This is a genomic window from Lachnospira multipara LB2003, assembly GCF_000702205.1.
Classification (GTDB): Bacteria; Bacillota; Clostridia; order Lachnospirales; family Lachnospiraceae; genus Lachnospira; species Lachnospira multipara_A.
This window is the reverse complement of the sequence record NZ_JNKW01000015.1, coordinates 1-46,238: the sequence shown is the minus strand read 5'-3', so window position 1 is coordinate 46,238 and position 46,238 is coordinate 1. Positions and strand designations below refer to the sequence as shown.

The window sequence follows — 46,238 nt, the reverse complement described above, 5'->3', positions numbered from 1 at the left end:
GACACCCTTGGTCTTGGCTGTATCCTTCCCACTACTAGGGCGGATTAGGGACTTTCACCCATTAGAAACGTGCGCCGCAAGGCGCACATTAAAAATGGCACTCACATAATATGTGAGAGCCATTTATTATTTATTATTAATTATTAATTACAATGAAATTCTATCAATCCATAGAAGACCCATAAGGTTCTCCTTAGTAAAAATCTCATCAAAAATATATGCATCATATAATATTTCCATATTATCTTCTGAATATTCAACCTGTCTTGAGAAGACATGAATTACATCTAATTGATCCTGGAATGTGAAATTTCTTCCCTTATCAATCCATTTAGCCATGTCCATTTCCTTGATAATAAAGAAATGAGTAACAAGCATCTTAGCCTTACTTAATACATCGTGATCATAAATTGCCTTAGCAAAATATCTAAAGACAAAATATTCCAAAAGATTTTTATATTCATCCATTCTTCCCTTTAAATGTGAGAAGAAACTTGTATCATATATAAAGTATTCATCTTCTGAAAGACTTTCATGGAATTTAAAGACAACATCCTGAATGTCTTTCTCCCATTCATCATTTAACACTTCCATATCTTCATAGGCATAAATAATATTTCTAATGCCCTCTGTCTGTGTTAATGAATCATATCCACCATCTTCATAAATTGTATTAATTGATAATAATAAGCTCTCAATATCGCCCTTATCAAAACATTTAATTGACTCTTCTAAACCTTCGTAGTCATCGTCATTAATAAACTGCTGCATTCTATCTGATAATTCTAGAATAATTGCAAGCCTTTCATGAATAGATAGCTCCTTCATATCAAGAATATGCATTATCTTATCTCTAGCATTAAAAATTGCATTAGCATAAGTCTCATCATATTCACTATCTTCCACAGGCTCTTCCTCAATTTCACTAGTAACTAAAGAAAAATCATCAGTTGCAGAAAGAATAATTCTTGCAGCTTCTTCACAAGCAAGACCAATACCTGTCTCTTTAATATTTCCAAAATATTCTGTATATCTTGGGAACTGTGAGCAAACCACACCTAAATGATCTTCTCCTAGTTCACTATGAACTCTACATAATCCAGAATCAAGCAAATGTGGACATTGTCCGTTGTTTAATTTAAAACAATAATCTCCATCTTCATTCTTAGTAATGCTATTTCTTATAGCCTCTCCTAATTCTCCTTCAAGATTCATATATTTATCATATGTCTCTTTATCAATACCTATCTCCCATCCACCTACGCAACAATTATCATTACATTTATCTGTTATGCAATGAAAATCATTATAATAAAATGGAACCCTAAATCTCATATTAAATATCCTTTTCTTATAACTTTAGCATTAATTCTAATCTTTGGTGAAGTGCTTTAATGTACTCTAATTCATCTTTATCTTCGATCTTACGATCTGAATAATAATACGTAACGCTGCCTCTTCCTTTAAGTTCCTCTTCAGTTATAAGACCTGTATTAATAATTGTATTCCTTAGATTCTTAGCAACCCCTAAGTTACCATCTATAATTTCCACATCATCAGGAAAAATCTTAGCAAATGTATCTTTAAAATAATTAAAATGTGTGCAACCTAGCACCAATTCTGAATAATCAGATAAATTTAAATCTGCAAATGCTTTGTGTATATAATTTAAAACCTTATCTCCTGTAAAAATACCATCTTGGGCAAGTCTAACTAAACCAGGCATTGGAACAATGTCTACTTTATGATCATAATCATATTTCATAACAAGATTATGTAATTTAGGCTCTTTAGCTGTAACAGGAGTTGCAATTACAAGTACTCTCTTGTCCTTACAATGGGCAATAGCGGGCTTAACTGCAGGTTCAATTCCAATTACTGGAATGCCATATTTTTGTCTAACCATAGTAATTGCTGCTGAAGTAGCTGTATTACATGCTAAACAAATTGCTTCACATCCCTTATCCACTAAAAATCCTACTGCATGATCTACAAATCCTCTTATTTCCTCTACAGTTCTTTCACCATAAGGAACATGATCTGTATCTGCATAAAAACAATAATCTACCTCTGGTAATGTTATCATAGCTTGATGGAGGGTAGATAAACCGCCAATTCCTGAATCAAAGATACCAATCTTCATATTACAAATGCCTCTTTTTATTTCACGCAAAAAGTGCGGACAGAAAATGTCACGCACTTTTTGGTTTAATCTAATTTAATCTAAATTATCTTTTCTATAGTAAACTAATATTTTATCCTTAACAACCTTAACTTTCTTAAGCTGAATCTTTCCAGTAATTAATTCTTCCTTAAGGTCATTAATAAAATATTTGTTAAGTAACTGCGCTATCTGCTTATTGCCTGAACGCTGAATAGCTGCAATTAATAAAAGAACCAAAAACATCACTATCTTACACCAAACTGGTACAAAAAGCCACATATATATAGCACTTTCTTTCACAAGGAAATAAAAAGCTGCGCATATAACTACTGTGTATAAAACAGAAACTATATAAGCCTTTATCCAGTCAACTAAATTTAATGCTTTAAATCTGCCAATAATATTGTGATAGCTTTTAGATTCTTCTGATGTTATAGATATTTTTTTAATTTCCATAAATACCTCACTTTTATATAAATGCCTACTATATCATGAAGTCAAAGATATTAACCATCGCTTAATACTTCTTCAACATATCTTATTGATAGGTCTAAAAAGTTCGATATTTCATAATCTGGGACTCCATTGTCATGAAGAATAAATACTAATTCTTCAATGGTTGTACCCCTTCTTCTTTCGGTAATTATAAAATGTTTAACCTGGGTCTCATCCATCTTCATAAAAACTTTAACCTCCGACACGCAAAAAAGCGCAATTTTTATAAGAGCAGATAAAGACTGCCCTCTAAAAATGTATATATAATTGGGTATTATATATACTATGTTCTTTTTGGGAGAAAGAATTAAACTCACTCATAAACGTTTACACATTATATCATAACTAATTGTATTAGTCAATTTATAGGCTGTCTCAAACCCACACTATTACTGCGTTTTTGTACATTTTATTTTAGAATTTCGTCAAGCAAATATACCCTGTTAAATGGGAAGCTAAAATAGTAGCCATCAACAAAATTCTTAGTTTTATCAATCATTTCCCTAGCTATTTCTATACCTACTCTTTCCCCTTCTTCTTTAGTCATATCTTCTCTATATCTTTGAAGCACATTATCCCCTACGTTTATTCCTGCCATTTCATTTTTCATAAATGTGGCATTTTTTAAACTTACAAAAGGCATAATTCCAGCTAAAATCTTTACTTCTTTACCCACCTCTTTTTTTATAATTTCTAGTCTATTAACATCTTCATCAGAAAAAATTGGCTGTGTAAAGAAAAATGTTGCTCCTGCCTCAACCTTTTTTATAACTCTTTGTAATTCCACGTTAAAGTTACTTCTTCCCTGATTAATTGCACCACCGTAAACCATAGCACTATCTTTAAATTGATTCTCATTCATATCCTTTATAATATTCATAAAGCCAACGGAATCAAAGTTAAACACGGATTTTACGCTTGATCTTACAACTGATGGAATTGGATCTCCTGTAATAACAAGAAAATTCTTAATATCATTAATATAGCTTCCAAGTAGCTGAGAACGAATTGCAATTGCATTCTTATCTCTGCAGCACACATGGGGCATTACACACATTCCTGTCTCTCTATTTATCTTACTTGCCATAAGAATAGAATCAGTTCTTGTTCTTCCTGATGGTGAATCTGGAAAGGTAAGAACATCAACGCATTTTTCCTTAAGGGCGAAAGCTGAAGCTAGTATTTTCTCATCATCCCCATCAAATGGAGGCGCTAACTCAACAGCAATTAATTTTCTTGTCTTATTATAATAAAAGGCTGACTTATTAGATACAGTAGCTGTATTATCATCTATATCAGTTTTATTTATTTTTCTTGGTTTAAAAAATTCTAATTTTGTTAGAGCCTCAATATGTTTAGGGGAAGTACCACAACAACCACCTATAATGCTAGCACCCTCTTTTAGAATTTCCTGCATCTTATCAGCATAATATGACACATTTTTATTAGCAAAAACCATTCTTCCACTTACATTAGAAGGGTAACCAACATTTGGCAAAGCCATAATAGGAATAGATACACTTTCAAAAATCTTAGATATAATTGCTGTTAAATGTCCAGGACCCACACCACAATTAAAACCAGTAGCCACAACACCCTCTAACTTTGCTGCATCCATACAAAGCTTTTTAGCTGAAAGTCCGGCATTACTATATCCATATTGATTAACACAAAAAGAAAGCATTATTTCCCCGTAGTCCTTTAAATAATCAATAGTCTCTTTTATATACTCTAGGGTATCAAAAGTCTCAAAATCAAAAATCTTAACACCATTTTCTACAAAGGTCTTAGCAATAAACAAATACTCCTTTTCTATTGCCTCTCTATCAGACAAATCCTCAAAGGGAATTGGACCAATTGATGCTGCAATAAAAGTATCTGCAAATCCTTCTTTTCTTGATTTTTCTACTGCTATTTTAGCTAGATTTATGGCATTTACAATATTAGTCTTAAGCTCATTTAAATCACATTCTAGAGAAACACTATTACTTGCAAATGTATTGGTTCTAATAAGTTTGGCACCTGCCCTAATATACTCCCTATGGATATTTATAACCCTTTCTTTATTATGAATATTGGCAATTTCTGGCAATTCATCATTATCATATAAGCTGTTATAATAAGTGCCAAAAGCCCCATCCATAATAAGGCTATTATCCTTTAAAAATTCCTTTAAATTCATATTTCCTACCTATCTTTTCCCGTTTAAAAAACTTTTTGTTGAGTATATCATACTAGTTTCAAAATTTGTTACTATAGTTTTAATGTATAACAAATAGTACAATTAAAGCGAGAATTTCAAAAAATACCCCCCTAAGTAGTGAGTGATTTTTTAAATCTCTGTGCTATCATGAAGTCGTTGGAAAGATAAATTCCCGTGTATAAATTAAGGTCGTGACACGGTATATATAGTTTACGTTGATGAAAAGTTGGGAGGCCTTTTGTTAACAATATAAAAAAGATAGTTACTTAAGTAAGTAACTATCTTTTTTATTTTTCTCCTTAACTTTACGATGCGTTCATAATCATCATTTGCAATCTATTCTCAATGTTTGCAAAACTTGTATCCGGGTCTAAATCTAGAGGAATCCGTGCATCCTCGCGGAGCGTTTAACTCAGTCGGAGCTTGTACTCCGACTGGGAACCTGCGCGCATTAGAATGCCTTTGGCATCTGCGCGAGGCTACATGGCAATTTCTAGAAGAAATTGCCACTCCGACTGAGTTAAATTACTGTAGCTGTGAAGTACAGTGTGGGCAACGTGTTGCCTTAATTGAAATCTTGCTTTGGCAATATGGACAAGTCTTTTCTGTAGGATCTGAAACTTCTTCCTTCTTACCTATAGACATAAGCTTATTAACTGCCTTAACCATAACAAAAATACAAAATGCCATAATAACAAAGTTAATAACCTGTGTTAAAAAATCACCCCAAAGAAGATACTGTGCATTCTCACCTGTGCCTGTCCATGGAAGATGAATCTTACCACCAAAATTAGCACCACCAATTGAATTAATAAGTGGATTTATAAAATCCTTAGTTAGTGCAGTTACAATGTTACCGAAAGCAGCACCAATAATTACACCCACTGCCATATCCATAACATTTCCTTTAAGAGCGAATTCTTTGAATTCTTTTAGAAATTTCTTCATAAGATACCTCCCTTTTTTCACTACAAATAATTGTAATATAATTTTAAACCATTTACAATGTTTTAATTCAGATAATATTTAATGATAATTTTAAATGTACTCTTCAATATATAAATCACTTATTTCTTTGATTTTATCTATATCATCTAAATTGGCCTTATCATAAACACCAACAGTTGTAAATCCAGCTGTCTTAGCTGCCCTTATGGCCATATAAAGATCTTCAAAAACCAGGCATTTTCTAGGATCTCCACCTATTCTTCTTGCAGCTTCAAGATAAACATCTGGGAATTGTTTTCCCCTTTTAACCTCTTTGGTTTGTACAATGGCATCAAAGAAATCATAAACTCCATTTCTTATTAAACACTCTTTGTATAAAATCTCATCTGAAGATGTGGCAACTGCTAACTTAACATTTTTATTCACTAATTCTTTTATGAATTTATATGCACCAGGCTTTAATATAATATCATCTCTATAAGCCTTATAAGCCTCATCAAACCACTCTTTCTCAATATCCTTTGGATCTTCTTTAAGTCCATATTTTTCAACTGTATAAATGGCACCTGATTCAAAATTATGCTTCTTGATTTCCTCTAAATAATCATTAGTTACAGGAATTCCTCTCTTAGATAAAAACTTTTCATCCACCATACTCCACACATCTGAAGAATCAAGAATAGTACCATCTAGGTCAAAAATTGCATATTCATAATCAAAAATATCACTAACTTTCACAAATACCTCATTCATTAACTAATTCGTAATTTAAACAGAAGGCACCTCACTTGGGGTGCCTTCAAATTAACGATTTCTTTTTAAACTAATACTTATTGTGCATCACTTTCAGTTTCTGCTTCTGTGTACATTACAATTCTATTTTTAATATTATCTACTTTTATAGAATCCATTACTGGATCTACAATTTCGTTATACTTCTGGCTTCTGATTGTAGCAGATACCTGATCTCTATCGACTTCTTCTGTCTGTGCATCTGCGTTTTCAGTGTTCTCATCACCTGTTGCCTTTTGATTTGCAATATATTCATCAATTTCAGCATCAGTAACTTCAATACTATCATTTAATACTTCAAGGTAACTTTGAGCCTTTAATACATCCATTACATAATCCTTAGTATTAGCTAATGTAGCATTATCGCCATAAATATGCTTAACATACTTCTTAACTGACATATCATTAGCCTCTGCTGCACTACGTAATTCGTCTAAAAATGCATTATAATCATCATCTGCAGTAATATATTCATAGTTAGCTTCATCTGCTAACTTAAGAAGAGCTCTATATTCCTTCATTGTAGTTACTGTCTGATTAGCAAAATAATCATACCATGTATTGTCTCCAGAATATGTCTGGCTCTTATCCTTCTTATCAGTATCATATCCCATATAAGATGTGAAATATGAAAGATAATTAACATCACCATAAAGAGTTGTGTTAAATAGTGTAGACTTTGTCATACCATAATAGTAATCAAATTCAATCTCACTTACATTTTCATTATCCACCTTAATAAATAAGTTATGAATACGATAATATCTTAAAGAAAAGGCAATAACGCTACTACAAACTATTGCTACTAAAACAATAATTGTTGCTAATTTAATAATAAAACTAGCTCTCTTTGCTTTTCTTTCTTCTGCTTTTCTTTTTGCTACCTTCTTGTCATACTTAGTAATAACCTTTCCTGTCTTGTCATTACTTTCCTGTTTCTTTCCCATTTTTTGAAACCTCCATAATTATTTTATGCCTAACTCTTCCTTTAATTCGTCAAGCTCTAACATCCAAAGTCTAGAGCTTGCATCACTTGGCATTCTTAAATCTCCCCTTGGTGAAACTGCCACTGAACCAACCTTTGGTCCATCTGGTAAACATGAACGCTTAAACTGCTGAGCAAAAAATCTCCATGTAAAAGTTCTAAGCCACTTATAAATAATAGCATCCGAATAAGTGTTATTGCTTATTTCTTCACTAAAGGCAATTTTAGCGATTCTAAACAGTTTCTTTGGTGTAAAACCAAATCTTAACATATGATATAAAAAGAAATCGTGTAATTCATAAGGTCCAACTAAGTCCTCAGTCTTTTGAGCAATCTCTCCATCCTTAGTAGGTGGTAAAAGTTCTGGAGAAACTGGTGTATCAAGTACATCAAGTAAAACTCTAGATAACTCCTCTTCCTTACATGTATCTGCATAAAATCTAACCAAATGTCTTACTAAAGTCTTAGGTATAGATACATTAACAGCATACATAGACATATGATCGCCATTATAAGTAGCCCAACCAAGAGCTAACTCAGATAAATCTCCTGTACCTATTACTAAACCTGCTGTTTGATTAGCAATATCCATTAAAAGCTGTGTACGTTCTCTAGCCTGACTATTCTCATAAGTCACATCATGCACAGACTCATCATGATTAATATCTTTAAAATGTTGTCTAACTGCATCTACAATACTAATTTCTCTTAAAGAACAACCTAACTTCTTAGTTAGTAAAACTGCATTAGAATAAGTTCTATCCGTTGTACCAAAACCAGGCATTGTTACACATGTAATGCCCTTTCTATCAAGACCTAATAAATCAAAGGCTCTTACAGTAACTAAAAGCGCAAGTGTAGAATCAAGACCTCCAGAAATACCAATAACCGCTGACTTAGAATGAGTATGTTCTAATCTCTTCTTTAAGCCATAAGACTGGATATTTAATATTTCCTCACATCTTGCATCCCTCTCCTCTTTATTAGAAGGTACAAAAGGTGCCTTATCATAATATCTATTAAGTTCTAAATCAAGATCTCTAATCTCATCTAATTCAATAGTAGCTGCAAATTCAGCAGTTCTATCCTCCATTGCCTTATATGTAGACATTCTACGTCTTTCTGCTACAAGCTTCTCAATATCAATATCAGCATAGACACTCTCTCCGCTAAATCTCTTTGATTCTGCTAAGATACTGCCATTTTCTGCAATAATATTATGTCCAGAAAATACAATGTCTTGTGTAGATTCGCCCTCTCCTGCGCTTGTGTAAACATAAGCACAAAGAAGTCTCGCAGAAGTACTAGATACAAGAGTCTTTCTATAGTTAGCCTTACCAATAAGTTCATTACTTGCAGAAGCATTAACAATTAAAGAAGCTCCTTGAACAGTTACCATAGATGTACTTGGTGGATTAACCGTCCATAAATCCTCACAGATTTCAACACCTACAATTAAATCCTCGAAATTCGAAAATTTATAGCACAAAGCATTAGACAAAGGAACAAAATCCTCTCCAAAACTGATAAACTCTCCATTATCAGGACCGGCATTAAACCATCTAGCTTCATAAAACTCTCCATAATTTGGAATATGCTTTTTAGTTGTAAAGCCGTGAACACTTCCATCTTTTACTGCTGCCACTACGTTATAAAGCTTTGACTTTACCTGTAGAGGAAGTCCAATAAAGAAAAGCGTTTTTGGAAAATTATTAGAATATTCTCTTAATTCTAATAAAGCCTTTTTTGCCTCATCTATCAGCTTATTTTGTAAAAATAGGTCATTACAAGTATATCCAGTTAATACTAACTCTGGAAAGGAAACAATAGCTGCACCCCTTTTATAAGCTTCCTTCATTAGGGCCTTAACTTCCTCTAAATTAGCTCTAACGTCTGCTACTGTAACTTTAGGTGTCATGCTTGCAACTCTAATAAATCCGTCTTTCATTAATACTCCTTACTCACTAAGATTTTCAGGCATTGCGCAAGATACTCTTAAAACTCTATGTCCATCAAGGAGTTTGTTCTCTAGTCTATAAAAAGATACTACCTTCTTAACACTATTATCCTTTGCAACTAATTCATGCTGATAACACATATATCTCTTCTCAATAAAGCCTTCTCTAAATTCCTTAATTAGACTTTCATATTCCACGTCTGGCACAAGATTTTTAAAACTAATTGTACCATCCTTAATATCATCTTCTGTGTATCCTAATACATCTGTAAATCTCTCATCAATATCTAATATTCTACCGCTTCTCATAAGAATTGAGAAACAAACATAAGGTACTGCTATCATTGTATCTGCCATAAAAAATCCACCTTTCTACTTTCTAAGAGAATCTAATCTTTCCTTAACCTGCTCAAGCATAGCACTATACTTAGCAAGCTTTTCCTTCTCTTCGTTGATCTTGCTTTCTGGAGCCTTAGATACGAACTTCTCATTATTTAACATACCGTTACAACGAGCGATTTCGCCGTTAAGCTTCTTCTCTTCCTTAGATAATCTCTCGATTTCCTTATCAATATCTACTAATTCAGCAAATGGAATGTAGATTACTGCATCTGGAATAACTGTTGATACTGCATCCTCTGAGATTCCTGTCTTATCTTCCTGAATATGTACTTCTGAAGCGTAAGCAAGAGTTGCAAAGAAAGCGTTAGCATTTGCAAATGTATCTCTAACCCAAGCATCCTCAGATACAACATAAACTGCTGCCTTTCTGCTTGGAGCAACATTCATTTCAGCTCTTAAGTTACGGATATTTCTAACTGCAACCTTAATAGCCTCAATAGCCTTCTCTTCCTCAGCGAAATTAAATTTCTCATCATATACAGGCCAGCTACTAATCATAATAGATTCTTCTTCATCCTGAATATTGCAGAAGATTTCCTCTGTAATAAATGGCATATATGGGTGAAGTAACTTTAAGGCATCAATTAATACCTTCTTTAAAGTCCAGATAGCTGCAACTTTAGTTGTATCTTCATCGTTATAAAGTCTTGGCTTAACCATTTCAATATACCAGTCGCAGAACTCTTCCCATAAGAAATTATTAATCTTATCAACAGCGATACCCATTTCATACTTCTCTAAGTTATCTGTAACTTCTGTAACTAAGTTATTAAGCTTAGATAAAATCCACTTATCAGCTGATGTTAAATTAGCTGGAATTTCATCTCCTGCCTTAACCTTATTATCTGGGTCATTCATCATGATAAATCTTGATGCGTTCCAAACCTTATTAGCAAAGTTTCTAGAAGCTTCAACTCTCTCATCGTAGTAACGCATATCATTACCAGGAGCATTACCTGTAATAAGTGTGTAACGAAGAGCATCAGCACCGTACTTTTCAATAACTTCAAGTGGATCAACACCGTTACCAAGTGACTTACTCATCTTACGACCCTGTGAATCACGAACAAGACCGTGGAATAATACCTTATCAAATGGCTTCTTACCCATCTGCTCATATCCTGAGAAAATCATTCTGATTACCCAGAAGAAGATAATATCGTAACCTGTAACTAATACGTTAGTAGGGTAGAAATAATCAAGCTCTTCTGTCTTTTCTGGCCAACCAAGAGTTGAGAAAGGCCAAAGTGCTGATGAGAACCATGTATCAAGTGTATCAGGATCTTGGGTCATTTTGCCACCACACTTAGGACAAGTGCAAACTTTTTCCTTAGAAACTACCATTTCGCCGCATTCATCACAGTAGTAAGCAGGAATTCTATGACCCCACCATAACTGTCTTGAAATACACCAATCCTTAATATTATCTGTCCAGTTATAGAATGTCTTATCCATTGAAGCTGGAATTAATTCGATGTCCCCTTCCTTAACAGCCTTAACAGCTGGCTTAATAAGGTCATCCATCTTAACGAACCACTGCTGCTTAATCATAGGCTCAACAGTAGTCTTACATCTATCATGAGTACCAACGTTATGTACATGATCTTCAACTCTAACTAAAAGACCCTCTGCCTCTAAATCAGCAACCATAGCCTTTCTAGCTTCGTATCTATCCATACCCTTATATTTGCCTTCAACCTTAATTGTAGCATCATCATTAAGGATATTGATTTCTGGTAAATTGTGTCTTTTACCAACTTCAAAATCGTTAGGGTCATGAGCTGGAGTAATCTTAACAACACCAGTACCAAATTCCATATCAACATATTCATCTGCAATAATAGGAATTGTTCTATCTGTAAGTGGAAGCTTAACTTCCTTACCTACAAGATCTGTATATCTTTCATCCTTAGGATTAACAGCTAATGCGCTATCACCAAGAAGTGTTTCAGGTCTTGTTGTTGCAATTTCAACACATCTATCTTCACCAACTACAGGGTAGTTAATATGCCAGAAATGTCCTGCCTGCTCTTCATGTTCAACTTCAGCATCTGAAATTGATGTATTACATACTGGACACCAGTTAATAATTCTAGAGCCCTTATAAATAAGGCCTTTTTCATATAACTTAATGAATACTTCCTGAACTGCATTAGAGCAACCTTCATCCATTGTGAATCTTTCTCTATCCCAGTCACATGAAGAACCAATTTTCTTTAACTGGCTAGTAATTGTTCCGCCGTATTCTTTCTTCCATTCCCAAGTTCTTTTTAGGAAACCTTCTCTACCAAGTTCGTGCTTATCAATTCCCTCATCCTTTAAAGCATTAGTAACCTTAACTTCTGTTGAAATTGAAGCATGATCAGTACCAGGTACCCATAAAGCTTCATATCCCTGCATTCTCTTAAATCTGATTAAGATATCCTGCATAGTATTATCAAGGGCATGACCCATATGTAACTTACCTGTAATATTTGGAGGTGGCATTACAATTGTAAATGGCTTTTTGCTCCTATCAACTTCTGCATGGAAATACTTCTTATCTAACCACTTCTGATATGTTCTATCTTCGATCTCAGCAGGGTTATATGTCTTTGCTAATTCTTTACTCATATCTTACTCCTTCATAAATTAGTATAGTCTGTAATTTAGATTTATCTAATTACAATAAGAAAACGCCCTCTGCGGGCATTGCTCGCAAAGGGCGTATTAAACGCGGTACCACCTTTGATTATACTCATTTAATTCTATAACGGGAATTCCCGGTAAGACTTAAGTCAATTAGTCTTTAGAAAATATATCTATTCCCTAGACTAAAAGGTTCTCGGTCTTACTGCAAGAAAGCTACCTTCCACTAATCTTTACCAAAAATATCTTCCAGCCAATATGGATATTTCTCTCTGCTGGCTACTAGTTAGCTTACTCCTCTTTCTTATAGCATATATATTAAATTGATACATACAAGAAACTTGTTCTAAAATATGTACTTTTTAATAATAATATGCCATAAGTAAAAAATCAAGTTTATTTTTCCTATGCTATTGCCAATAACCAAGGCTAACGCCCTTTTTATAAATAGCAATGGCCTTACTATAATAACCAAATGCATTAAAATGAGTCCAATCATATCTTAAGCTATCAGAAATTTTTCCATACTTATAGCCTTCCTTATCAACTGCTGTTTCTTCAATGCCACAATCCTTTAGGCCATGCAAAATCATATATAATCTTGTATTTAAAAAATGGTCTCCATAGGCTTCCTCTAATGCATTCTCCCATTCTGTATTAGTAAGACCTCTAGGTCTTCCAAGTTCATCCACACTAGATTCCCACCATTCTGCAATACTTTCTCCTGGATTGTCTGTATCTCCAACAATTATATAATACTGAGTGTCATTAACTAAAAGCATGGCATCAATTTGGGCAATTAAATCATCATAATCATCCCAGCCACCATTACTACCTACTTCAATAACAAGAATATCATCCTTGTGTTCATAGGCTGCGGCTGTCTTTACAATACTACCTTTTTTTAGATAAATAGAACTTTTATACATATTCATCTGTTCGCCAAGGGAAAGTCCCTTATATAGATAAGAATAATTATCATCTAAGCCATAAAAACGAGTAATATATGTCTGTCCAGTTTCATCATAAATAATTTTAAACCTATTGCCATCAATGTATACAATGTCTGATTCATACATATAACTTGAACCACCATATCCATTAAAATCATCCATCATAACATAATTCTCATCTTCTGTAATAAAGTCCACCTTTACTGGCTTATCTAGAATTACCACATCATTTTTAAGATACATAGGAATTCCACCTTCTCTTGTGGCAATCTCTAAGGAGTTTTCTCCTGAACAACCCATATTATATACATTTATTCCAGTTAAAAATCCGACTACATCTGGGCTTGAAAGGTCTGTAATATTAATATAGGAATCTTCAAATGGCACATATCCTCCGATTTCTCTACCTACACCTTCTGTCATAGAGTCACCCCAAAAAGAAATGTTTCTCTTCTCACCATCATAAGTCGTAACATCCCCTGTTATAGCTCTAGTTAAGCCATCATCACATTCTTCATCGGCATTGTAATAATAATTATTATTTCTATATTTAACCTTTGGTATTGAATCTAAATCTCCACCAGAAACCTTATCAGCATTTCTTTGGATTAGAATACATCCCACAAAGGAAACGGTTATTACAATCAACAAAAATATGTTAATCAATACTCTAATTAGTTTATTCATAATATACCTCTCTTTATAGTCTATTATATATAAAAATGTAGTATTTCTGCAAGTTTATTAATGCAATAATAATCATATTATGTTATACTTAAACTAACTTAAATTTACAACTAAATACAATTTATTTTGAGGAGGTTTTTACAAAATGGAAACAAGACCTTATGTTTCTTGGGATCTAATTGAAAACTTTATGGTAGATTCCTTTGTGGCTGTGGGGGTGCCACGTGATGACGCTAAAATCTGCGCTGATGTATTACTTGAAAGCGACAGACGAGGAATTGAAAGTCATGGATGTAACCGTTTTAAACCTATTTATATTGATAGGATTAACGCAGGTATTCAAAAACCTGTAACTGATTATGAAATTCTAAAAGAGACTAAGACTACAATTGTTGCAGATGCCCACGATGGTATGGGAATGGTGGCAAGTCATAAAATGATGACAAGTCTAATTGAAAAAGCTAAAGAATATGGCATGGCCGCAGGTGCAATTAAAAATTCAACACACTACGGAATTGCAGGATATTGGACAATGATGGCATCAAAGGCTGATATGATTGGAATTACAGGAACTAATGCAAGACCATCTATTGCACCAACATTTGGTGTAGAAAATATGCTTGGAACTAATCCACTAACTTTTGCTATGCCAACCAATGAAGAATTCCCATTTGTTCTTGATTGTGCCACATCAATTACACAAAGAGGAAAAATCGAATACTATGCAAGATCAGGAAAAGACACACCAGAAGGTATGGTAATTGGACGAGATGGAAAGCCACAAACTGACAGCAAACAGATTTTAAAGGACTTAACAAGTGGTAATGCAGCCCTTGCCCCACTAGGTGGAATAGGGGATACCCTTGCTGGCTATAAAGGCTATGGCTATGCCACAATAGTTGAAATACTCTCTGCTGCCCTTGCTGGAGGAAGCTTTTTAAAGGCATTATCAGGTCTTGATGAAAATGGCAATAAACAGCCATATCATCTAGGACATTTCTTTATAGTCCTTAATCCTGATTTCTTCTGTGGAGTTGATAAATTTAAGAAGATTACAACTAGTATTTTAAAGGAGTTAAGAGAATCCCAAAAAGCACCAGGACAGGATAGAATCTATACAGCTGGTGAAAAAGAATATCTAACTTGGTTAGAGAGAAAAGATAAGGGCGTACCTGTAGGAGAAGCTGTTCAGAAGGAATTTATAAAAATACGAGATACATATAATCTTCCTTATAAATTCCCATTTGAATAAAAAATAGCAAAGTGTATTTTAATTGTTTGCTTAAAATTTATAAATTTAATCCAAAAAAGAAGTGAAATCTATATCAATTTACAGATTTCACTTCTTTTATTTTAATTAAGCCTCATATAAGTAGACATTAAACAAACTCCACTAGCACCAGCATTTATGCATTCCTTTGCATTATTAAAATCAATTCCTCCAATAGCAAAAACTGCTACAGTAGAATTAGCACATATTTCTTGTAAAAATGAGACACCTCTAGGTTCTAACCCTTTCTTACAATCAGTTGTAAAAATATGACCTGCTATTAAATAATCTACACCAAGTTCTTGCGCTTTCATACAATCATCAAGGCTATGAACACTAGTGCCAACTGCCCTAAAGTCCCTTAAATTTCCCTTCTTACCACCATTTTCTATGAATTTATTAAATGGCAAGTGAATATTATTTATATTAAGATTTCTAGCAACATCAATAAAATTGTGTGCAATAATACAATCTCTATTAATATCAAGGGATATAATTCCCTTTAATATATCTTCATATTCCAATGGTGAAAGATCTTTTTCCCTAACAATTAAATAATCAGCTTTATTATTACAAGTCATTACATGTCTAATTTGTTCAAAGTAATCTCCATTAACTAAATGTCTATTAGTTACACAAATTTTCTTATACATAAACGTAATCATTTAGAACAGGTTGAAGTCCTTCATCAGACATATCCTTATACATCTGATCAAAGCTACGCTTATCAGCTATATCAAACTGCTCATCTCCGCATTCATCATTTTCTAATTCCTTTGTAAGGCTTTCTTTATCCATATTAGAATCATAGGCCTCATATTTTTCCTCATGATCACCAATTCCTGTAGAAACTCCAGCAGAAATCTTAGTTGCACAAATCTTGGCTATTCCATCACGGAAGTGTTTTTCTTCTCTTGAAGACACTGTAATTCCAACGTAAGGAAGAAAAATTCTATATGCGCATAAAATCTGACACAATTCTGTCTCATGTACATCTAGGGGATTAATCTTATCATTATTTACAATAGGACGAAGTCTAGGACATGATAGGGAATATTCCACCTGTGGATACTTTCTTGCAAGGAAATAAAGGTGAAGTGCAGAAGCTAGAGCATCATCTCTAAAATTAGTAAGTCCTAAAAGTGCTGAGAATGCCACGCCTCTCATGCCACCAAGAATTGCTCTTTCTTGAGCCTGAAATCTATAAGGGAATATTCTTTTATTACCAAGTAAATGTAGGGTCTCATATTTATCAGAGTTATAAGTCTCCTGAAAAACAGTAACATAATCAGCACCACATTCATGCAAATACTTATAATCCTTAATATTACATGGATAAATCTCAAGGCCAACATTTTTAAAATATTCCCTAGCCATTTTACAAGCTTCACCAATATATTTAATGTCACTATAAACTGGTGATTCTCCTGTTAAAATAAGAATTTCTTCAATACCTGACTTCGAAATAATTTCCATTTCATGTCTTATTTCTTCAAAATTCATCTTTTTTCTTTTTATATCGTTATAACAGTTAAATCCGCAATAAACGCAGTAATTATCACAATAATTAGCAATATATAAAGGTGTAAAAAGATAAACTGTATTGCCAAAATGCTTACTTGTCTCAATCTTAGCTCTTTTTGCCATTTCCTCAATATATGGCTTTGCAGCAGGAGAAAGTAATGCCTTAAAATCATCAATTGTAAGTGTTTCACTTCTTAGAGCTCTTAGCACATCGTCCTTAGTATATGAGTTCCAATCAACTCCTGTGCTTGCAGCAACTAATTTATCGTAAATATCATTGTCTAATTTATCCATATTAGGCAAAAATTCCATGTGATTAATTCTAACACTTTTATCATTCTCAATTTCATGTTTTCTTTTTAATGCTGCAGCACTTAATTTATCAGAATCTATTAAAAATGAATTTTCCATCTAGTAACACCTCTAATTTCTTAAAAATCCTGTTAAAGGATCCATACTTTCACTACCACGAGCAAGAACTCTTCCTAAACCTGCAAGATAAGCCTTTCTACCAGCTTCAATAGCAAGCTTAAATGCATTAGCCATTACAGGAATATCCTTAGCTGTTGCAATTGCTGTATTACACATAATTGCTGCTGCACCCATTTCCATAGCTGCACAAGCTTCTGATGGCTTACCAATTCCTGCATCCACAATAACTGGTAAATCAACCTCATCAATAATAATCTGAATAAAATCCTTTGTTGTTAAACCTTTATTAGAGCCAATTGGTGCTGCAAGAGGCATAATAGCTGCAGCTCCAGCATTAGCCAAATCTCTAGCACTATATAAATCAGGATACATATATGGAAGTACAACAAAGCCTTCCTTTGCTAGAATTTCTGTGGCCTTAATTGTTTCCACATTATCTGGAAGAAGGTATTTTGAATCCTTCATAATTTCAACCTTTACAAAATCTCCTCCACCAAGTTCTCTAGATAGATGAGCAATTCTTACAGCTTCCTTAGCATCTCTAGCCCCTGAAGTATTAGGTAAGAGAGTAACGTTTTTTGGAATAAAATCCATAATATTTTCTGAGTCCTTAGTATTAGCTCTTCTTACAGCAAGTGTTATAATTTCTGCTCCTGCATTCTCAACTGCTGCCTTAATTAAATCTAAGTTATATTTACCTGAACCAAGAATAAATCTAGAATTAAATTCTCGTCCACCAAGTATTAATTTATCTTCCACTTTTGTTTTCCTCCCAAATTTCTTACATTTAGTTATTTCTTATATTTAGTTTTCAAAAAATACATTCACATCTAAACAAATAAAAATCAGCCCCCACCCATAAATGACACAACTTCTAATACATCGCCACTATGTAGTATTGTTGATTTATAAGAGTCTTTTTTTAGAATTTCCTCATTAAGTTCTAAAACATATGTATTTTCCTTGAAACCTAATGAACTAACCACATCAAATGCAATCTGTTCATCTACATCCATATTAACTCCATTAACCTTAACCATATATCCTCCTTATTTTTTATAAAAAGAAAAAGCAATAAAAAAAGACGTCATAAAGAAAAGTAAAGAATAAACTTTACTAAAGTCTTTATGACGCCTTACATTAACTAATCAAGGTGGTGTCCCCAATGATTAGATATTTCCTTTTAGCCATTTAAGATTAACACCATTAAAAGTCGAAGTCAATTAATTCAGAAAATTTCTTAACTTTTTGTGGATTTTTTTCATGGTCTCCTATAATTTTTACCATCCAAATCATATCAAACCACTGGCCAAATTTATAACCACAGGAGTCAAATTGTGCACATTTCTTAAAGCCTAAAGCCTTATGAAAATAAACAGATGCATTTGTTAAAAATGGACATTCTCTATTAACTGTTGCTATACAAGAATACAAATTCTTAATATTCATCATTTTTAAAGCTTGCTCCATCTTAGTATAAAGAAGCTTTCCAAGTCCCCTGCCCTTAGCATCCTTACGTAAATAAATGGTCATTTCAACACACCAATCATAGGCAGCCCTGCCATAGTATTCATGGGCATAAGAATATCCTAGTATTTGTCCATTTTCTTCTATTACAAAATAAGGATACTTTTCCTTTATATGTCTCATTCTTTCACTAAATTCCTCTAAGCTAGGAACTTCATATTCAAAAGTAATAGCTGTATCTTTAACATAATAAGCATAAATATCAACTAAGTCCTTAACATCTTCTAGTTTTGCCTCTCTTATGATAACATCTGACATAATTCAACCTTCTTTTTATTTTATACGGCTTCTATTTCCTTTATCTTAAATTCGCTGCCTTGTAAAAGGAAGGTATCATCACTCTTACAATAAGGACAGGTCTTTCCATACTTCACAGTTTCATATTCACCTTTACAGCTCCTGCAATAAGTTATAGCTGGAATTCTCTCAATTATTAAGGGTGCAGTAGAAAGAATTGTTGTCCTTTTAGTTGCCCATTTCCAACAATCTGTTAAGTAATCAGGAATTACTGTAGAAACCTCTCCTAATTCTATCGTAACTGAGTCAATTATTTCAATATCATTTTCTTTTGCAACTTCCTCTAAATCCTTTATTATCTTAAATACAACCCCAAGTTCATGCATAAGACTATCCCTCCTAGTAAAATTTGGGGCGTTTTTAAACGCCCCATTAATACATATAAGCCTAATTTACTTTTCCTTATTTTTCTTAAACTTAATATGAATTGCCTGTTTTGCTGCATATGGGAGGATTGCCTTTAATTTATCCTCTGATTTAACCATTGTTGAACATTCAGGATTTTCTCTATAGAGCTTAATTGCATCAAATTCGCACTTAGTTGTACATACTCCACATCCAATACACTTATTAGTGTCTACAACAGAAGCTCCACAGCCTAAACATCTTGCAGTTTCAGCCTTAACCTGTTCTTCTGTAAATACTAATTTTGCATCTCTAAAGGATCTTCTATGGTCTATTTTTTCATTAAATCCTGGAATTTGTCTACTACTTGTATCATAATTTTCTACTCTAATATCCTCTTTATTTAGCTCAATGAACTGTTTAAGGTTTCGACCTATTGTCATGCTTGTATGTGGCTGAACAAATCTATGAATTGAAATTGCAGCCTCTTTACCTGCTGCTATTGCATCAATTGCAAACTTAGGTCCTGTATAAACATCACCACCAATAAAAATATCTGGATCAGTTGTCTGATAAGAAATCTTATCTGCCTTAACTCTAACTCCATCAATCTCTACCTTAGTGCCTTTAAGTAAATCGCCCCAAATTGTGCTTTGACCAATACTTAATACAAGATGTTTACAATCCACCTTAATTGTATCATTCTCATCATATTTAGGATTAAATTTGCCATTTTCATCCTTAACTGATACACATTTTTTTAGAATAATTCCGCAGACCTTGCCATTCTCATCCTTTAGAATTTCCTTAGGACCATAACTTGGATTTATCTTAATTCCTTCATCAAGAGCTTCTTCAATCTCCTCATTAGAAGCTGGCATATTGTCTCTATCTTCAAGGCAATACATTGATACATTAACATCTGCACATCTAATGCTTGTTCTAGCAACATCAATGGCAACATTACCACCACCGATTACTACCACATCGCCTTCAATGTCAAAGCTTTCCTTAGCTGCTGCTTCCTTTAAAAAATCAACTGCAGCATATACATTCTTAGCATCTTCCCCTGGGATTCCTAGCTTTCTTGAGCCCTGACATCCAATTGCAATATAGAATGCTTTATAGCCTTCTTCTCTTAATTTAGGAATTGTTATATCCTTACCAACTTCAACACCAGTCTTTATCTCTACTCCCATTTCCTTAATCACTTCAATTTCTGCCTCAACCACATTTTTTTCAAGCTTAAAGGATGGGATTCCATAAACTAACATACCACCAGCACGTTCATTTTTTTCAAAAACTGTTGGTGAATAGCCTTTCTCTGCCAAATAGAATGCACAAGATAAACCTGCAGGGCCAGCACCAATAATTGCAACTTTTTCTGCAAAATAGCCCTTAGTTGCTGGCACTACTTTCTTAGGAATATAACGAGTACTTGCATCTAAATCCTTCATTGCAATAAATTTCTTTACTTCATCTATTGCAATTGCGCTATCAATCGTACCTCTTGTACATGCATCTTCACATCTTCTATTACATACATGACCACATACTGCAGGAAATGGATTTTCCTTCTTAATAAGGGCAAGGGCGTCTGTATATCTTCCCTGTGCTGCCATTTTTAAATAGCCCTGAACAGCAATATGTGCTGGACAAGCTGTCTTACAAGGTGCAGTACCTGTGTCATAACAATTAATTCTATTCTTATCTCTATAATCCTCAGTCCATCTATGTGGGCCCCATTTTGCCTCTGATGGAAGTAATGTCTTAGGATATGTTACTTCACTACCATCTGCCTTGCATAGTTTCTGTCCTAGCTTAACAGCTCCAGCAGGACAGTATTCCACGCATCTGCCACAAGCTACGCAATCCTTAGCACTAACCCTTGCAACATAAGCAGAACGCGACATATTAGGTGTATTAAAAAGCTGAGATGTACGAAGGGCATGACAGACATTAACATTACAATTACATATGGCAAAAATCTTATCTTCACCATCAATATTAGTTATCTGATGAACAAAACCATTATCTTCTGCCTGTTTAAAAATTTCTAATGCCTCTTCCTTCGTAATATATCTTCCGCCCTTATTAGTTTCTACAACATAATCAGCCATATCACCAACTGCTATACACCAGTCAGCTGGATCATCACCGCAACCCTCATCAAAGGTCTTTCTTGATCTACGACATGAACATGGACTTGCTGCATACTTTCCTTCATATTTATCAAGCCAATGAGAAATATGCTCAATAGGAATAGATGTATTATCCATTTCAATAGCCTTCTCCACAGGAATAACGTGCATACCAATACCTGCACCTCCAGGTGGCACCATTGCTGTTACCTTAGTAAGTGGTAGGAATGTCATTCGTTCAAAGAATCGTCCAAGCTCTGGATTTTTCTCTAATAAATCCCCATTCATATTAGAAAATTCACCACTACCTGGCACAAACATAGGTAAGACATATTGTTTTTCATGTCTTTCATTTTCAAAATTGTATTCAATAAGTCCATTAACAGCCATTTGATTTAATAAATCTTCAAGATAAGCCTCTTCAAGACCAGTTCTTTTAACCATCTCTTTAAGAGTTCTTGGCTTTCTAAGCCCCATCTTCATTGCAACTTCAGCCATTTCATCTGTTGGACAAATTGCATTAAGTCCCCAATATTCCGGATCATCCATAGTAAGCTTGTGCATTCCAAGCTTTACAGGAATCCTATCCGTAATATACTTTCCTAGCTTAAGAATTGCCTCCCTTTTTGGCAATTCCGGATGTGGATTTTTAAATTCATCTGTTACGCTAGCCATAAAAACCTCCCATTTTACAATTGTCAAGAAACTACTTATTAATTTATAGTTTCCGTTTACCCCGCAAAAGCGGTCATCTTTCTAATTTATTTCTAATTAGATTCACGACCGCAGTTGTTATCTTATTGATAACTTATTATCAATTAAATCATAACATATAAATTGTACTAAAACAAGAACAATCCACCTAAAAGCTAGTTTTTCTCGCCCATTTTATTATATTTTCTACATAATCTAACCGCCTGTACTATAAGAGGAATAACCATTAAAACCCATACAATAGGCTCTGTTAAAATAACGCCCCAATATCCACAAACTCTAATAAGAGTGAATGTAAGAATAATTTTTCCTATTAATTCAATACTACTTGAAATAATAGGTGTTATCTTATCTCCAAGGCCTTGTAAGGCATTCCTTGTTATAGTAATCATAGCTGTTACAAAATAAAGCAAAGTATCTACTCTTAAATAAAGAGTCGCTGTATCTATTACCTCTTTATTATCCGAACTTATTAAAATCCTAACAAAGATCGGCACACAAGTGTATGTAAGAATAACTATAAATACACACCAAATCCAACCTAGTAAAATTGCAAGTTTTAATCCCTTTACAATTCTTTTATAGCATCCTGCTCCAAGATTTTGTCCGCAAAATGTAGCCATTGTCTGACCAAGAACTGTAAACATCATCATAAATAATTCTGTAAGTCTTCTTGCAGTTGTATGGGCAAGAATGATGTTTTGTCCAAAGGAATTAATTGCGCTTTGCATTGTTACACTACCAATATTAATAAGAGAGTTCATAAAGCCCATTGAAAGGCCTGTTGATAATAATTTTCCATCTAAATCCTTGCTTATCTCAAAGTCTTTTCTACTAACTCTTAAGATATCATATTTCATAAGCATATAAATTCCGCAAAGTACAAATGCAATACCTTGCGAAAGAATAGTGGCAATAGCTGCACCTCTAACGCCAAATTTAACAACCTTCATAAAGAATAGATCTGCAAATATATTAAGGGTTACAGAAAAAATCAAAAATAAAAGTGGTGTTATTGAATCACCGATAGCTCTAAGTAAGGCAGCGCACACGTTATATAGCATAAGTAAAGTCATGCCTAAAAATATAATAAAAATATAATTATAGCTTTCTGTTAATAAATCATCTGGAGTATTTAAAATCTTTAGAAGTGGTCTTAAAAAAATAAGAACAAGAACTGTTAAAATACAAGAAATTATAATTCCTAATCGCAGCGAACTTGCTACTGTTCTCTTTAAATTCTTAATATCCTTTGCTCCAAAATACCATGCTGCAATAACTGCAAAACCATTAGTCAATCCATTAAGAAATCCTACAATCATGGTATTAAGGGAATTAGTTGAACCAACAGCTGCAAGGCTGGATTCTCCAAGTACATATCCTATAATCTTAGTATCAACTAAATTATAAGTCATTTGAAGAAGCATACTAAAAAACACTGGTACTGCAAAGCTAATAATAAGCTTAACTATGCTTCCTTTCGTTAAATCTTTCATAAATAATCCCTAATGTAAATCCTTTCCCTTAAAATGAAATGGATGCAAGAAGTATAAAACTTCCTGCATCATAAATAACAATTATTCAATTGATAGGTAGGCATCTAATATTTCTGATACATCATCAAAATCAGAATCAGTTACTACTGCAATTTCACCATATAGAAGCTTTCTTGCTGCAACTAACATTCTGCTGTCTGCTGACTTCATCTTTCTTAAATCCTTAGCTCTTTCATTCTTAATATTATAAAGAGCTCTTATAAGATGCATTAACTGTAATGTATCTTGAGACTTAACCATCTCATCATATTGCATTGGTGTAACTTTCTCATTAAGAAGTGGGTCCTTCTTGCAATTCTTCGCACGTTCAATTAACTTCTTACATTCAGCCTTAGTAATGATGTTTCTCATTGCCACCTTAGTGTTCTTAACTGGACAATAAATAATACCCTTACTATCATAAACAGGCTGTAGGAAATAATAATCACCTTCGACGCCTTTAATTGGAGGTGTAGCAATTTGCTCAATCTGACAAACTCCTACTACGCCATAACAAACCTTATCTTCAACTTCAAACATATAATTCCTCCAAATCTAGGACCAACAAAATCCATAAGTCAACATTTTAATTATACAACACTTGATAGTTTTTTTCAAAGCAAAAAATAAAAGTGCCTCAATTACTGAGGCACTTGCTTCCGAACAATTTATTTGTATCAATTCTATTCTATTATTATTTAAAAATATTCTAATTAGAATAAATCTACTTTACCAGCTATGTTACCGTTAGCTACATAGTAGCAAGCGTTATCTTCTGGCTTTAAATAGAGCTTAAGATCGTTAGCTGTAATTCCCTGATTCTGAAGGTCTTCTAATACCTTACCTTCTAATGATTCAAGCTCAACCTGCTGATTTAAGTATTGAACAAATAATTCCTTCTTTACAGTCTTTTTTGCGGTTGTTGTTGAAGGCTTAGCTGCTACTGACTTTGTAGTTGTTGTCTTAGTTGTAGCCTTCTTTGTAGCCTTCTTTGCAGCTGTTTCCTTTGTTGTAGCCTTCTTAGCTGTAGTAGCCTTAATCTCCTTAGCTTCAACCTTTACATCTGCTGTCTTAGTACCAAAAACACTGCTTGTTGCTGTTGTTGCCATGTTTTCTACCTCCTCTTTGTCATTAACATGCTAAAAATTTCTTTATTGATTCAACTGCCTGTGATTCATCATCACCTTCAGCCGAAATAACAACTTCAATTCCTGGCTTTAATCCAAAAGCCATAATACCCATAAGACTCTTAGCGTTAATACTCTTGCCCTCAGTAATAATTTCAATGTGACTATTAAATGCACATGCTGCCTGAACTAATTCAGCTATAGGATTCTTGTGCATTTTATCAATGTCGCCGACTAAAACATTTTCTTTCATGTCAAACTCCACCTAACCTTAAAAAATTTAAAAAATCCAAATACGACTATACTCTAAACTACTGATTAAGTCAACTCTAGTTTAGATATTATTTATATTTTTGTGATATCTGTCAATAGCTAGCAAGATTTGCTTTTCTTTATTGGTATTTTTTATTAAGATAATTTATTTTATCAAAATATAAAAATATAATAATACTAATTATTTCATAAATCAAGTATTAACCACAAAATATGTCTCTTTTTTTCATAGTCTTTTTATTTCAATCCTAAATTTATAATTCATTTTTAAACTCTTTAATGTAGTTAGCACATATATTCATATCAAAATTACTGTCTTCCATTAGCCTTATAAAGTGGGAACCAACAATAGCTCCATCAATTTGTGACTTTATAAACTCAACATCCTTGGCACTTCCTATACCAAAACCTAGCATAACTGGAATGTCTGTTTTTTCCTTAACCTCACATAGATAATTTTTAATTTCGTTGTGGAAACTATTCTCATTTCCTGTAACACCCATTTGGGAAACTGCATAAATAAAGCCTCTTGCGTCTTTAACAATTTTTTCAATTCGTGATTTTGATACAGGAGATACAAGCTGAATTAATATAGGTGCGCCCTCATGTCCATTTAGTTCAGTTCTTAATTCGTCCTGTTCCTCAAATGGAAGATCTGGAATTATAAGGCCATCAACACCACATTCAATGCATCTTTTTACAAATTTTTCTATGCCATAATTATAGATTTGATTATAATACATCATAAAAACAATTGGTAATTCTATTGCCTCATCTCTAATTTCTTTCATCATCACAAAGGTTTTTTCTAGAGTTGCTCCATTATTAATTGCTCTAAAGGATGCATCCTGTATAACGTTTCCATCTGCCACAGGATCAGAAAAAGGAATTCCAATTTCCATGCAATCAAGTCCTGCTTCCATACTTGTTCTTATAATATTCTTAGTTGTGTTATAGTCTGGTAGGCCAGCTGTCATGTATGTTATAAAGGCTTTTTTACCTTCTCTTTTTAGCTTGTCTATCTTCTCTTCAATTCTATTTACTAACATTTGCTTCTCTCCTTAATTTACTGTTTTTATTTTTAATGGCACTTTATTACTTATTAGTCTCTTCACCATTAAAATACTTGCTTATAGTGTCTATATCCTTGTCTCCTCTTCCTGATAGGCAAACTATTATAGTCTTACCCTTCATTTCATTCTGGGCGATTTTAAGGGTATGAGCAAGGGCATGAGCACTTTCAATTGCAGGTAATATACCCTCTAATTTATTTAACTCCATTAAGGCATTCATACATTCATCATCTCTAATAGACACATATTCAACCCTTTTAGTATCTCGTAAATATGCATGTTCTGGGCCTACTCCAGGATAGTCAAGTCCTGCAGAAATTGAATGGGCAAGCTTAATATTGCCATCATCATCCTGTAATAAATATGTTCTCATTCCATGTAAGACACCCATTTTTCCTTCTGACATTGCTGATGCATGTTTTCCTGTTTCAATGCCAAGTCCTGCAGCCTCCACACCTATTAATTTCACATTTTTCTCATCTATAAAATCAGCAAACATTCCAATAGAATTTGAACCACCACCAACACAGGCAACTACTGCGTCAGGAAGTGCATGTTCCTGTTCTAAGATTTGTCTTTTAGCTTCTATTGAAATAACTTTTTGAAATTCCTTTACCATTCTTGGATATGGATATGGGCCAACTGCAGAACCAATAATATAAAAAGTATCCTCTGCCCTTTTAGCCCATGTTCTAATAGCCTCATTTGTGGCATCCTTTAAGGTTTTACTTCCTGTCTTTACTGCCTCTACCTTAGCTCCTAAAAGCTTCATTCTAAACACGTTAAGGGCCTGTCTTTTAATATCTTCCTCTCCCATGTAAACAGTACATTCCATTCCAAAAAGTGCAGCGCCTGTGGCTGTTGCTACTCCATGCTGACCAGCACCTGTCTCAGCTATTACCTTTGTCTTGCCCATTCTTTTAGCAAGCAAAATCTGACCAATAACATTATTTATCTTATGAGCTCCAGTGTGATTTAAATCCTCTCTTTTTAAATAAATCTTAGCTCCATACTTATTAGATAAATTCTTAGCCAAATAAAGAGGAGTCTCTCTTCCAACGTATTGTTTAAGATAATATCTATATTCATCCATAAAAGCCTTGTCATTTATAGCCTCTTCAAAAGCTTTTGTTAGCTCATCTAATGTATTCATAAGAGATTCTGATACATACTGTCCGCCAAATTTTCCATAATATTTTTCCATATTCATTCTAGTCACCATTTACCTTTCTTACACATTTACAAAATCTATCTATTTTTTCCTTATCCTTACCTTTTCTTTTGTCTTCATACTCCACTCCAGAGCTTACATCCACCACATCAGGATTAACTTTTCTTATAGCAGATTCTACATTGTCCTCATTTAATCCACCTGATAAGAATAATTTCTTATTCCCTATATCAAAATCATCTATTAAATCCCAGTTAAAGCTTTGTCCGCTTCCTGACTTTACCCCATCAAAAAGATATGCATAAATCTTACTTTGATATTCTTTACTTGCCTTATGTAAATCAGCTACTTCTCCACCTTTAACGTTAACAGCAAGTATTATGGGAATACGAATTTTTTCTATAACTTCTTTAGTTAAACTCCCATGAATTTGAATATAATCAAAACCCGCCCTATTTATTAATTCCACTTGATTAATTGTTGGTGAAACAGTAACAGCCACAGTTTTAATGTGATTTTTCTGTAATTTTTTCATTAAGCTAGTAGCCAAATCTATATCTATATATCTTTTGCTTTCTTTAAAAAAAAGCACAAAACCTGCATAATCAACCTTATTCTCAATTACTGCATCAATATCCGTATCCAGGGTAAGTCCACATATTTTTATCTCTGGTCTATTCACCCCTAAACTCCTCCTTAAAATCAGTTATAAGCCCCTCTGGATTATCTGATTCCATAAGAACCGTTCCCACTAAAAGGGCATTTACCTTTGACTTTCTTAAATGCTTAATATCAGATAACTTTGTAATTCCACTTTCTGTTACAAGAAGAGTATCTTTACTTTTCTTATCTAAAGCATATTCTGATAGTTTAATCGTAGTCTCTAGATCTATAGTAAAATCATATAAGTTACGATTATTTATACCAATTATCTTCACGCCTAAATTAAGCATTCGCTTTAATTCATCTAATGTATGAACCTCGCATAGCACATCTAAATTTAAGCTTACCGCTAAGTCATAAAGCTCCTTAAATTTCCTGTCATCAAGAATTGCCGCTATTAGCAATATAGCATCTGCCCCTATTAGCTTAGCTTCATAAACTTGATATGGATCAATAATAAAATCCTTTCTAAGTATTGGTAAATCTGTGATTTTTCTAATACTCATAAGATATTCCTTGCTACCTTTAAAGTGTTTTTCTTCTGTTAAGCAAGAAATTGCATTGGCACATTTGCTATACTGACTTATTCTTTTATCTAAGTCTAATTTGTTATCCATATTTCCATGACTAGGTGAGGCATTCTTAAATTCTGCAATAACAGACAAATCATTGCCTGATAGGGCCTTGTAAAAATCATGCTTATCTTCCTTTATTTTTTTAACAGCCTCCTTTAAGGATTCAAGAGGAACTGCCCTTTTATCTGCTTCTAATCTTTCTTTTTTATCCTCTACAATTTTATCTAGAATCATATATTTGCCTCCATAAGAAAATTTTCTATAATTTTTTTACCATATTCTGTATAAATGGACTCTGGATGGAACTGAACTCCATACACTCTAGAGTTCTTTAATTTAACAGACATTACCTCGCCATCCTCTGAAAGGGCTGTTACTTCTAAATCCTTTGGCATTGTCTCTTTTTTTATAGCAAGAGAATGATATCTAGCTACCTTAAATTCCTTCTTTAAACCTCTAAATAATCTACTGTCATTTGTAGTTATTGTGGATTGCTTACCATGCATTATAGTTTTAGCTGCAACTATTTCGCCCCCAAAAGCCTCTCCTATGCACTGATGTCCAAGACAAATTCCAAGTATTGGTTTTGTCTTTGCAAAATGTCTAATTACTTCAACACATATTCCAGCTTCCTTTGGTCCCTTAGGTCCTGGGCTAATTACAATAGCATCAGGATTTAATTTTTCTATTTGTTCAATAGTTATCTCGTCATTTCTATACACCTTAATATTACTTTCAAAAATCCCTATAAATTGATATAGGTTATATGTAAAAGAATCATAGTTATCAATTAAAAGAATCATTTTAAATCTTCCTCCTTTACTAATGTCTTAGCCAAAGCCATTACTTTATTCTTACATTCCTTATACTCATTTTCTGGAATTGAATCTGCTACAATTCCTGCGCCTGCCTGTAGAAAAACTAAATTTCCTGTCTTTATCATAGTTCTTATGGTTATACAGAAATTCACATTACCATCAAAACTTATAAAGCCTGTGGCACCGCCATATAGTCCTCTATTTACATCTTCTAGCTCATCTATTATTTCCATGGCACGAATCTTTGGTGCACCTGATAAGGTTCCTGCGGGTAAAAATGTGGCAACTAAATCAATTGGATTTATGTCTTTTTCTTTCCTACCCTCAACTAAAGAAACCAAGTGCATCACCTGGGAATACCTTTGTACCTTCATAAACTGACTTACCCTTACACTGCCTATCTTACTTACTCTTCCCATATCATTTCTTGCTAGGTCCACAAGCATTACATGTTCTGCCCTTTCCTTTTCATCAGACAACAATTCCATTTCCAACTCATGATCTTCTATTTTGGTTTTTCCTCTTTTTCTTGTTCCTGCTATAGGACAGGTTGTAATTGTGTCATCGATTTTTTTAACTAACAATTCAGGTGAACTTCCAATGATTTCAAAATCCCCAAAATTGTAATAATAAAGATATGGTGATGGATTAGTCTGTCTAAGGGACTTATATAGATCAAATCCAGACTTCTTAGTCTCTATAGTCCATTTCTGAGATAAAACTGTTTGGAATATATGTCCTTTTTTTACATAATCCTTAATCTTATTAACTTTTCTTGTATAAGACTCTAGGCTATCTGACTTTTCTACAATCACCCCATCTAGGTCTAATTCACATTCATTCTTATTATCCTCTTCTTTAATAGCCCCAGCTCTTGCTAAGTCTATAAGTTCATTAGCCTCTTTTTTTAGGGCAGCCTCATCTTTATCATCCTCATAAAGAATTACTGCACTTAAGGTTCCTGCTTCATGATCAATTACAATAAACTTTAAAATAAGCATTAACTGAATTGGTGAAATATCAGTATCAGTATTCTTTTTTCTATGAGGTAATTTTTCTACAAAGCCTGCAAAATCATATCCAAAGGAACCTGTAAATCCTCCTAAAAAGCTAAGATTATAGTCTACCTTTTCAATTTCAAATTCTGACATGTAATCCCTTAGGCAATCCTTTGGATTTCCCTTTCTTACTTCACTAGATTCATATTTGCCAGTTTTACCTAGTCTTTTTATTAGAATTCCCTCATCATTAGAGCTAATAAGTTCTACAGGATCAACCCCCATAATGCTAAATTGTCCTTCGTTTCTTTCCTTACTCTCAAGTAAGAAGCCTATTTTATTTTTAAAAATCCCGTTAAATAGGCTAATTGGTGATTCATCAACAACACTTACTGTTTTCTTATAAACCTTATAAATCTTCTTCATTTTCCTTCCTTTCATGAAAAAAGTCCCTGATAGGCTAAAAGCCTACCAGGGACGAATTATCGTGGTGCCACCCTTTTTTTGATTCATTATTAGAATTCTCTAATAAAAAAAGTGACCAATTTATAAAATTAGCCACTTATAAATCACTCTTATCAGATACATATAATATCCTTCCTCTGTAACGTGAGGTCACGTCTTTAGCTACTAAAAATTTCACCAAAGCATCTCCCAGATCCATTCCTTATAGATTTCCATATCAGGATTCCACCGCCCCTGACTCTCTGTGATGTACCTTCCAAATAAGTACTACTTCTGTTCATCGACTTTTTATTTATTAAATTATTGATATACTATCACGCTTTAACGCTTTAGTCAAGCAAAAATTTAAATATATTCTGCTCTTTCTCCACCAATATACTTAGGTCTTGTTCTAGCGCAGACTACGTGGGCATTACCTACTGTGTTAATCTTAGTTCTAACAGGAACAGCTACTGCTCTTAAATGCATACCAATTAAAGTATCGCCAATATCCATTCCAAGTTCAGCCTTTATTGTCTCTACCATAACAGGATTGTCCATATTCTTATATGCTGCAGTTGCAAATGAGCCACCAGCCTTAAGTTTTGGAACTACACTGACAATTTCAAGACCTCTTTTTATAGCTAACTCTCTTTCAACACATAAGCATCTATTTAAGTGTTCACAACACTGGGCTGCCACATAAAGTTTATGTTCACTAGCCACCTTACTTATTTCTTCAAAAAGAGCCTGTCCGATTTCTTCACTAGAAAAAGTACCAAGTTTATGAGCGTTAACCTCACTTGATGAGCATCCAACAACTAATACATCACCTTCCATTGGTTTTGCCTGGGCTATTAAATCCTCAAGAATTTCCCTTACTTCATTTTTAATTTCATCTATATGATTATATTTTTCATTTGATATTCCTGCTGCCATTTTTTCTTCGAACAAAAAATGTTCTTTCCTCCTTTTTTTATTCTAAAAAGTATCTTATCACAAATAAAAAAAATAACAATAAATCTTTTATTTTTCATTTTTTGGATGTAAAATAAAGTTAGATTAAAGTTGTGAACACTACATATAGAAAGGCAATCACGGGAGGCAAATGATACCTTTAGAGGTTTTTTATGAGGGTTTTAAGATCTCTTCCTTTTGTTGGTTTTGTTGTTACACTAATTAGACTAGCAATCAAAATTGTTGCCTGTGTAATAATAATTGGTATTATATATTGTTTTGTATTTAATGATTTTAGCGCCATTGATTATATTTTTTCACCAGAAGGTGCTGTAATTAAGCTCTATCAAAACATATATAATTCAATTCCAGAACTTTTCACAACACTTAAATCGCTAATTTGAAGAAGGAATCTAACTAGTTTTAAGTTAGATTCCTTCTTCTTTATAGATTCCTTCTTTATAGTTTCTTCTTTATAAAATGTCTAATAAATCACTAAATTTTTCTATTTTGTATGTATATTCATCCACATTTCCAAAGCCATAACTTGCAAATACAAAGTCAATTCCTGCATCTATTGCTGACTGTTTATCACCTTGTGTATCTCCAATATAAATTGGATTTTGTAGATTATTTCTCTTAATTAGAATTTTGTTAGTCTCACCCTTAGTTACAAAGGTTCTTCCCCAACATTCTGTGTCTTTAAATAAATCTGATAGGTTATGTGCCTTTAAAAAAGCCTCAATATAACCATCCTGACAATTACTTACAATATATAATGTGTATTTTTTTGAAAGTTCACTAAGTGTTGTTTCAAGCTTATCATATAGCTTTCCACCAACTTTAGCTAAATACTCATTCTCATATAAACAAAGCTCATCCATAAGTCCATTTCTTACAGACTCCTCTTCATTAGGAAATAGCATAGCTGCAATAGTATACATTGTCTTTCCCATGCAATCAGTTAAGTCAGATTTTACAATTGGATCTCTTTTTATTTCAGGATGTTTTTGTAAAATAATGTTCCAAGCCTCAACTATTGGTTCTGTCGAATCCCACATTGTTCCATCTAAATCAAAAATTAAGCCGTCGTATTTATTCATTACCATTATCCTTTATCGCTTTTTCTAATTCATCTAAAATTTTTTCTAAGCCTGCTTCCCTTGTAATATCATAGCAAATTGAGAAACAGTCCCTAGCAAGCTTATATTCCCTATCTTCCATCATAAGTTCACCAACTCTATAAATAATTCCTATTGTCTTAGAATCTGGACCTGGCTCTATACCTTCCTCTGTAAAGACTTTCTGAATACGTCTAATATCTATATCAGGTGTTTTTTCATTTATTGCGCTTTCAATATATTTTAATTCTGAGTCTGCATTATCTGTATGATAGTAAACATTAGCGTACTGATATGCATCCCTTGCAATCTCTGGCTTATAGTTTGAAAGATAATAAAAAGCCATATTTCTATAGTATCTTGCCATAGTAGCTCTAGTACAGCAATATCTATATGCCTGTCTTGTAACTTCTAAATATCTATTCATCATATTCTGATACTTGTAACTTTCTGCTAAACCAAGGTAAGAATCTAAATCCACAGGGTTCCAGCTTAGAGCCTTCATATATGCATCCTTTGCTGCCTTATATTTTCCCATGTTCTGGCATAGTTCGCCAAAAGTTCTATAATATTCGCCAATTGGAATATCAAGGGTTTTTACATCGGCATCTGGTTCAAAATAAACCTCATACAAATAATATTCCATTATATGATTAAGGCTCATATAAATATCGCCCTTCTCATCCTTAGTTAAATTTACAGTTCCATCTGAATTAACATATGCTGCTCTTCTTTCATCCAAACTATCTTCCACTTTTTTTAGAATTTTATCAAGCATATCATATGCCTTTTCAAAATCTCCAGAATCAAGGATTTCCTTGTATCCCTTAAACTCTTCTTTTACGTCTTTTAATTTATTAATGTTCATTTATTCTTTCCTTTTCCTGGCTTATAATCACCTATCAAGATACTAACTGATCTTGGTGATAATTTTACACTTCTTCCATCTTCGCTAATAACTGCTTTTTCTTTCTTAGCTGCTGAACAAAGATAAATACTCCAACCCTTGCCACCATCTATCTTAGGAAGGGCTAAATCATGTTCTTCCCAATGCATATTATAGGCCACATATATAAGCTTATTAACTCCTGCCTCTCCGTGATTTGCAGAATACATCATTCCCACATGTCTTATAAAATTCTCTGTTGGAGCAAACCAGGCATTGCTTCCATGATATGATAAATCAGGGAAACCTACCTGTAAGCCATCACTCATTGTAAGCGGTTTGGATAGATGTAATATCTTATATTTTTTTCTTAAATGTATAAGTTCCTTAGTCCATTCAAAAATCTTCTTTGAATTAACATTATCTTTCCATGTAACCCAAGAAATCTCACTATCTATGCAATATGGATTATTATTGCCTTCCTGAGAATTACCAAATTCATCTCCACTTAAAATTAAAGGTGTTCCTGATGATAATAAAACCATTGTTAGGGCATTTTTTATCTGCTTAACTCTTAAATCAATGATTTTTCTTTTTTTGGTTTGGCCTTCTTCACCGCAGTTCCAGCTATAATTAAAGTTCTCGCCATCTCTATTATTCTCACCATTAAGTTCATTATGCTTTCTATCATAACTTACCAAATCATAAAGTGTGAAACCGTTATTATTAGTAATATAGTTAATCACAGCACTATTAGTAGGATTATTCTTACTTGCATTCATAAATGCCATTAATTGGTTTTCGTCCCCTTTAAGTAACTGTCTTGCAATATTCTGGAAATCATTATTATAATTTGCCATATGTTTATATGTCCCTTTTTTTCCATCCCAGAATATTGTTATTATTTTTGTTTTTGATAAAAATGGATCAGCTGCAACTGTCTTTAGAATTGTTTCATCACCATATAAATGCACTCCATCAATGTGATACTCTCTTACCCAGAATCTCACACAATCAAGGCAAAGACTTACTGTCTCCTTATCAAAAAACATTTCCATACAAACTTCAATTCCAGCTTTATGTAATTCCCTTACCATTTCCTTAAATTCAAGACTATAGTCCTTATTAGAATCCTTGCCACTTACAACTGAACTAAAGCTTGCCTTTGGAGCAAAATAAAATCCTCTTGTATATCCCCAAAAATTAGGAGCACATGTTTTTTCACCATTTATATATCTAGCGTCCACGCCATATCTTGATAAAATACCATCTTCCTTTAATTGAGAAAAACGTCCAATTTCATCATATTCATAAGCTGGCATTAATTCTAATGTTGTAATTCCTAATTCCTTAAGGTATGGAATTTTTTCTATAATTCCTTTAAATGTACCTCTTTCCTTAACCTTAGAAGTCTTTGATTTTGTAAATCCTCTAACATTTAACTTATAAAATATACAATCACTATAATCTAAATTAAGGGGTTTATCACCTTGCCAGTCAAACTCTGCCACGCTAATTGGTGATAAATATACATCTTCTCTGCTTTTCTTACCAAAGCAGGTACAATCAGTTATCTCTTTAGCGTATGGATCTATATATGGATGCTTATCTATTTCGTAAGCATAATAGAAATTTGTTAAGTCAACATCACTAATGCTTACTGAATAAACATCTCCAAATCTCTTATCTTCATCTAGAACAATTCTATATTTAGCATGCTTTTTCTTCTCACTATATAAGCACAATACCACATTATTAGACGCACTACAGATACTAAAATTATATTCACCATTTATTACATTACATCCCATTATATTAGGATTACCTATTTTAATCTGCATCTTTATCTCCCTTATATTAACTGTTTTCCTTGTTTGGTCTTTCCCTATATAAGCCCTGCATAGTCTTTTTATCTAATTTATAGTAGCGCATGATAAAAAGTGTTATTAACCATCCAATCATTGGAATTATACAATAGAAAAAAACCGTCATGCCCTTTAATTGCGGCGTTAACGCATCTTCAACCTGTGGGAAAACTTCCTTAAATCCAATAAACGACAAGCAAAGTCCCACAAATCCTGTGGCTAATGCTGAAAAAGTCTTATCAACAAAAGAAAATAACGCTCCCATAATTCCTGGCACAAAAAAACCACTGATTGTGTATTCATAATCCGTACAATCAGCAATCATAGGAACTACTATATTATTAGATATTGATTTTACACCATTTAATAGCATAAATACAAGTAAAAACACTACAGTAATAACATTGATATGAGTAAGTGATACCTTAGTTAAGTCAGTAAATAACATTAATAGCATAAAAATTGTTTGGAAAAAAATAGCCAAAATTGTAGAAAAAATTAATGCATTTTTCTGACCATGTTTTTTGGCAAAAGTAATTCCTAAATAAATTATTCCCAAATTAGGAAATCCAATAATTACGCCAATTAAGCCTGCCAATGGGTAATTTTTCATTAAAATACCAAAAAGCATAACAGGAACAACTGCATTTCCATAAACCATTTGGGCAAATTTATTAGAAGCTGCTGCAATTACAAGCATTCTAATAGGTTTATTATGCTTTAAAATTGTAAAATAATCCTTAAAGTGTATCCTAACCTTCTTATCCTGTGATAGTCTAAAATACTTTGGCCTATCCTTTTCCCATATTCCTATCATTGCTAAAATTGAACAAATTCCTGACACTATAACAACTGTAATTACAAATTCAGAAAAAAGAGCCTTACTTGTAAAGCTTTTATATTTTCCAATTAAATACACAGATACATAAAAAGCTACAACTCCATGTGCTAACATTATAAATGTGGAATCAAAAAATGTTATAAAAGGTCTTTGATTCACATCCGTTGTGATTACAGATTGTCCGGATTTTACAACTGCAGTTTGAAAGGTATATCCAATGATATAAATTGAATAAACCACTATAAAATAAATCGGTCTTATCCCCCTTGGCACTAGATCTGTTGTAAAAAATAAAACCAAAGAACTTATGCTCATAAATAAATATCCAAGAAAAATATATGGTCTAAATTTACCAAACCTTCCATTGGTCTTATCTATAAAATAGCCAATAATTGGGTCTGTAACCCCATCAAAAATTCTCATTCCTGTAATTATAAAGGAAATAAGCACAACTCCAAGCCCTGCTACGCCATTGGCATAATATGAGACATAACCCATCATAGCAAGGAAGAGATTTGTAGAAGTATTATTTAAGCTAAAAAATGCTATTTGCCACATTTTTGCTCTTTCTTTTTCAATTATATTTGTTTCTTTATTATCCATCGCACTACCATCTATACTTAATTTTTTTTTCTATGAATATTATATTATATTTTGCATATTTTAACGAGTAAAAAAATATATGTTTAACCTTGTGAAAATTTACGTTATAATATATGATATAAACTTAGGTTTACTTTACGCGATTTATTTTATCTAGGGTAGTTAATTGTAAGCCTTTAAGAGGAACGAGTACTTAAAGGGGATTATTAATAAAGTCAAATCAAAAAACTAATAGGAGTATATAATGATAATGACTAATTTGGACAAAATTATTTCTAAGGTAAACAATAATAAAGTATATATTCAAACTCACAATTTTCCTGATCCTGATGCTATTGCTAGTGCATACGCTCTTTCTGTCTTACTTGGAATTAGGGGTATTACAGCCGAGATTATTTATAAAGGATCTATTGATAAGACTGTTACATCTAAGATGGTTAGAAAATTAGGAATTAACGTGATTGAATATGACACTAATAGTGAATTAAAGCAGGATGATGAAATAATAATTGTTGATGCACAACGCGGTAATGCCAATATTGTTACTATGAATGGTAACGAAATTATTTGTATTGACCACCATCCTATTTATGTTGATGATACTTATCAATTTTCGGATATTAGACCAGATGTTGGTGCTTGTGCTTCTATTATTGCATCTTACTATGTAGAGAATAATATAGAAATACCAATGAATGTGGCTACTGCTCTTCTTTATGGAATTAAGGTTGATACAGCAGATATGAAACGTGGCGTAAGTGATTTAGATATGGATATGTTCTATAAACTTCATGCCCTTGCAGATAATAATATCCTTTATGACCTTGATAGTTCAACCATGGAAATGAGCGATTTAAAGGCCTATTCCATTGCTATTTCAAGTATAGATATTTATAAAAGCGTTTGTTTTGCTGATGCTGGAAAAAATTGCCCTGATGCACTTATTGCCAATATTGCAGACTTTCTTATAACCCTCAATGGTATAGAGCTTGCAGTTATTTATTCTGTAAAAAGCGACGGTGTTAAATTATCCACAAGAAGTAATTCAAATTACCGTGCCGGTCAAATAACCAATAATGCCCTAAATCAAATAGGAAGTGGCGGAGGTCATGATAATATGGCAGGCGGTTTTATTCCATTTAAATGTAAAGAAATGGGTAGCACTGAATTAAATGAAATAATTATAGAATTAAAAAAGAGATTTTTAAGTGAAGTGGATATTTCTTTTTAATTAGTTTATGTAATAACTTGACATTATATTTTTTTAGAATTATATTAAAATTGTTTGTGCAATGCACAACTCGCTACCATGGCTCAGTTGGTAGAGCAACTGATTCGTAATCAGTAGGTCGTGGGTTCAAGTCCCATTGGTAGCCTCTGTAGCAATTTACGAAGTAAATTGCTATGTAGCCACAGGGCCGCATCGTTAGATGCATCTCATCCCTGTGGTTCATTTGTAGGTATTTTTATGAATAAATGTAACATCTGCCCTAGAGGCTGTAATATAAATAGACAAGAGAATATTGGATATTGCAAATCAGATAATTCAATAAGAGCAGCACGTGCTGCTCTTCATTTTTGGGAAGAACCATGTATTTCAGGCACTAGCGGAAGTGGTGCCGTATTTTTTTCCGGTTGTAATATGCGCTGTATATTTTGCCAAAATTTTGATATAGCTGCTAACAACAAGGGAATTAAATTAACTAACACAGAACTTTCTGATATTTTTCTAAGATTGCAGGAAAGTGGCGCTAATAACATAAACCTTGTTACACCAACTCACTTTACTTATGAAATTATCAAGGCTTTAGAGTTAGCTAAATCGAAGGGACTTGTTATTCCTATTGTTTACAATACTAGTTCCTATGAAAATGTTAACACCCTTAAAGACCTTTGTGGCTTAGTTGATGTTTATCTTCCCGATTTTAAATATGTTGATAACAATATTGCAAAGGAGTATTCTAGTGCTCCTGATTATTTTGAAGTTGCAAGTCGCGCCCTTGAGGAAATGTATAGACAAGTAGGTAAGGCTAGATTTTTTACTAAGGAAGAAACTGATAAATTTAATGCAGATAATAATTTAAAGATTGATTACGAGCTAATGAAATCCGGAATTATTGTAAGACACCTTTGTTTACCAGGAACAAGTAATGATTCTATTGCTGTAGTTAAGTATCTATATGAGACTTATAAAGATAATGTCTATATAAGCATTATGAACCAATACACTCCTCTTCCACAGGTAAAGGATCACAAATTACTGCATAGAAAGCTTACAAGCTATGAATATAAGAAGGTTGTAGACTTTGCAATTGATTTAGGAGTCATTAATGGATTTACCCAGGACGGAAGGGTTGCAAAGGAAAGTTTTATTCCTGACTTTGACTTTACTGGTATTTTAAAAAAATAGTAAAAGAACACAATGGAGATTTAATATATGATATCACTAACAATTAATAACACAGCCGATTTTATGAATAAGCTATTAGTTAATGAGACCTTTGATAATCTATTATTATCCGAAGCCACATTCCAAACAGCTTGTAGTTATACAATCGATGGTAGAATTAATCCTTCTTTTTATAATTCAGAAGAATTACAAGAAATTGGAAATAGAATTTATATGACATGGAAAAGTCAAAGGCCTCATGCTTTTAATCTAATCAAGGGAAGCAAGGTTCCAACTAGTTTAAAAATAATATTCGCCCTTTCAGAAACTGCAACAGCTAAGCTAATAAAAGATAATAATATTGATTTAGCATTAGAAGATATTGATGGATTGTTTATTAATATAAATTATAAAGACGATCAAGTAACAATTATAACTGGTACATCACTAAAGGTATTTACATTAGATAAGACTTTGGAGAAAGCCTTTGATAACTACCTTTTAAATACATTTGATGCATGTAAAATTTCATATACACAAAACTAGAAAAAGCAGGTATAAATACCTGCTTTTTTTGGCATTATGCTATCTTTATTTGTATTCGGTTTCAGACAACAACAAACAAGAATCTAGGGTGTACATAACGCGAAATTAACTGGTGTCTCCATGAACGACTAGAGACAAATTGTTTATGAACTGAAAATGTGAAGCAATTCATTCAACAATATTATTGTATATATTTGCCGTTGTCTTTACAATGCATCTTAGGACACAAAAACCGCAACTTGATACATTGTATACAATTTAGATTTTCACTCTTTTTCTTTGATCCTACTTTCCCATGATTTTCTTGACAAGATCAAATAAATAACCTCCTGTTAACATATCTATCGCCTCCTTAATTATTATTAGGTATTATTACCTCAGTTGTATATAAATAACCATCATCTGATGTAATAATCGATCCATTAATCTTATCTATGGTAAAGAGGACATTAACCATTCCAATTCCATGTCCACTTTCCTTTTTAGATGAAATAAATCCTCTAAAATTCTTTTTTGGCGGATTTATTCTCTTATTTTTTATAGTAATTATCTTATTCATATTAGTAATTGACATCTCTACATAAACATCGAAGTCCATTTTTTTCAAATCTTTTTCTCGATTCTCCTTTGTAAGACCTTCAACAAATTTTGCTCCTGCCTCACAGGAATTTTGAAACAGATTGTAAAAAATCGTACATAAATCGATATTTGATATTCCCATATCCGAAGGTAAGTGTCCAACACATTTAATTTTAAGATTTGGATATTGTCTAATTTCTTCTGTAATAATTGAAGATATTAGACCATTACCCGTATTAATAAGTGGTGAAATCTCTGTTACGTTTTCACATAAGCCGCCAATATATTCATTTAACTGTTCATAATCATTAGTATCACTTAAGTGCTTCATGCAAAACAAATGCTTTCTTATATCATGTCTAAAAGCCTTTGTTGCCCTATCTTTTTCCTCTAATACCTTATAATACTCAACCTGGTTATAAACCATTCTGTTATAAAGTGAAATATCATCTTGTAGCTTATCAATTTGAAAAACATTAATTGTAAGAAGAATCAGGGTAATTAATATTATCGCTGTTGAAAGAATAAGAACTGCTATTATCTTATTTAATTCCATCTTGTAATCTGTAAAATAAAGGACTGCTATACAAGCATTTATCATAATTGCAAAACCTATCATTGAATAGAAACTAAGGTATCTTCCCATATGAATTTCCTTAAGAGAATTTCTTTTTTTACAAACAAGGATATAAAAAAGCATAACAACAATCATCATACATAATTCAAATAACATGTCATTAATTGTTTGAATTATTGCATCCCCTTGCATTGCCGGTACAAAAAAATTTATTACAATAGTTACTAATGTATCTAATACATTATAAATCATTGCAGAAAAAAGTATCCTTTTTATGTCTTTTTTATCCAAAACATTTACTATAAGAAAAATCGGTGGAATTAAAATATGGATAACATCTATTGTGACCTCATCAAAGAAAAGTGCACTTATTACGCCAATTAATCCCAAAGCTATCAAAGAAAGAAAGTGTTTTTTTCTTAATTTTAAGTCAAAAAGCCCCTTCGTAATTAGGTAAGTTTGAATGTATTCCAAACACAAAAAACTTGATTCAACTAATATTTTTAAAACCATATCTAACATATATATAACTCCCTTTTTTAGTTAGAACATTACTGCCTACTTTATATGGTAACTTTATTGCTTAAGCTATAGAAATTCATCTTTTCAATAAATCTATTCCAATAAGAATTTCCCACTTCAACTTCTAAATTATCCATATCTAATCTAATAAAACCTCCCCTGTAAACCTTTGTGTAACTTTTTACATGCTCTAGATTTACAACGTAGCTTTTGCTAACCCTTACAAAACATCCTATATCTTCGCTTTCAAAATGTTTTAACCATTCTGACATAATCCTTGTACTAATTATATCCTTATCCTTTGTTATTATTTTAGTTTTTCTGTGACCTCCTTCAAGCAATAGAATGTCATTCATCTTCACAATTTCAAAATCAGCGGATGAGATTGGAACCTGTATTAGCCTATTCTTATTAATTTTTTTGATGGCAGATAATATAGTTTCATCAAATCTATCTGTATCAATTGGTTTTCTTAGGAATCTAAATGGCAACACCCTAAATGTATCATCAATAATTCCATCTTCACATGTTAAAAAGGCAATCAATCCAGTATATCCATCATCTCTTAACATATGGGCCAAATCCAGGCCATTTATATCCGGCATTATGTGATCTAATATTAATAAATCATAGTAATTTGTGCCATTCTTTTTGATGGTATTTAAAAGTGATGTACTTGTAGAAAAATAATCCGTTTCAATTGTTTCAGTCATGCATTCTAGTCTTTGTCTTACTTCCTTAAGTATGCTTTCATCATCATCTAAAAGAGCTAACCTCATCAAATATCTCCTATTCCTAAATTCAACTTTACAGTCTATCCAATATTATAACACTAGTTTTAAATATATCTACAATAACTATAGCTAGTCTATGGGAAAGTTTATAAAAATTTTATTAGCACTCATTTAATTTGAGTGCTAATTTTTATTGACTTCTCGTCATTAAAAGTTTAAAGTATATTTTGTTGGCAGTGCCAATGCTTTATTAAAGCTATAAATCGCTTTGCGATTCTAAAAATAAATTTACTAAAGGAGTGTTTTAAAATGGCAAAAGAACATGGTAGTTTATCTATTAACTCTCAGAACATCTTCCCAATAATTAAAAAATGGATGTATTCTGATCATGATATTTTTTACAGAGAATTAATCTCTAATGCTTGTGATGCAATCACTAAATTAAAGAAGTTAGCTCTTATTGGTGAATATGAAGAGCCAGATGATGTTGAATACAAGGTAAAGGTATTACTTAGCCCTAAGAATAAGACAATTACTATTGTTGATAATGGTCTTGGTATGACAAGTGAAGAAGTTAATGAATATATAAACCAGATTGCTTTTTCTGGCGCTGAAGCTTTCCTTGAACAGTACAAGGATAAGACTAATGATGACCAGATTATTGGACACTTTGGTTTAGGTTTCTACTCAGCATTTATGGTAGCTGATAGAGTTACTATTGATACATTATCTTATAAAAAAGATTCTAAGGCTGTTCACTGGGAATGCGATGGCGGAACAGAATACGACATGTCAGAATCAAAGAAGACAGAAATAGGTACTTCAATTACTCTTTACTTAAATGAGAACGCTTATGAATTCTGTAACGAATACAAGGCAAGAGAAGTTCTTGAAAAGTATTGCTCATTCATGCCAGTTGAAATCTTTATGGAAAATACTGATGAAGAGCCAAAAACTGTTGATATTCCTGAAGAAGAATTACAGGAAAAAGATGTTGTAGTTAAGCGTTTTACTAAGGATGCTGTTACTGAAGAAGTTGAAGAAAACGGTGAGAAGAAAACTGTTGAAAAAGAACCAGCTAAGAAAATGGTTACAATAAATAAGCGTCCAGAAGCTATTAATAACATTCATCCACTATGGACAAAGCATCCTAACGAATGTTCTAAGGAAGATTACATTGAATTCTACCATAGAGTATTTAAGGATTATAAAGAACCTCTCTTCTGGATTCACCTTAATATGGACTATCCATTTAACTTAAAGGGTATTCTTTACTTCCCTAAGCTAAATATGGAATATGAATCAGCTGAAGGTACAATTAAGCTATATAACAACCAGGTTTTCGTTGCTGATAACATCAAAGAAGTTATTCCTGAATTCCTTCTCTTATTAAAGGGTGTTATTGATTGTCCAGACTTACCTCTTAACGTTTCTCGTTCAGCACTTCAAAATGACGGTTTTGTTAAGAAAATCAGCGATTATATCACTAAGAAGGTTGCTGATAAATTATCTGGTATGTGCAAGACAGACAGAGAAAACTATGAAAAATACTGGGATGATATCAATCCATTTATTAAGTACGGTTGCTTAAAGGATGAAAAATTCGCAGAAAAGATGAATGACTATATCATCTTTAAGAACTTAGATAATAAGTATGTTACATTAAAAGAAGAACTTGAAGTAAATAAGGAAAAACACGAAAATACAATTTACTACGTTACTGATACTCAGGAACAGAGCCAGTATATCAACATGTTTAAGGCTGATAAGATTGATGCCCTAATTCTTGATAATAGAATTGATCAACCATTTATTCAGACTCTTGAGAGCAAGAACGAAAATCTTAAGTTTGTCCGTGTAGATTCAGAAATTGATGACAGCTTCAAGGAAGATGTAAATGAAGATGAATTAAAAGACCTTAAGGAAAAACTTAGCGATATCTTTAAAAAGGCCTTAAATAACGATAAGTTAAATGTAAACGTTACAAAACTTAAGGATGAGAACATCTCTTCAATCATTACTTTATCTGAGCAGGATAGACGTATGCAGGATATGATGAAGATGTATGGTATGGCAAACATGGATCCTTCTATGTTTGGTGCTAATGGTCAGACATTAGTTCTTAATGCTAATAACAAGCTTGTTAAATACATTATTGATAATCCTGATAATGAGAACACAGCACTCTTTAGTACTCAAATCTATGACTTAGCTCTTCTAGCTCACCAACCACTTCAGCCAGAAGCTATGACTAGATTCATTCAAAGAAGTAATCAAATTATGCAATTACTTGCCAAATAAAATTATTTAACGTAAAATAAAGCTAGTTGATTTCGTGATATACAAGGTTTCTTAATGTCCGATTAACTAGCTTTTTTAGTTAAATCAACAATAAACTACTATAGAGGTACTTACATGGCAAGAAGTTACAAGCAAAACTATGATGAGGAATATGTGGAGGATTTTCTCACAGATGAAGATGATGGGGTGGAAATACTAGATGACATCTATGTAGACGAAGACGATGACTATGACGACGATAATGCTAAGAAACCAGAACAGGCAAAACACAAAAATTTAGGACGCGCTATAGCTAAAGAAATCCTAAGCTACATTAAGATTCTTGTAATTGCTGCTCTTATAGCACTAGTAATAACAAGATTTATCATTATAAACGCTCAGGTTCCTACAGGTTCTATGGAATCCACAATCAATATAAATGATAGATTAATCGGATTTAGACTATCTTACCTATTCTCAGAACCACAAAGAGGAGATATTATTATTTTTAAATTTCCTGATAATGAGAAGGATAACTATGTCAAGCGTGTAATTGGTACACCTGGCGATGTGGTTGTTATTAGTGGCGGCAAGGTTTATGTAAATGAAGTAGAATTAAGTGAAGACTATATTAAAGAACCTATGGTTGATAATGGAACAAGTCAGACTTTCTTAGTTCCAGAGGATTGTTATTTTGTTATGGGTGATAATAGAAATAGTTCCTTTGATTCAAGATATTGGCAAACAACTCACTTTGTACATAAAGATAAGATCCTTGCAAAAGTTATCTTTAAGTATTTCAATGGCATAACAAAAAAGCCAACATTTAACACATTTAAATAAACACAAAAAATTCCCTTTTAATAAAGGGAATTTTTTTTTAATCGGGTAGGAGGTAGATAATTATTTTATCTACCGACCTCCCACAGCACCGTACGTACGGTTCCGTATACGGCGCTTCTCTAGTTTTCACATATTTTCAAATAAAACTCTGTGAATGTTGGGTATCCAAGTTCACGGAGTTTCTTGTTGTTAAACGCAGTCTGTAATACAAAATAACTACCACAATACCAGTTGCCATTTCGCATGTTTGCGCATATCCACGCTTTTTCTTCTTCCACGCCTAACTTTTTGAGTTCCTTGAATTTCGTTTTAACCTTCTTCCATTGTTTCCAGTAAATTGTCCTTATCTTATGC

At 32.8% G+C, this 46,238-nt stretch carries 43 protein-coding genes, 1 tRNA gene, 1 pseudogene and 1 other annotated feature; of the genes and pseudogenes, 8 read left to right on the top strand and 37 right to left on the bottom strand.

Annotated elements, in window-relative coordinates; genetic code table 11:
• Nucleotides 1-147: 147 nt before the first annotated feature.
• From fliB to T537_RS13085, 12 genes are all read right to left on the bottom strand, one after another.
• On the bottom strand, nt 148-1,335 hold the full coding sequence (fliB, locus tag T537_RS0109065) for a flagellin lysine-N-methylase (protein WP_027437432.1): 1,188 nt from the start codon (nt 1,333-1,335) through the stop codon (nt 148-150).
• A 16-nt stretch (nt 1,336-1,351) separates the two neighbouring features.
• Complete coding sequence (gene murI, locus T537_RS0109060) at nt 1,352-2,143, bottom strand: glutamate racemase (RefSeq protein WP_027437431.1); 792 nt, start codon at nt 2,141-2,143, stop codon at nt 1,352-1,354.
• A 75-nt stretch (nt 2,144-2,218) separates the two neighbouring features.
• Nucleotides 2,219-2,620 (bottom strand): hypothetical protein, encoded by a 402-nt coding sequence (locus T537_RS0109055; protein WP_027437430.1) that lies wholly within the window; start codon nt 2,618-2,620, stop codon nt 2,219-2,221.
• A gap of 50 nt (nt 2,621-2,670) precedes the next feature.
• Entirely contained in the window at nt 2,671-2,844 is a 174-nt protein-coding gene (locus T537_RS12875; RefSeq protein ID WP_155895252.1) for a TBP-associated factor 9 domain-containing protein, read from the bottom strand.
• 224 nt (nt 2,845-3,068) lie between these two features.
• On the bottom strand, nt 3,069-4,841 hold the full coding sequence (locus T537_RS0109045; RefSeq protein WP_031557402.1) for a bifunctional homocysteine S-methyltransferase/methylenetetrahydrofolate reductase: 1,773 nt from the start codon (nt 4,839-4,841) through the stop codon (nt 3,069-3,071).
• Nucleotides 4,842-5,387: 546 nt separating this feature from the next.
• A complete protein-coding gene (gene mscL, locus T537_RS0109040; protein ID WP_027437428.1) occupies nt 5,388-5,810 on the bottom strand; it encodes a large conductance mechanosensitive channel protein MscL in 423 nt (140 codons plus the stop codon).
• 90 nt (nt 5,811-5,900) lie between these two features.
• Entirely contained in the window at nt 5,901-6,548 is a 648-nt protein-coding gene (locus T537_RS0109035) for an HAD family hydrolase (RefSeq protein WP_197017980.1), read from the bottom strand.
• 92 nt (nt 6,549-6,640) lie between these two features.
• Complete coding sequence (locus T537_RS0109030) at nt 6,641-7,549, bottom strand: hypothetical protein (RefSeq protein ID WP_027437426.1); 909 nt, start codon at nt 7,547-7,549, stop codon at nt 6,641-6,643.
• An 18-nt stretch (nt 7,550-7,567) separates the two neighbouring features.
• A complete protein-coding gene (locus T537_RS0109025; protein WP_031557398.1) occupies nt 7,568-9,535 on the bottom strand; it encodes an NAD(+) synthase in 1,968 nt (655 codons plus the stop codon).
• 9 nt (nt 9,536-9,544) lie between these two features.
• Entirely contained in the window at nt 9,545-9,901 is a 357-nt protein-coding gene (locus T537_RS0109020; RefSeq protein ID WP_027437424.1) for a PAS domain-containing protein, read from the bottom strand.
• A gap of 15 nt (nt 9,902-9,916) precedes the next feature.
• Nucleotides 9,917-12,559 (bottom strand): valine--tRNA ligase, encoded by a 2,643-nt coding sequence (locus T537_RS0109015; protein ID WP_027437423.1) that lies wholly within the window; start codon nt 12,557-12,559, stop codon nt 9,917-9,919.
• A gap of 425 nt (nt 12,560-12,984) precedes the next feature.
• Entirely contained in the window at nt 12,985-14,214 is a 1,230-nt protein-coding gene (locus tag T537_RS13085; RefSeq protein WP_051637208.1) for a hypothetical protein, read from the bottom strand.
• Between the two features lie 145 nt (nt 14,215-14,359).
• Between T537_RS13085 and T537_RS0109005 the strand changes: the two genes are divergently transcribed.
• Nucleotides 14,360-15,466 carry an Ldh family oxidoreductase gene (locus T537_RS0109005; protein WP_031557394.1) on the top strand — a complete coding sequence of 369 codons (1,107 nt, stop codon included), beginning with the start codon at nt 14,360-14,362 and terminating at the stop codon, nt 15,464-15,466.
• Between the two features lie 101 nt (nt 15,467-15,567).
• On the opposite strand, the gene T537_RS0109000 is transcribed toward T537_RS0109005, so the two are convergent.
• The 18 genes from T537_RS0109000 to T537_RS0108915 all read right to left on the bottom strand — a co-directional run bounded on the left by T537_RS0109000 (nt 15,568) and on the right by T537_RS0108915 (nt 32,080).
• Nucleotides 15,568-16,137, bottom strand: a complete 570-nt coding sequence (locus tag T537_RS0109000) for a thiamine phosphate synthase (protein ID WP_031557391.1) — start codon at nt 16,135-16,137, stop codon at nt 15,568-15,570.
• Nucleotides 16,130-17,419, bottom strand: coding sequence for a 2-iminoacetate synthase ThiH (gene thiH, locus T537_RS0108995; protein WP_031557389.1), 1,290 nt, complete (start codon nt 17,417-17,419; stop codon nt 16,130-16,132). The genes T537_RS0109000 and thiH overlap by 8 nt, the downstream gene beginning before the upstream one ends.
• Nucleotides 17,420-17,431: 12 nt before the next feature.
• Nucleotides 17,432-18,199: a thiazole synthase gene (locus T537_RS0108990; RefSeq protein ID WP_031557387.1), complete on the bottom strand. Its 768-nt coding sequence runs from the start codon at nt 18,197-18,199 to the stop codon at nt 17,432-17,434.
• Nucleotides 18,200-18,285: 86 nt separating this feature from the next.
• The gene (thiS, locus tag T537_RS0108985) at nt 18,286-18,480 is read right to left on the bottom strand and encodes a sulfur carrier protein ThiS (RefSeq protein ID WP_027437417.1); all 195 of its coding nucleotides are present in this window, start codon (nt 18,478-18,480) and stop codon (nt 18,286-18,288) included.
• Between the two features lie 166 nt (nt 18,481-18,646).
• Entirely contained in the window at nt 18,647-19,225 is a 579-nt protein-coding gene (locus tag T537_RS0108980) for a GNAT family N-acetyltransferase (protein WP_031557383.1), read from the bottom strand.
• Between the two features lie 20 nt (nt 19,226-19,245).
• Nucleotides 19,246-19,590, bottom strand: coding sequence for a hydrogenase maturation nickel metallochaperone HypA (locus T537_RS0108975; protein WP_031557380.1), 345 nt, complete (start codon nt 19,588-19,590; stop codon nt 19,246-19,248).
• A gap of 66 nt (nt 19,591-19,656) precedes the next feature.
• Nucleotides 19,657-22,425: an FAD-dependent oxidoreductase gene (locus T537_RS0108970; protein ID WP_031557378.1), complete on the bottom strand. Its 2,769-nt coding sequence runs from the start codon at nt 22,423-22,425 to the stop codon at nt 19,657-19,659.
• 194 nt (nt 22,426-22,619) lie between these two features.
• Nucleotides 22,620-23,960: an MATE family efflux transporter gene (locus tag T537_RS0108965; protein WP_031557377.1), complete on the bottom strand. Its 1,341-nt coding sequence runs from the start codon at nt 23,958-23,960 to the stop codon at nt 22,620-22,622.
• A gap of 81 nt (nt 23,961-24,041) precedes the next feature.
• Nucleotides 24,042-24,539 (bottom strand): CarD family transcriptional regulator, encoded by a 498-nt coding sequence (locus T537_RS0108960; protein WP_031557375.1) that lies wholly within the window; start codon nt 24,537-24,539, stop codon nt 24,042-24,044.
• Nucleotides 24,540-24,712: 173 nt separating this feature from the next.
• A complete protein-coding gene (locus T537_RS0108955) occupies nt 24,713-25,108 on the bottom strand; it encodes a DUF6465 family protein (RefSeq protein ID WP_051637207.1) in 396 nt (131 codons plus the stop codon).
• Nucleotides 25,109-25,130: 22 nt separating this feature from the next.
• On the bottom strand, nt 25,131-25,379 hold the full coding sequence (locus tag T537_RS0108950) for an HPr family phosphocarrier protein (RefSeq protein ID WP_027437411.1): 249 nt from the start codon (nt 25,377-25,379) through the stop codon (nt 25,131-25,133).
• Between the two features lie 274 nt (nt 25,380-25,653).
• Nucleotides 25,654-26,448: a tryptophan synthase subunit alpha gene (trpA, locus tag T537_RS0108945; RefSeq protein ID WP_031557370.1), complete on the bottom strand. Its 795-nt coding sequence runs from the start codon at nt 26,446-26,448 to the stop codon at nt 25,654-25,656.
• A 46-nt stretch (nt 26,449-26,494) separates the two neighbouring features.
• Nucleotides 26,495-27,682: a tryptophan synthase subunit beta gene (gene trpB, locus T537_RS0108940; protein WP_081823281.1), complete on the bottom strand. Its 1,188-nt coding sequence runs from the start codon at nt 27,680-27,682 to the stop codon at nt 26,495-26,497.
• Nucleotide 27,683: 1 nt separating this feature from the next.
• Complete coding sequence (locus T537_RS0108935) at nt 27,684-28,325, bottom strand: phosphoribosylanthranilate isomerase (RefSeq protein ID WP_031557365.1); 642 nt, start codon at nt 28,323-28,325, stop codon at nt 27,684-27,686.
• Nucleotides 28,318-29,115 (bottom strand): indole-3-glycerol phosphate synthase TrpC, encoded by a 798-nt coding sequence (gene trpC, locus T537_RS0108930; protein ID WP_031557362.1) that lies wholly within the window; start codon nt 29,113-29,115, stop codon nt 28,318-28,320. Before trpC ends, T537_RS0108935 begins: the two co-directional genes overlap by 8 nt.
• Nucleotides 29,112-29,684, bottom strand: a complete 573-nt coding sequence (locus T537_RS0108925; protein WP_031557360.1) for an anthranilate synthase component II — start codon at nt 29,682-29,684, stop codon at nt 29,112-29,114. Before T537_RS0108925 ends, trpC begins: the two co-directional genes overlap by 4 nt.
• Nucleotides 29,681-31,123, bottom strand: coding sequence for an anthranilate synthase component I family protein (locus T537_RS0108920; RefSeq protein WP_031557358.1), 1,443 nt, complete (start codon nt 31,121-31,123; stop codon nt 29,681-29,683). The genes T537_RS0108925 and T537_RS0108920 overlap by 4 nt, the downstream gene beginning before the upstream one ends.
• A 44-nt stretch (nt 31,124-31,167) precedes the next feature.
• Nucleotides 31,168-31,452, bottom strand: a binding site (T-box leader).
• A 55-nt stretch (nt 31,453-31,507) separates the two neighbouring features.
• A complete protein-coding gene (locus tag T537_RS0108915) occupies nt 31,508-32,080 on the bottom strand; it encodes a TIGR01440 family protein (protein ID WP_051637206.1) in 573 nt (190 codons plus the stop codon).
• 191 nt (nt 32,081-32,271) lie between these two features.
• Here T537_RS0108915 and T537_RS0108910 point away from each other — a divergent pair, with 191 nt between their 5' ends.
• The gene (locus T537_RS0108910; protein ID WP_031557353.1) at nt 32,272-32,502 is read left to right on the top strand and encodes a hypothetical protein; all 231 of its coding nucleotides are present in this window, start codon (nt 32,272-32,274) and stop codon (nt 32,500-32,502) included.
• Nucleotides 32,503-32,571: 69 nt separating this feature from the next.
• On the opposite strand, the gene T537_RS0108905 is transcribed toward T537_RS0108910, so the two are convergent.
• The 4 genes from T537_RS0108905 to T537_RS0108890 are packed head-to-tail and all read right to left on the bottom strand — an operon-like array spanning nt 32,572 to nt 37,414.
• Nucleotides 32,572-33,201 carry an HAD family hydrolase gene (locus T537_RS0108905; RefSeq protein WP_034244578.1) on the bottom strand — a complete coding sequence of 210 codons (630 nt, stop codon included), beginning with the start codon at nt 33,199-33,201 and terminating at the stop codon, nt 32,572-32,574.
• Nucleotides 33,194-34,087 (bottom strand): tetratricopeptide repeat protein, encoded by an 894-nt coding sequence (locus T537_RS0108900; RefSeq protein WP_031557350.1) that lies wholly within the window; start codon nt 34,085-34,087, stop codon nt 33,194-33,196. Before T537_RS0108900 ends, T537_RS0108905 begins: the two co-directional genes overlap by 8 nt.
• Nucleotides 34,084-35,946, bottom strand: a complete 1,863-nt coding sequence (locus T537_RS0108895; RefSeq protein WP_031557347.1) for an alpha-amylase family glycosyl hydrolase — start codon at nt 35,944-35,946, stop codon at nt 34,084-34,086. The genes T537_RS0108900 and T537_RS0108895 overlap by 4 nt, the downstream gene beginning before the upstream one ends.
• A 16-nt stretch (nt 35,947-35,962) precedes the next feature.
• Nucleotides 35,963-37,414 (bottom strand): MFS transporter, encoded by a 1,452-nt coding sequence (locus tag T537_RS0108890; RefSeq protein WP_031557345.1) that lies wholly within the window; start codon nt 37,412-37,414, stop codon nt 35,963-35,965.
• A gap of 244 nt (nt 37,415-37,658) precedes the next feature.
• Here T537_RS0108890 and T537_RS0108885 point away from each other — a divergent pair, with 244 nt between their 5' ends.
• The 4 genes from T537_RS0108885 (at nt 37,659) to T537_RS0108870 (ending at nt 40,349) form a co-directional block, all read left to right on the top strand.
• Nucleotides 37,659-38,645, top strand: a complete 987-nt coding sequence (locus T537_RS0108885) for a DHH family phosphoesterase (RefSeq protein WP_051637205.1) — start codon at nt 37,659-37,661, stop codon at nt 38,643-38,645.
• A gap of 72 nt (nt 38,646-38,717) precedes the next feature.
• Nucleotides 38,718-38,790, top strand: a tRNA-Thr gene (locus T537_RS0108880).
• Nucleotides 38,791-38,882: 92 nt separating this feature from the next.
• Nucleotides 38,883-39,824 (top strand): radical SAM protein, encoded by a 942-nt coding sequence (locus tag T537_RS0108875; RefSeq protein WP_031557341.1) that lies wholly within the window; start codon nt 38,883-38,885, stop codon nt 39,822-39,824.
• Between the two features lie 27 nt (nt 39,825-39,851).
• Entirely contained in the window at nt 39,852-40,349 is a 498-nt protein-coding gene (locus T537_RS0108870; RefSeq protein WP_027437396.1) for a DUF5721 family protein, read from the top strand.
• A gap of 352 nt (nt 40,350-40,701) precedes the next feature.
• Here the strand turns inward: T537_RS0108870 and T537_RS0108865 are convergent, their stop codons facing one another.
• Nucleotides 40,702-42,027 carry a GHKL domain-containing protein gene (locus T537_RS0108865; protein ID WP_031557339.1) on the bottom strand — a complete coding sequence of 442 codons (1,326 nt, stop codon included), beginning with the start codon at nt 42,025-42,027 and terminating at the stop codon, nt 40,702-40,704.
• A gap of 41 nt (nt 42,028-42,068) precedes the next feature.
• Entirely contained in the window at nt 42,069-42,806 is a 738-nt protein-coding gene (locus tag T537_RS0108860) for a LytR/AlgR family response regulator transcription factor (RefSeq protein ID WP_031557336.1), read from the bottom strand.
• A 264-nt stretch (nt 42,807-43,070) separates the two neighbouring features.
• Between T537_RS0108860 and htpG the strand changes: the two genes are divergently transcribed.
• Complete coding sequence (gene htpG, locus T537_RS0108855) at nt 43,071-45,062, top strand: molecular chaperone HtpG (RefSeq protein ID WP_031557335.1); 1,992 nt, start codon at nt 43,071-43,073, stop codon at nt 45,060-45,062.
• 114 nt (nt 45,063-45,176) lie between these two features.
• A complete protein-coding gene (gene lepB, locus T537_RS0108850; RefSeq protein WP_081775439.1) occupies nt 45,177-45,884 on the top strand; it encodes a signal peptidase I in 708 nt (235 codons plus the stop codon).
• Nucleotides 45,885-46,003: 119 nt separating this feature from the next.
• On the opposite strand, the pseudogene T537_RS12955 reads toward lepB, so the two are convergent.
• Nucleotides 46,004-46,238: pseudogene (locus tag T537_RS12955) on the bottom strand (group II intron reverse transcriptase/maturase); the annotation flags it as partial.

Coding starts and splice junctions, on each gene's coding strand:
- lepB (WP_081775439.1), top strand. CDS start 45,177: ATGGCAAGAAGTTACAAGCAAAACTATGATGAGGAATATGTGGAGGAT.
- T537_RS0108865 (WP_031557339.1), bottom strand. CDS start 42,027: ATGTTAGATATGGTTTTAAAAATATTAGTTGAATCAAGTTTTTTGTGT.
- T537_RS0109045 (WP_031557402.1), bottom strand. CDS start 4,841: ATGAATTTAAAGGAATTTTTAAAGGATAATAGCCTTATTATGGATGGG.
- murI (WP_027437431.1), bottom strand. CDS start 2,143: ATGAAGATTGGTATCTTTGATTCAGGAATTGGCGGTTTATCTACCCTC.
- T537_RS0108895 (WP_031557347.1), bottom strand. CDS start 35,946: ATGCAGATTAAAATAGGTAATCCTAATATAATGGGATGTAATGTAATA.
- trpB (WP_081823281.1), bottom strand. CDS start 27,682: ATGAATATGGAAAAATATTATGGAAAATTTGGCGGACAGTATGTATCA.
- trpC (WP_031557362.1), bottom strand. CDS start 29,115: ATGATTCTAGATAAAATTGTAGAGGATAAAAAAGAAAGATTAGAAGCA.
- T537_RS0109015 (WP_027437423.1), bottom strand. CDS start 12,559: ATGAGTAAAGAATTAGCAAAGACATATAACCCTGCTGAGATCGAAGAT.
- T537_RS0108925 (WP_031557360.1), bottom strand. CDS start 29,684: ATGATTCTTTTAATTGATAACTATGATTCTTTTACATATAACCTATAT.
- mscL (WP_027437428.1), bottom strand. CDS start 5,810: ATGAAGAAATTTCTAAAAGAATTCAAAGAATTCGCTCTTAAAGGAAAT.
- T537_RS0108860 (WP_031557336.1), bottom strand. CDS start 42,806: ATGAGGTTAGCTCTTTTAGATGATGATGAAAGCATACTTAAGGAAGTA.
- thiS (WP_027437417.1), bottom strand. CDS start 18,480: ATGGTTAAGGTTAATGGAGTTAATATGGATGTAGATGAACAGATTGCA.
- T537_RS0109020 (WP_027437424.1), bottom strand. CDS start 9,901: ATGGCAGATACAATGATAGCAGTACCTTATGTTTGTTTCTCAATTCTT.
- thiH (WP_031557389.1), bottom strand. CDS start 17,419: ATGGAAAATTCATTTTTAATAGATTCTGATAAATTAAGTGCTGCAGCA.
- T537_RS0108870 (WP_027437396.1), top strand. CDS start 39,852: ATGATATCACTAACAATTAATAACACAGCCGATTTTATGAATAAGCTA.
- T537_RS0108875 (WP_031557341.1), top strand. CDS start 38,883: ATGAATAAATGTAACATCTGCCCTAGAGGCTGTAATATAAATAGACAA.
- T537_RS0108955 (WP_051637207.1), bottom strand. CDS start 25,108: ATGGCAACAACAGCAACAAGCAGTGTTTTTGGTACTAAGACAGCAGAT.
- htpG (WP_031557335.1), top strand. CDS start 43,071: ATGGCAAAAGAACATGGTAGTTTATCTATTAACTCTCAGAACATCTTC.
- T537_RS0109005 (WP_031557394.1), top strand. CDS start 14,360: ATGGAAACAAGACCTTATGTTTCTTGGGATCTAATTGAAAACTTTATG.
- T537_RS0108970 (WP_031557378.1), bottom strand. CDS start 22,425: ATGGCTAGCGTAACAGATGAATTTAAAAATCCACATCCGGAATTGCCA.
- T537_RS0108965 (WP_031557377.1), bottom strand. CDS start 23,960: ATGAAAGATTTAACGAAAGGAAGCATAGTTAAGCTTATTATTAGCTTT.
- T537_RS0109000 (WP_031557391.1), bottom strand. CDS start 16,137: ATGTATAAGAAAATTTGTGTAACTAATAGACATTTAGTTAATGGAGAT.
- T537_RS0108885 (WP_051637205.1), top strand. CDS start 37,659: ATGATAATGACTAATTTGGACAAAATTATTTCTAAGGTAAACAATAAT.
- T537_RS0108980 (WP_031557383.1), bottom strand. CDS start 19,225: ATGTCAGATGTTATCATAAGAGAGGCAAAACTAGAAGATGTTAAGGAC.
- T537_RS0109025 (WP_031557398.1), bottom strand. CDS start 9,535: ATGAAAGACGGATTTATTAGAGTTGCAAGCATGACACCTAAAGTTACA.
- T537_RS0108900 (WP_031557350.1), bottom strand. CDS start 34,087: ATGAACATTAATAAATTAAAAGACGTAAAAGAAGAGTTTAAGGGATAC.
- T537_RS0109030 (WP_027437426.1), bottom strand. CDS start 7,549: ATGGGAAAGAAACAGGAAAGTAATGACAAGACAGGAAAGGTTATTACT.
- T537_RS0108950 (WP_027437411.1), bottom strand. CDS start 25,379: ATGAAAGAAAATGTTTTAGTCGGCGACATTGATAAAATGCACAAGAAT.
- T537_RS0108920 (WP_031557358.1), bottom strand. CDS start 31,123: ATGAAGAAGATTTATAAGGTTTATAAGAAAACAGTAAGTGTTGTTGAT.
- T537_RS0108910 (WP_031557353.1), top strand. CDS start 32,272: ATGAGGGTTTTAAGATCTCTTCCTTTTGTTGGTTTTGTTGTTACACTA.
- T537_RS12875 (WP_155895252.1), bottom strand. CDS start 2,844: ATGAAGATGGATGAGACCCAGGTTAAACATTTTATAATTACCGAAAGA.
- T537_RS0108960 (WP_031557375.1), bottom strand. CDS start 24,539: ATGTTTGAAGTTGAAGATAAGGTTTGTTATGGCGTAGTAGGAGTTTGT.
- trpA (WP_031557370.1), bottom strand. CDS start 26,448: ATGTTAGTAAATAGAATTGAAGAGAAGATAGACAAGCTAAAAAGAGAA.
- T537_RS0108915 (WP_051637206.1), bottom strand. CDS start 32,080: ATGGCAGCAGGAATATCAAATGAAAAATATAATCATATAGATGAAATT.
- T537_RS0109055 (WP_027437430.1), bottom strand. CDS start 2,620: ATGGAAATTAAAAAAATATCTATAACATCAGAAGAATCTAAAAGCTAT.
- T537_RS0108905 (WP_034244578.1), bottom strand. CDS start 33,201: ATGAATAAATACGACGGCTTAATTTTTGATTTAGATGGAACAATGTGG.
- fliB (WP_027437432.1), bottom strand. CDS start 1,335: ATGAGATTTAGGGTTCCATTTTATTATAATGATTTTCATTGCATAACA.
- T537_RS0108975 (WP_031557380.1), bottom strand. CDS start 19,590: ATGCATGAACTTGGGGTTGTATTTAAGATAATAAAGGATTTAGAGGAA.
- T537_RS13085 (WP_051637208.1), bottom strand. CDS start 14,214: ATGAATAAACTAATTAGAGTATTGATTAACATATTTTTGTTGATTGTA.
- T537_RS0108890 (WP_031557345.1), bottom strand. CDS start 37,414: ATGGATAATAAAGAAACAAATATAATTGAAAAAGAAAGAGCAAAAATG.